Source organism: Bacillus sp. PS237 (assembly GCF_037963345.1).
Taxonomy (GTDB): Bacteria; Bacillota; Bacilli; order Bacillales; family Bacillaceae; genus Bacillus; species Bacillus subtilis.
The window spans coordinates 1,446,334-1,504,004 of the sequence record NZ_CP150156.1; the positions used below are offsets into that span (position 1 = coordinate 1,446,334).

60 protein-coding genes (2 of these 60 only partly in view) are annotated in these 57,671 nt (G+C 41.9%); 47 read left to right on the top strand and 13 right to left on the bottom strand.

Features of this window, described 5'->3' with window-relative positions; genetic code table 11:
• Both mcpC and NST22_RS07575 read left to right on the top strand, forming a co-directional pair.
• A protein-coding gene (gene mcpC, locus NST22_RS07570) for a methyl-accepting chemotaxis protein McpC (protein ID WP_003245443.1) crosses the window boundary here: on the top strand, positions 1–443 show its end. The gene continues 1,525 nt to the left of window position 1, outside the view; only the last 443 of its 1,968 coding nucleotides appear in the window; the start codon falls outside the window, past its left edge; its stop codon occupies positions 441–443.
• Between the two features lie 137 nt (positions 444–580).
• A complete protein-coding gene (locus NST22_RS07575; protein ID WP_003245029.1) occupies positions 581–1,447 on the top strand; it encodes an NAD(P)-dependent oxidoreductase in 867 nt (288 codons plus the stop codon).
• A gap of 38 nt (positions 1,448–1,485) precedes the next feature.
• On the opposite strand, the gene NST22_RS07580 is transcribed toward NST22_RS07575, so the two are convergent.
• Complete coding sequence (locus tag NST22_RS07580; RefSeq protein ID WP_003244693.1) at positions 1,486–2,259, bottom strand: CAP domain-containing protein; 774 nt, start codon at positions 2,257–2,259, stop codon at positions 1,486–1,488.
• A gap of 336 nt (positions 2,260–2,595) precedes the next feature.
• On the opposite strand from NST22_RS07580, the gene NST22_RS07585 reads away from it, so the two are divergent.
• Both NST22_RS07585 and kinA read left to right on the top strand, forming a co-directional pair.
• On the top strand, positions 2,596–4,710 hold the full coding sequence (locus tag NST22_RS07585; protein ID WP_003245075.1) for a penicillin-binding protein 2: 2,115 nt from the start codon (positions 2,596–2,598) through the stop codon (positions 4,708–4,710).
• A gap of 163 nt (positions 4,711–4,873) precedes the next feature.
• On the top strand, positions 4,874–6,694 hold the full coding sequence (gene kinA, locus NST22_RS07590) for a sporulation histidine kinase KinA (RefSeq protein ID WP_003245779.1): 1,821 nt from the start codon (positions 4,874–4,876) through the stop codon (positions 6,692–6,694).
• 10 nt (positions 6,695–6,704) lie between these two features.
• Here the strand turns inward: kinA and NST22_RS07595 are convergent, their stop codons facing one another.
• Positions 6,705–7,886 (bottom strand): aminotransferase A, encoded by a 1,182-nt coding sequence (locus NST22_RS07595; RefSeq protein WP_003232415.1) that lies wholly within the window; start codon positions 7,884–7,886, stop codon positions 6,705–6,707.
• Positions 7,887–8,087: 201 nt separating this feature from the next.
• Positions 8,088–8,249, bottom strand: a complete 162-nt coding sequence (locus NST22_RS07600) for a hypothetical protein (protein WP_003245246.1) — start codon at positions 8,247–8,249, stop codon at positions 8,088–8,090.
• Between the two features lie 203 nt (positions 8,250–8,452).
• Between NST22_RS07600 and cheV the strand changes: the two genes are divergently transcribed.
• On the top strand, positions 8,453–9,364 hold the full coding sequence (gene cheV / locus NST22_RS07605) for a chemotaxis protein CheV (protein ID WP_009967126.1): 912 nt from the start codon (positions 8,453–8,455) through the stop codon (positions 9,362–9,364).
• 43 nt (positions 9,365–9,407) lie between these two features.
• Here the strand turns inward: cheV and NST22_RS07610 are convergent, their stop codons facing one another.
• From NST22_RS07610 to NST22_RS07625, 4 genes are all read right to left on the bottom strand, one after another.
• Positions 9,408–9,872: a YkyB family protein gene (locus NST22_RS07610; RefSeq protein ID WP_003232406.1), complete on the bottom strand. Its 465-nt coding sequence runs from the start codon at positions 9,870–9,872 to the stop codon at positions 9,408–9,410.
• A 125-nt stretch (positions 9,873–9,997) separates the two neighbouring features.
• A complete protein-coding gene (locus NST22_RS07615; protein WP_003245267.1) occupies positions 9,998–11,290 on the bottom strand; it encodes an MFS transporter in 1,293 nt (430 codons plus the stop codon).
• 75 nt (positions 11,291–11,365) lie between these two features.
• On the bottom strand, positions 11,366–11,860 hold the full coding sequence (locus NST22_RS07620; RefSeq protein WP_010886500.1) for a L,D-transpeptidase family protein: 495 nt from the start codon (positions 11,858–11,860) through the stop codon (positions 11,366–11,368).
• 56 nt (positions 11,861–11,916) lie between these two features.
• A complete protein-coding gene (locus NST22_RS07625) occupies positions 11,917–12,777 on the bottom strand; it encodes a metallophosphoesterase (protein WP_003232400.1) in 861 nt (286 codons plus the stop codon).
• A gap of 142 nt (positions 12,778–12,919) precedes the next feature.
• Between NST22_RS07625 and fadH the strand changes: the two genes are divergently transcribed.
• From fadH to NST22_RS07705, 16 genes are all read left to right on the top strand, one after another.
• Positions 12,920–13,684 carry a 2,4-dienoyl-CoA reductase gene (fadH, locus tag NST22_RS07630; protein WP_003232398.1) on the top strand — a complete coding sequence of 255 codons (765 nt, stop codon included), beginning with the start codon at positions 12,920–12,922 and terminating at the stop codon, positions 13,682–13,684.
• A gap of 300 nt (positions 13,685–13,984) precedes the next feature.
• Positions 13,985–15,715 (top strand): glycoside hydrolase domain-containing protein, encoded by a 1,731-nt coding sequence (locus tag NST22_RS07635; RefSeq protein WP_003244990.1) that lies wholly within the window; start codon positions 13,985–13,987, stop codon positions 15,713–15,715.
• 65 nt (positions 15,716–15,780) lie between these two features.
• Positions 15,781–16,299: a hypothetical protein gene (locus NST22_RS07640; RefSeq protein ID WP_010886501.1), complete on the top strand. Its 519-nt coding sequence runs from the start codon at positions 15,781–15,783 to the stop codon at positions 16,297–16,299.
• A gap of 95 nt (positions 16,300–16,394) precedes the next feature.
• Positions 16,395–16,943, top strand: a complete 549-nt coding sequence (locus NST22_RS07645) for a hypothetical protein (protein WP_003244760.1) — start codon at positions 16,395–16,397, stop codon at positions 16,941–16,943.
• A gap of 152 nt (positions 16,944–17,095) precedes the next feature.
• Entirely contained in the window at positions 17,096–18,319 is a 1,224-nt protein-coding gene (locus NST22_RS07650; protein WP_003232391.1) for an EAL-associated domain-containing protein, read from the top strand.
• A gap of 645 nt (positions 18,320–18,964) precedes the next feature.
• Positions 18,965–19,204 (top strand): DUF1797 family protein, encoded by a 240-nt coding sequence (locus NST22_RS07655; protein ID WP_003218671.1) that lies wholly within the window; start codon positions 18,965–18,967, stop codon positions 19,202–19,204.
• Between the two features lie 109 nt (positions 19,205–19,313).
• Positions 19,314–19,832 (top strand): ribonuclease H-like YkuK family protein, encoded by a 519-nt coding sequence (locus tag NST22_RS07660; RefSeq protein WP_003232389.1) that lies wholly within the window; start codon positions 19,314–19,316, stop codon positions 19,830–19,832.
• Positions 19,833–19,965: 133 nt separating this feature from the next.
• A complete protein-coding gene (gene abbA / locus NST22_RS07665; RefSeq protein WP_010886502.1) occupies positions 19,966–20,163 on the top strand; it encodes an AbrB antirepressor AbbA in 198 nt (65 codons plus the stop codon).
• Positions 20,164–20,300: 137 nt separating this feature from the next.
• Positions 20,301–20,744: a cyclic-di-AMP-binding protein CbpB gene (cbpB, locus tag NST22_RS07670; protein ID WP_003218674.1), complete on the top strand. Its 444-nt coding sequence runs from the start codon at positions 20,301–20,303 to the stop codon at positions 20,742–20,744.
• A gap of 148 nt (positions 20,745–20,892) precedes the next feature.
• Complete coding sequence (gene ccpC, locus NST22_RS07675) at positions 20,893–21,774, top strand: transcriptional regulator CcpC (RefSeq protein WP_003232387.1); 882 nt, start codon at positions 20,893–20,895, stop codon at positions 21,772–21,774.
• Between the two features lie 111 nt (positions 21,775–21,885).
• The gene (locus NST22_RS07680) at positions 21,886–22,362 is read left to right on the top strand and encodes a flavodoxin (protein WP_003232386.1); all 477 of its coding nucleotides are present in this window, start codon (positions 21,886–21,888) and stop codon (positions 22,360–22,362) included.
• A complete protein-coding gene (locus tag NST22_RS07685) occupies positions 22,352–23,245 on the top strand; it encodes a hypothetical protein (RefSeq protein WP_003232385.1) in 894 nt (297 codons plus the stop codon). Before NST22_RS07680 ends, NST22_RS07685 begins: the two co-directional genes overlap by 11 nt.
• Before the next feature lie 15 nt (positions 23,246–23,260).
• Positions 23,261–23,716 carry a flavodoxin gene (locus NST22_RS07690; protein WP_339232967.1) on the top strand — a complete coding sequence of 152 codons (456 nt, stop codon included), beginning with the start codon at positions 23,261–23,263 and terminating at the stop codon, positions 23,714–23,716.
• 104 nt (positions 23,717–23,820) lie between these two features.
• Positions 23,821–24,531, top strand: coding sequence for a 2,3,4,5-tetrahydropyridine-2,6-dicarboxylate N-acetyltransferase (gene dapD / locus NST22_RS07695; protein ID WP_003218680.1), 711 nt, complete (start codon positions 23,821–23,823; stop codon positions 24,529–24,531).
• Positions 24,532–24,600: 69 nt separating this feature from the next.
• Positions 24,601–25,725: an N-acetyldiaminopimelate deacetylase gene (locus NST22_RS07700; protein WP_003232383.1), complete on the top strand. Its 1,125-nt coding sequence runs from the start codon at positions 24,601–24,603 to the stop codon at positions 25,723–25,725.
• Between the two features lie 61 nt (positions 25,726–25,786).
• Complete coding sequence (locus tag NST22_RS07705; RefSeq protein WP_003232382.1) at positions 25,787–26,032, top strand: YkuS family protein; 246 nt, start codon at positions 25,787–25,789, stop codon at positions 26,030–26,032.
• Positions 26,033–26,068: 36 nt separating this feature from the next.
• Here the strand turns inward: NST22_RS07705 and mscT are convergent, their stop codons facing one another.
• Positions 26,069–26,872 carry a small-conductance mechanosensitive channel protein MscT gene (gene mscT / locus NST22_RS07710; protein WP_003244994.1) on the bottom strand — a complete coding sequence of 268 codons (804 nt, stop codon included), beginning with the start codon at positions 26,870–26,872 and terminating at the stop codon, positions 26,069–26,071.
• A 236-nt stretch (positions 26,873–27,108) separates the two neighbouring features.
• Here mscT and ahpA point away from each other — a divergent pair, with 236 nt between their 5' ends.
• The 3 genes from ahpA (at position 27,109) to rok (ending at position 29,210) form a co-directional block, all read left to right on the top strand.
• Positions 27,109–27,651 carry a biofilm-specific peroxidase AhpA gene (gene ahpA, locus NST22_RS07715; protein ID WP_003245371.1) on the top strand — a complete coding sequence of 181 codons (543 nt, stop codon included), beginning with the start codon at positions 27,109–27,111 and terminating at the stop codon, positions 27,649–27,651.
• Positions 27,652–27,722: 71 nt separating this feature from the next.
• Positions 27,723–28,169, top strand: a complete 447-nt coding sequence (ykuV, locus tag NST22_RS07720; RefSeq protein WP_003245810.1) for a thiol-disulfide oxidoreductase YkuV — start codon at positions 27,723–27,725, stop codon at positions 28,167–28,169.
• Between the two features lie 465 nt (positions 28,170–28,634).
• Positions 28,635–29,210: a transcriptional regulator Rok gene (gene rok, locus NST22_RS07725; protein ID WP_003232378.1), complete on the top strand. Its 576-nt coding sequence runs from the start codon at positions 28,635–28,637 to the stop codon at positions 29,208–29,210.
• Between the two features lie 40 nt (positions 29,211–29,250).
• Here rok and cse15 read toward each other — a convergent pair whose 3' ends face one another.
• Complete coding sequence (gene cse15, locus NST22_RS07730; RefSeq protein ID WP_003245018.1) at positions 29,251–30,216, bottom strand: spore protein Cse15; 966 nt, start codon at positions 30,214–30,216, stop codon at positions 29,251–29,253.
• Positions 30,217–30,352: 136 nt separating this feature from the next.
• On the opposite strand from cse15, the gene NST22_RS07735 reads away from it, so the two are divergent.
• The 16 genes from NST22_RS07735 to lepB all read left to right on the top strand — a co-directional run bounded on the left by NST22_RS07735 (position 30,353) and on the right by lepB (position 46,737).
• The gene (locus NST22_RS07735; RefSeq protein ID WP_003232376.1) at positions 30,353–30,952 is read left to right on the top strand and encodes a molybdenum cofactor guanylyltransferase; all 600 of its coding nucleotides are present in this window, start codon (positions 30,353–30,355) and stop codon (positions 30,950–30,952) included.
• A gap of 50 nt (positions 30,953–31,002) precedes the next feature.
• On the top strand, positions 31,003–32,022 hold the full coding sequence (locus NST22_RS07740) for a molybdopterin-synthase adenylyltransferase MoeB (protein ID WP_003232375.1): 1,020 nt from the start codon (positions 31,003–31,005) through the stop codon (positions 32,020–32,022).
• A gap of 17 nt (positions 32,023–32,039) precedes the next feature.
• Entirely contained in the window at positions 32,040–33,332 is a 1,293-nt protein-coding gene (gene glp / locus NST22_RS07745) for a gephyrin-like molybdotransferase Glp (protein ID WP_003232372.1), read from the top strand.
• Positions 33,293–33,814 (top strand): molybdopterin-guanine dinucleotide biosynthesis protein B, encoded by a 522-nt coding sequence (gene mobB, locus NST22_RS07750; RefSeq protein ID WP_003232370.1) that lies wholly within the window; start codon positions 33,293–33,295, stop codon positions 33,812–33,814. The genes glp and mobB overlap by 40 nt, the downstream gene beginning before the upstream one ends.
• Positions 33,814–34,287 carry a molybdenum cofactor biosynthesis protein MoaE gene (locus NST22_RS07755; RefSeq protein ID WP_003232367.1) on the top strand — a complete coding sequence of 158 codons (474 nt, stop codon included), beginning with the start codon at positions 33,814–33,816 and terminating at the stop codon, positions 34,285–34,287. Before mobB ends, NST22_RS07755 begins: the two co-directional genes overlap by 1 nt.
• Positions 34,280–34,513, top strand: coding sequence for a molybdopterin converting factor subunit 1 (gene moaD, locus NST22_RS07760; protein ID WP_003232366.1), 234 nt, complete (start codon positions 34,280–34,282; stop codon positions 34,511–34,513). The genes NST22_RS07755 and moaD overlap by 8 nt, the downstream gene beginning before the upstream one ends.
• 223 nt (positions 34,514–34,736) lie before the next feature.
• Positions 34,737–36,494, top strand: a complete 1,758-nt coding sequence (locus NST22_RS07765) for an ABC transporter ATP-binding protein (RefSeq protein WP_003244670.1) — start codon at positions 34,737–34,739, stop codon at positions 36,492–36,494.
• A gap of 11 nt (positions 36,495–36,505) precedes the next feature.
• Entirely contained in the window at positions 36,506–38,320 is a 1,815-nt protein-coding gene (locus tag NST22_RS07770) for an ABC transporter ATP-binding protein (RefSeq protein WP_003232362.1), read from the top strand.
• Between the two features lie 109 nt (positions 38,321–38,429).
• Positions 38,430–39,125: a toxin SDP protection protein YknW gene (yknW, locus tag NST22_RS07775; protein WP_003232360.1), complete on the top strand. Its 696-nt coding sequence runs from the start codon at positions 38,430–38,432 to the stop codon at positions 39,123–39,125.
• 4 nt (positions 39,126–39,129) lie between these two features.
• Positions 39,130–40,263, top strand: a complete 1,134-nt coding sequence (locus NST22_RS07780) for an efflux RND transporter periplasmic adaptor subunit (protein WP_003244902.1) — start codon at positions 39,130–39,132, stop codon at positions 40,261–40,263.
• A complete protein-coding gene (gene yknY, locus NST22_RS07785; protein WP_003232356.1) occupies positions 40,264–40,956 on the top strand; it encodes an ABC transporter ATP-binding protein YknY in 693 nt (230 codons plus the stop codon).
• On the top strand, positions 40,953–42,146 hold the full coding sequence (skiZ, locus tag NST22_RS07790; RefSeq protein ID WP_003232354.1) for a sporulation-delaying-protein transporter subunit SkiZ: 1,194 nt from the start codon (positions 40,953–40,955) through the stop codon (positions 42,144–42,146). The genes yknY and skiZ overlap by 4 nt, the downstream gene beginning before the upstream one ends.
• A 279-nt stretch (positions 42,147–42,425) precedes the next feature.
• The gene (locus NST22_RS07795; RefSeq protein WP_003245688.1) at positions 42,426–43,181 is read left to right on the top strand and encodes a DeoR/GlpR family DNA-binding transcription regulator; all 756 of its coding nucleotides are present in this window, start codon (positions 42,426–42,428) and stop codon (positions 43,179–43,181) included.
• Entirely contained in the window at positions 43,178–44,089 is a 912-nt protein-coding gene (pfkB, locus tag NST22_RS07800; protein ID WP_003244923.1) for a 1-phosphofructokinase, read from the top strand. The genes NST22_RS07795 and pfkB overlap by 4 nt, the downstream gene beginning before the upstream one ends.
• 14 nt (positions 44,090–44,103) lie before the next feature.
• Positions 44,104–46,011, top strand: a complete 1,908-nt coding sequence (locus NST22_RS07805) for a PTS fructose transporter subunit IIABC (RefSeq protein WP_003232350.1) — start codon at positions 44,104–44,106, stop codon at positions 46,009–46,011.
• Positions 46,012–46,155: 144 nt separating this feature from the next.
• Positions 46,156–46,737: a signal peptidase I gene (gene lepB / locus NST22_RS07810; protein WP_003232348.1), complete on the top strand. Its 582-nt coding sequence runs from the start codon at positions 46,156–46,158 to the stop codon at positions 46,735–46,737.
• Positions 46,738–46,770: 33 nt separating this feature from the next.
• On the opposite strand, the gene NST22_RS07815 is transcribed toward lepB, so the two are convergent.
• Positions 46,771–47,040 (bottom strand): hypothetical protein, encoded by a 270-nt coding sequence (locus NST22_RS07815; RefSeq protein ID WP_003232345.1) that lies wholly within the window; start codon positions 47,038–47,040, stop codon positions 46,771–46,773.
• A gap of 180 nt (positions 47,041–47,220) precedes the next feature.
• Between NST22_RS07815 and NST22_RS07820 the strand changes: the two genes are divergently transcribed.
• Both NST22_RS07820 and NST22_RS07825 read left to right on the top strand, forming a co-directional pair.
• Positions 47,221–48,843, top strand: a complete 1,623-nt coding sequence (locus tag NST22_RS07820; protein WP_003232344.1) for an ATP-binding cassette domain-containing protein — start codon at positions 47,221–47,223, stop codon at positions 48,841–48,843.
• A gap of 56 nt (positions 48,844–48,899) precedes the next feature.
• Positions 48,900–49,811 carry a ketopantoate reductase family protein gene (locus NST22_RS07825; protein WP_003245639.1) on the top strand — a complete coding sequence of 304 codons (912 nt, stop codon included), beginning with the start codon at positions 48,900–48,902 and terminating at the stop codon, positions 49,809–49,811.
• Positions 49,812–49,844: 33 nt separating this feature from the next.
• Here the strand turns inward: NST22_RS07825 and NST22_RS07830 are convergent, their stop codons facing one another.
• From NST22_RS07830 to mreBH, 3 genes are all read right to left on the bottom strand, one after another.
• Positions 49,845–51,077, bottom strand: coding sequence for an aminopeptidase (locus tag NST22_RS07830; protein WP_003232341.1), 1,233 nt, complete (start codon positions 51,075–51,077; stop codon positions 49,845–49,847).
• Positions 51,078–51,186: 109 nt separating this feature from the next.
• A complete protein-coding gene (locus tag NST22_RS07835) occupies positions 51,187–51,321 on the bottom strand; it encodes a protein YkpC (RefSeq protein ID WP_003238865.1) in 135 nt (44 codons plus the stop codon).
• Positions 51,322–51,421: 100 nt separating this feature from the next.
• Entirely contained in the window at positions 51,422–52,429 is a 1,008-nt protein-coding gene (gene mreBH / locus NST22_RS07840; RefSeq protein WP_003245743.1) for a cell shape-determining protein MreBH, read from the bottom strand.
• A gap of 283 nt (positions 52,430–52,712) precedes the next feature.
• Here mreBH and abhA point away from each other — a divergent pair, with 283 nt between their 5' ends.
• From abhA to ade, 5 genes are all read left to right on the top strand, one after another.
• Positions 52,713–52,991, top strand: a complete 279-nt coding sequence (abhA, locus tag NST22_RS07845; protein ID WP_003244728.1) for a transcriptional regulator AbhA — start codon at positions 52,713–52,715, stop codon at positions 52,989–52,991.
• A 189-nt stretch (positions 52,992–53,180) separates the two neighbouring features.
• Positions 53,181–54,467: a two-component sensor histidine kinase KinC gene (kinC, locus tag NST22_RS07850; protein ID WP_003232333.1), complete on the top strand. Its 1,287-nt coding sequence runs from the start codon at positions 53,181–53,183 to the stop codon at positions 54,465–54,467.
• Positions 54,468–54,482: 15 nt separating this feature from the next.
• On the top strand, positions 54,483–55,316 hold the full coding sequence (locus NST22_RS07855; RefSeq protein WP_003245146.1) for a gamma-glutamylcyclotransferase: 834 nt from the start codon (positions 54,483–54,485) through the stop codon (positions 55,314–55,316).
• 62 nt (positions 55,317–55,378) lie between these two features.
• Positions 55,379–56,044, top strand: a complete 666-nt coding sequence (gene ktrC, locus NST22_RS07860) for a Ktr system potassium transporter KtrC (RefSeq protein WP_003222311.1) — start codon at positions 55,379–55,381, stop codon at positions 56,042–56,044.
• Between the two features lie 154 nt (positions 56,045–56,198).
• Positions 56,199–57,671 carry the 5' portion of an adenine deaminase gene (ade, locus tag NST22_RS07865; RefSeq protein WP_003245362.1) on the top strand. 261 nt of this gene lie beyond the right edge of the window, so only the first 1,473 of its 1,734 coding nucleotides appear in the window; its start codon is at positions 56,199–56,201; its stop codon lies off the right edge, out of view.

Below are 57,671 nucleotides of genomic sequence, written 5' to 3' on the forward strand. Positions count from 1 at the left end.
TAGCCGATGAAGTGCGGAAGTTAGCTGAGCAATCAGCCCTTTCTACAAAGCATATCAGCGAGACTGTGAAGCTTATCCAGCTTGAGACAAAAGAGGCCTCTCACGCGATGGTTGAGGCAAGCAGAATGAATGATGAACAAAACAGTGCAATTCACGAAACTGGAGAGGTATTAAATACGATAACTGCAGAAATGCAGTCACTGGTACAAGGTATTGATCACATTTACGCGGAAATTCAAAGAATGAGTGAAGAACAGCTTGCGATTTCTGAAGCCATTCAAAGCATTTCAGCCATATCACAGGAATCAGCTGCCGCAGCAGAGGAAGTGAACGCATCAACCGATGAACAGCTTGTCACCCTTGATAAAGTCAAACACTCAACGGAAACACTAAAACATGCAAGCCAAGAGCTTATGAACACAATTGCAAAATTCACATTGTAATCCAATTACATCCCCAAACATCATTTGTTTTGGGGATTTTTTATTTTATAAGATGAATAGATATGGTAGTCTAGAAAATGAAGGAAAAATGATAAATTTTAACTAAAATCTAAACGAAACATCTGGGAGGAATGACCTTGAAAAAAACAATTGGTTTTATCGGTCTTGGAGTAATGGGAAAAAGCATGGCATCACATATTCTCAATGACGGCCATCCTGTATTGGTGTACACCCGGACAAAAGAAAAAGCAGAAAGCATACTTCAAAAAGGCGCGATCTGGAAAGATACGGTCAAAGATCTTTCGAAAGAAGCGGATGTTATCATCACAATGGTCGGCTATCCCAGTGATGTTGAAGAAGTGTATTTCGGAAGCAATGGAATTATTGAAAACGCAAAAGAAGGTGCATATCTTATTGATATGACGACATCTAAGCCTTCGCTTGCGAAGAAGATTGCTGAAGCGGCCAAAGAAAAAGCATTGTTCGCTTTAGACGCTCCTGTTTCCGGTGGAGACATCGGTGCACAAAACGGAACACTCGCGATTATGGTCGGTGGAGAAAAAGAAGCTTTTGAAGCCTGCATGCCGATTTTCTCTTTAATGGGAGAGAATATTCAGTATCAAGGACCGGCTGGAAGCGGACAGCATACCAAGATGTGCAATCAGATTGCAATTGCAGCCGGTATGATCGGTGTTGCTGAAGCGATGGCTTATGCCCAAAAATCAGGCCTAGAGCCGGAAAATGTTCTGAAAAGCATCACAACGGGCGCAGCCGGAAGCTGGTCATTGTCAAATCTTGCTCCCCGTATGCTGCAAGGCAACTTTGAACCGGGATTTTATGTGAAGCATTTTATTAAGGATATGGGAATTGCACTAGAGGAAGCAGAATTAATGGGGGAAGAAATGCCAGGCTTGTCGCTCGCAAAATCTTTATATGACAAGCTAGCTGCTCAAGGTGAAGAAAACAGCGGAACACAGAGTATATATAAGCTTTGGGTGAAATAAAAAAAGATTGCCTGTACGAAACAGGCAATCTTTTTTTATTATTTTCCGATGAATTGTTGTGTCCAGATGCTTCCAGACTCAACGTAACCAACACCGATGTGAGTAAAGTTAGGGTTTAGAATGTTTTTTCTGTGTCCTTCACTGTTCATCCAAGCTTTTACTACTTCTTCTGGTGTCTTTTGGCCCTTCGCAATGTTTTCACCTGCTGTTTTGTAGCTGATTCCGAAAGATTTCATCATATCAAACGGTGAGCCGTATGTTGGGCTTTGGTGATCAAAGTAGTTTTTGTCTTTCATATCCTGAGATTTTGCGCGTGCAGATTTGCTTAACGTTTCATCAATTTGAAGCGGTTTTAAGCCTTGTTTTTGTCTTTCTGCATTTGTAAGTTCAACAACTTTTTTCTCATATGCACTTACAGATGAAGGTGCAGACGTTGTTGTGTTTGTTTTTTCAGCAGTTGCGGGTGCTTTAGAAGCAGTGTTTTGATCAGCAGCTGCTTTTTCAGTAGTCTTTTGTGCAGGTTTTGCCGTTTCTGTCTTTTGAACATCCTGAACTTTCACGTTAGATTGCTTCGCATGTTTTTGAAGAAGCTGCTTCATCTCTTTTTCGTTTGCAGCGTTTAACGTTTTGATATTTGTGTTAATATGCAGTTTTTTCACTGCATCGTTAAGTGACATGTTTTGTACTGTGTTCCCCGTTTTTACTGTAACCACAGGCTGGCAGGAGAGTTCTTTCGCTGATGCTTGCTGTACGCCCCCGAATGTGAATAATCCAACCGCAGCGGCAGCAGATAAAATAAATGCTTTCTTCATTAGTTCGTAACCTCCTAGAGTTGTTTGTTTCTACAGAAAAATCATAACATAGCTTTTTTGTCATAAAGATTCCAGCACTTTCCTTTGACAAATAGAGATTGTCATTTTCGTAAAGTAAATCCGTTGAATCACTAAGAATAAGGGAATCAGCGGTATATATGATTTTATCGTACCGTTACATAGCTTCCTTTTTTTTGAACCGTTAGTTATATTTTAATGTGTTTTTATATTGACAGCTTTTTTTACTCCTTTTCGCTGTAACAACTATTACAAAGGTGTTACAATTAATCTCAGTATATGTAAATATATTGAATGATTTGAGAGGGGTAACCAGAAGTGACTGAAATAGGACGTGAACCAAAGAAAAAGAGCAAAGGAAACAGAGCAATCAGAATGAACCTTTTTTTCCTAGCTGTCTTTGTTCTATTCACTGCATTAATTTTTAAGCTCGGGGTTGTTCAAATTGTTGAAGGCGAACAGCATGAAGAAGACGCTGAGAAATCAAATGCAAAAACAGCTTACTATCCTGCGCCTCGCGGGAAGATGTACGACAGAAACCAGAAAGTTGCTGTCGACAACCAGAGCGTTCCAGAAATTGTGTATGTATCAACATCTAGCACAAAAACAGAAGATAAAATCAAAACAGCGAAGCGGCTTGCTTCTTTCATTCATATTGATACCGAATTTTTGAAGGAAAGGGATCTTCGTGATTACTGGATCGCAGCTCATCCGAAAAAAGCCGCCGCTCTGCTTAAGGAATCAGAAAGCAATCTGAAAGGAGACCAGGCTTACAAGCTTCAAATAGAGCGTGTTCCGGATCAAGAATTAAAGGCTATTCAGCAAGATGACGAAGAAATGGAAACTGCTGCGATATATACAAGGTTTTCAAGCGGAAATGCTTACGAACCTCAAATCGTAAAGGCAATGAATCCAAATAAGAGCAATAGCAATGGAAAAAACGGAGCGCTGCTTGATGAGAAGAAAAACTCCTCGCAAAGACCAAAAAATGACTTAACATATGATGAAATTTCCATTGTTTCTGAGCATTTAGAAGAACTTCCGGGAATCGATATCGTAAACGATTGGACACGAAAATATCCTTATGACAAAACCCTTTATTCTGTTTTCGGGGGCGTCACGACACCTGATCAGGGCCTGCTGAGCGACCGGAAAGATTTCTACTTAACAAGAGGCTATGCGAATAATGACAGGGTGGGAAAAAGTTATTTAGAGTATCAATATGAAGAATATTTAAATTCGCATAAAGAAAAAGTGGAATACGTAGAAGATAATAAAGGAAATGTCGTCAGCCAAAAAACCATTGATAAGGGCAGCAGGGGATACGATCTTCAGCTTTCTTTTGACATGGAGCTTCAGGCAAAGGTAGAAAAGATCATTGAAGAAGAAGTAAGAAACAGCCGTGCACGCGGAAATTACATGCTTGACAGAGCCTTTGCCGTAATGATGGACCCGAATAACGGCGATATTTTATCAATGGCAGGGAAAAAGATAGATTTAAAAACCAACAAAATTGAAGATTATGCGATAGGGGCATTTACCACCCAATATGAAATGGGATCAGCAGTAAAGGGGGCCACCGTGCTAGCCGGCTATCAGGACGGGATCCCGCATTATAAATATTATATCGATGCTCCAATGCTTTTAGGAACGAATCTTATAAAAAAATCTTATACTAATATGGGAACCATCAATGAATTAACCGCATTGCAAAAAAGTTCAAACGTATATATGTTCAATGTTGCCATGCATATTGCAGGCGTAACATACAAGCCGCATGGATCTCTCCCGGCTGATCAGAACGATCTACTGAAAATGAGAAACTATTACAGCCAGTTTGGTCTGGGAGTAAAGACAGGTATTGATCTCCCGCAGGAATCAGCCGGAATGCAAACCACACCTAAAACTGTAGGAGGATTAATTTTAGACTTAGCAATTGGCCAATACGATACATACACACCGCTTCAAATGGCTCAATACATCTCAGTAATCGCCAATGGTGGCTATCGTGTTCAGCCTAGAATCGTCACAAGTATTCATAAGCCAGGAAAAAAAGACCAGCTGGGTAAGGCGATTGAACATAGGAAACCTAAAGTACTCAATAAGATTAATAATTCAGAGAGCGATTTGAAACAAGTACAAACAGGCATGAAATTAGTCACTTCTTCAGGGACAGCAAAAAATACGTTTACAGAAGATGTATCAGGGAAAACGGGAACAGCGGAAACATTTTACTACGGCACGAATCGCAACTGGTGGGGGAAAAAAACATACAATCTGACTTTTGTCGGCTATTACCCGTCGAAAAAACCAAAAGTGGCCTTTAGTGTTGTTGTTCCATCAGTAGATGATGATGATAAGATCAATAAAATTATTGCCAAAAGAGCTATCCACGCCTACGCAGAGCTCGAAAAAAAACACAGTAAAAAATAAAAAACAGGGTGCACAACTAAAAGATTGTGTGCCCTTTCTTTTATTCAAAAATTGACGTTCACCATAAGAATAGAAGGAGAATACTCATTTTCTAGCGAATCATACTAGGTAAAAGTCAATCTGTATATGTCGAAACACGATGATCATGCAAAGGAGGGATTCTGTGGAACAGGATACGCAGCATGTTAAACCACTTCAAACAAAAACCGATATTCATGCAGTCTTGGCCTCTAATGGACGCATCATTTATATATCTGCCAACTCCAAACTGCATTTGGGCTATCTCCAAGGAGAGATGATCGGATCATTCCTCAAAACGTTTCTGCATGAGGAAGACCAATTTTTGGTTGAAAGCTATTTTTATAATGAACATCATCTGATGCCGTGCACCTTTCGTTTTATTAAAAAAGATCATACGATTGTGTGGGTGGAGGCTGCGGTAGAAATTGTTACGACAAGAGCTGAGCGGACAGAACGGGAAATCATTTTGAAAATGAAGGTTCTTGAAGAAGAAACAGGCCATCAATCCCTAAACTGCGAAAAACATGAAATCGAACCTGCAAGCCCGGAATCGACTACATATATAACGGATGATTATGAACGGTTGGTTGAAAATCTCCCGAGTCCGCTATGCATCAGTGTCAAAGGCAAGATCGTCTATGTAAACAGCGCGATGCTTTCAATGCTGGGAGCCAAAAGCAAGGATGCTATTATTGGTAAATCGTCCTATGAATTTATTGAAGAAGAATATCATGATATCGTGAAAAACAGGATTATACGAATGCAAAAAGGAATGGAAGTCGGAATGATTGAACAGACGTGGAAAAGGCTTGATGGCACACCTGTTCATTTAGAAGTGAAAGCATCCCCGACCGTCTACAAAAACCAGCAGGCTGAGCTGCTGCTGCTGATCGATATCTCTTCAAGGAAAAAATTCCAAACCATCCTGCAAAAAAGCCGTGAACGATATCAGCTGCTGATTCAAAATTCCATTGATACCATTGCGGTGATTCACAATGGAAAATGGGTATTTATGAATGAATCGGGAATTTCCCTGTTTGAAGCGGCTACATATGAGGATTTAATTGGCAAAAACATATACGATCAGCTGCATCCTTGCGATCACGAGGATGTAAAAGAGAGAATCCAAAACATTGCCGAGCAAAAAACAGAATCTGAAATTGTCAAGCAATCCTGGTTCACCTTTCAGAACAGGGTCATCTATACGGAGATGGTCTGCATTCCGACGACCTTTTTTGGTGAAGCGGCCGTCCAGGTCATTCTTCGGGACATCTCAGAGAGAAAACAAACAGAAGAATTGATGCTGAAATCGGAAAAATTATCAATCGCAGGGCAGCTCGCGGCGGGAATCGCCCATGAGATCCGCAACCCTCTTACAGCGATCAAAGGATTTTTACAGCTGATGAAACCGACAATGGAAGGCAACGAACATTACTTTGATATTGTGTTTTCTGAACTCAGCCGTATCGAATTAATACTCAGTGAACTGCTCATGCTGGCGAAACCTCAGCAAAATGCTGTCAAAGAATATTTGAACTTGAAAAAATTAATTGGTGAGGTTTCAGCCCTGTTAGAAACGCAGGCGAATTTAAATGGCATTTTTATCAGAACAAGTTATGAAAAAGACAGCATTTATATAAACGGGGATCAAAACCAATTAAAGCAGGTATTCATTAATTTAATCAAAAATGCAGTTGAATCAATGCCTGATGGGGGAACAGTAGACATTATCATAACCGAAGATGAGCATTCTGTTCATGTTACTGTCAAAGACGAAGGGGAAGGTATACCTGAAAAGGTACTAAACCGGATTGGAGAGCCATTTTTAACAACAAAAGAAAAAGGTACGGGGCTTGGATTAATGGTGACATTTAATATCATTGAAAACCATCAGGGAGTTATACATGTGGACAGCCATCCTGAAAAAGGCACAGCGTTTAAAATTTCATTTCCAAAAAAATAAAAACAACGGCTTAAACGCCGTTGTTTATCGTCTGCATTGCTTCACGTTTTTTTAATACAAATAATTCTAAACGGTCTAGGCCTTCTCTCAGCGTGTCCATTGAGCATGCAAAAGACAGCCTTACATATCCTTCACCATATGTTGAGAACGAGCTGCCCGGCACGAGTGCCACGCCAGCGTCTTCCAAAAGAGCCATACTAAAATCAAATGAAGTCATTCCAAATGATTTAATAGAAGGGAAGATATAAAACGCACCGGACGGTTTAACTACGTCAAGTCCCATGGAAACAAGACGGTCATAAACATAGTCCAGACGTTTTTTGTATTGTTCTCTCATAATCAATGCATCGTCAAAGCCGTTTGTGACAGCTTCAAGCGCGGCTTTTTGAGAAATGGATGAGGCGCACGACACATTGTATTGATGAACCTTTAAAATGTGCTTTGCAATGTCTTTCGGTGCAAATAAAAATCCAATTCTCCAACCGGTCATGCTGTGTGATTTTGACAACCCGTTAATGACAATCGTTTGATCCCGCAAATAGGTTGCGATGGAGTAATGCGGTCTGTCATATGTTAATTCACTGTATATTTCATCAGACAATACGAAGACATTTCTGCCTTTTAAGAGAGCTGCGATGCTTTTCAGTTCTTCTTCAGATAAAGTCACGCCGGTAGGGTTTGACGGATAAGGAAGCACGACACACTTGGTGTTGGGTGTCAGAGCATCTTCAATCAGCCGGGCGGTAAGCTTAAAGCCGTGTGACGTAGTATCAACAATGACAGGCTTGGCCCCGCACAAATTGATAATAGGTTCATAGCCCGGATAAATAGGCCCTGGCATAATGACTTCATCACCGGGAGATAAAATCGTCCGGAATGCAGCATCAATGGCTTGGCTTGCGCCTGTTGTGATGATAATTTCAGATTCAGCATCATAGTTGAAATCCGCTTTTTTCTTCATATAAAGCTGCACAGCTTGTCTCAGCTCCAGGTAGCCGGCATTCGGAGTATATGACGTCACGTTTTCATCAATGGCTTTTTTTGCGGCAGCTTTCACATGATGCGGTGTGAAAAAATCAGGCTGGCCGATTGTAAGTGAAATGACGTCTTCGTGTTGGGCTACAAGATTCGAGAATTTGCGTATTCCTGAAATTTCGATCTCTCTTGCTTTCGGATTCAGCAAATGTTCCATAATTCATCACCTTAACAAATATAATGAGTTTATCCTATTTTACCACTAGCTGATCATTTGTCACCTTTTTAACTGATATATTTCGATTGTATGCGCCTTTTTTCTAAACATACCTTTCTTTTCAGAAAAAAAGAAGACAACCAGCGATTTGATTGTCTTTATTGTATCATGTTCTATTATTGTTTATATGTGCCAATTTCATTAATAGCCATAATCAAAATGAAGGTCTTCGTGCCAAATCAGATACGGAGGATGCTCTTCTTGAAGGTCAGCTGATTCTTTCTTCATATTCAGGTAAGTTTCTTCACTGATATCCTCTAAAACAGTCATTTCGTTTTCTTTAAATATTACTAAGGTACCCATTATTTACACCCTTCTTTGGAAAAATCCTTGACTATTTTATCACTGTTAGTTGGAAAGTCAATGGTTATTAGGAAAAAAGTTTCTTTTTTGAGGAACGCGGCTTGTTGCCTTCGGAATTCGATTTTGAAGAGCTGCCATTCACTTTTTACAAATTACGCCGATATATACAGTACAATACTGAATGCGAATAGCGAGGGATTGAATTGTCGTTACAACAATACGAAATTTTATTGGATTCTGGTACAAATGAATTAGAAATTGTGAAGTTTGGCGTGGGTGAAAATGCTTTCGGAATTAACGTCATGAAGGTAAGAGAAATTATTCAGCCTGTCGAGGTGACATCAGTGCCTCACTCCCATCAGCATGTAGAAGGAATGATTAAACTCAGAGGAGAAATCCTCCCTGTGATCAGTCTCTTCTCATTTTTTGGAGTAGAGCCTGAAGGATCAAAAGATGAGAAATATATCGTGACTGAATTTAATAAACGGAAAATTGTTTTTCATGTCGGCTCTGTTTCTCAAATTCACAGAGTATCCTGGGAAGCGATTGAAAAGCCGACATCGTTAAATCAAGGAATGGAGCGGCACCTTACCGGTATTATTAAGCTCGAAGACCTGATGATCTTTTTGCCTGACTATGAAAAAATTATTTATGACATTGAATCAGATTCAGGTGTTGACACGTATAATATGCATACCGAGGGCTTCGATGAAAGAAGAACTGATAAAAAGCTTATCATTGTAGAGGACTCACCGCTTTTGATGCGCCTCTTGCAGGATGAATTAAAAGAAGCAGGGTACAACAATATCGCTTCGTTTGAAAATGGAAAAGAGGCATATGAATACATTATGAACCTTGCTGAAAACGAAACTGATTTATCAAAACAGATTGATATGATCATCACTGATATTGAAATGCCAAAAATGGACGGACACAGGCTCACAAAGCTGCTGAAGGAAAATCCGAAAAGCTCAGATGTGCCGGTTATGATTTTCTCATCGTTAATTACGGATGATCTGCGTCACCGCGGCGAAGTTGTAGGCGCAGATGAGCAAATCAGCAAGCCTGAGATCAGTGATTTGATTAAAAAAGTGGATACGTATGTTATTGAATAAATAAAAACAGCCGTTGCCAGAAAGAGGCACGGCTGTTTTTATTTTAAAAGTAACTCTCGCCAAGTTTTTTAAAGACCGGTTTATGGTAAGCTGGCTGCTGGCGATTTGGCACTAGCGGCTTTTCTTTCATGCCGACATATTCTTGCAATAGGTGTTTCGCTTTTGTTAAAGACATTTGAGCTTTAGGATTTCGATACGATTGATTAAGTGTACCTAAATGCGGAAGATGTTCGAAGTCTTCTTTAGTTGGAGGCATGTGAAAATAGTAGTCTCCGATTGAGATAAGCACGTCCGATTGCTGTTGGCTGAACCTTGGATTTTTTGAAAAATGAAGCCCTATTTTCTTTCCTTTACCTTCTTTGACAAGCTTTTGCAAAGCCCGTTTTTTCAGCAGATATAGGTATTTAGGGTTGGGGGCGGTTTTTGCATGGCGGTTCACAGTGTAAACTGCTTTTGAAAGATTTTCTACGGTTGGCTGCAGATCTTTCGTATATGCATGGTCGTCCATTATTTCTCTCCTTTGCTCTTATCAATTTCTATATGTTTAGATTATACTTTTTTAAAGTTGAAATGCAAATATTGAATGTAAAAATGCGCTTTTTTCTAAGAAAAAAAGCGCATTTTTAACCTGCATTATACAGATCTTGCCTTCTTTTTCGGCTGTTCTTGAAATGCTTCCTGAACATTCACTTCCACAGCCTGAGCACTGTATTTTGGCAGTGCAATAAAATAAAAAATAAAAACGAGCAGGATAATAACACCCATGCCGTAATAAAGATAATCAATGTTTGAAACAAACTTAGGGAATAACAGCGCGACTAAGCCGAGTGTCAAAGATTGTGCAAACATCATAAAAGGGTCCTGCATGCCGCTTACACGTCCCATCAGTTTTGGATGAACAATTTTTGGCATCCACCCTCCGATTGCAATGTTGATCGGTCCGATACACATTCCCAGTGCAAAAGCTGCCGCGTAATACACCCATAAAATATTGGTGTAGCCGAGGACGAAGATCAGCAAACCTGCAATGAAAATCGGTATCGACATTAAAAAGTGCGGCTTCACTTTTTTAGAGATGAGCGTGCCGATTACGCTTCCTGCCAGAAGCCCAAACCCGAGTGCGATCGTAAATACAGACGTATGCCACTCATAACGGTCAGGCGCCAATCCATATTTCATTGTAAACATCGGCAATACGGCGAATCCTCCATTGACAAATCCAAAAATGAAGAAGCCAAAAATAAGAGATGCCAGCAATTTGTTTTTTAAAATATAGAGGATGCCTTCTCTAAAGTCATTTATTGAATCCTTAACAGAAGTCTTTCTCCAGCTGAATGCACCGTTTGGCTGTCGGGCTTCTTTTGGAATCCGGCAGCTGCGGATCAGCAGCCCGGAAATGATAAAGCTGACAAAATCAAGAATAATGGCGCCTTCAATACCGATTGTGTTGTACATAAACGCGCCTATGCCGACTCCAAACACCATAAAAATGCTAAAAAGCATCTGATTAAGCCCTGCCGCTTTCGCATAATGCTCCTTCGGCAGAATGGCTTGTACCAAACTGTTTTCTGCCGGAAAGAAAAACTTTGTTACAGCGCTTCTGATAAATAAGATACAAAAAACAAGAGGAATATTGCCGGTAAATAAAGTGAAAAAAAGCACGACAGTCAGGCCTGCTCTGATCCAATCACAATTTTCTGCCACCTTTTTTCTATCAAACCGGTCCGCGACGACTCCCACGATCAGAAATACAAATATGGTCGGAAGAGAATACATCAGCTCCGCCAAGGTCGTATATGAAGGCTGGCTGCTGAATCGGTCCAGCAAAAAAAAAGCAAAGGCCATGTTGCCTACTGTCGTGCCCATTTGAGAAGCGAGTGCTGCGAAAAATAGACGAACAAAATTACGATTTTTAAATATATCCATAAAAACGCTCCTTACCCTAAAGGTCCCACTTTATCATATTATAAACCGCCTGTTTTTGAAACAAATAAGAAAACATTACCGGTTAATCGTGACTCTCGTTCCGTTTGGCACAATTGAAGCAAGTTCGATCACGTCTTTGTTATGCATGCGAATGCAGCCTTTAGAAACAGCCTTACCAATCGAAGCGGGATTATTCGTCCCATGTATTCCGTAGTGCTGCTTTGAAAGGCTCAGCCAATAAGCGCCAAATGGGCCGCCGGGATTGCGCTGGCGGTTAATAATGTAAAACTCGCCAGTAGGCGTTTGCGTTAGTATTTTACCAACGGCGATGGGATAGGTTTTCATTACCCGATTATTTAGGGACAGCGTAAGGGTCTTCGCTCCGATTGAGACTGCGATATGATACGGAATTGTATAAGGGTCCGGCAGTCCGGGGATGACTATGGACTGTCCCGCGGTGAGCCCTGCCTGCAGTGACGGATTAGCCTGGAGTAATGCAGCCGTGCTGATTCTGAAATCAGCCGCGATGCTGTTCAGTGTATCACCTTGCTTCACCTGGTACGTAAGCAGTTTCCTCATCCTCCTTTTTTACTTATAAGTATTGATGAGGAGCCCATCCTGCTACATTAATTTGTGCTTTTTAAGGTGAAGACAGTGATTTCAGGCTTGGCAAGAAACCGCAAAGGCAGCCTGGTCATCCCGAGGCCTCGGTTTACGTAAATATGAGTGCTGCCCGTTTGATACATTCCCTCTGTGTAGACTTTTCCATATGGAGGCGTAATAATCGGTCCGTAAAAAGGCAGCTGAATCTGGCCGCCGTGTGTATGGCCGGAAAGCTGAAGGTTCACGGGATAATCTGTTGTTTTCAAGGCTGCATCAGGTTCATGGACGAGAAGAATGGAAAAAAGTCTGTCGCTCAGCCTTGAAAGGGTGCCTTCATAATCTGGGTTTCCCAGCATTAAGTCATCAAGCGAAGCAATCTCGATTTTGCTGCCATCTGCGAGTGACAATGTTTGATAGCCATTGCGATATACCGTGAAACCTCCGGCCGTCATCAGGCTTTTGTAAACGGCAGTTCCATAGCCTCCGTGATCATGATTGCCGTAAATACAAAGCTTGCCGAAGGGAGCATTAAGCTTTCTCAATAATGGAATGACTGCCTGGTGGTGCTGGTACGTATCAGGATTATCAATAATATCACCTGTAAAAACAATGAGATCAGGTTTAGATTCATTAATTGTAAGAATGACAGTTTTTAAATCTTCGAGAGTAAAGTAATCACTCAAGTGTGCATCGCTGAACTGCACGATTTTAAAACCGTCAAATCCGTGCGGGATGAGAGAGCTTTTTATTGTGTGTTCGGTTGTCTCGATCATATGCGGCTCGAGATACCTGGCATAGCCATATCCCCCGCCGGCCGTTAAAGCCCCGGCAGCAAGAGCGCCGAACATTCCTTTTAGAAATTGTCTTCTGGACATCTTTTTCATTTCAAACCAACCTTTAATAGAGTTTTTCTATTATATCATCTGTATCTGATAAAAATCTCATATGAGCATGTGCTGACAGAGGCAGGGATATAATGATAGAATATTATTGAATGAATAATCATTCACAATTGGAGGGATAAACATGGAAAAAAAGGCGGTAATTATTACCGGCGGGTCAAGCGGCATGGGAAAAGCGATGGCAAAAAAACAGGCTGAATTAGGGTGGCACGTTATGGTGACAGGGAGGAACCATGAGGCACTTGAGGAAACAAAAAAAGAAATTCAGACCTTTGAGGGACAGGTCGCTTGTTTTCAAATGGATGTCCGTTCCGATTCCGCCGCTTCAGACATGATTAAAGAAGCGGTAAAAGCCTTTGGCCGGCTTGACGCGCTGATTAACAACGCGGCCGGAAACTTTATTTGTCCGGCAGAAAAGCTGACGCCCAATGGATGGAAAGCCGTTATTGAGATTGTTTTAAACGGCACATTTTTTTGCAGCCAAGCAGCGGCAAGGCATTGGATTGACCAGAAGCAGCAGGGTGTCATTTTAAATATGGCAGCCACGTACGCTTGGGGAGCGGGAGCGGGGGTCGTTCATTCCGCTGCAGCCAAAGCGGGGGTATTGTCATTGACAAGAACGCTGGCCGTTGAATGGGGGAGCAAATACGGCATTCGTACAAACGCGATAGCCCCCGGACCGATTGAACGAACAGGCGGTGCGGAGAAGCTATTTGAATCGGAAAAAGCGATGGCCCGCACGATGAACAGTGTGCCGCTCGGCCGATTGGGCACACCGGAGGAAATCGCCGCTTTGGCAGCGTTTTTGCTTTCTGATGAAGCATCCTATATAAACGGGGATTGTATCACAATGGACGGGGGGCAATGGCTGAATCCTTATCCGTTTTAATCTGAATATTTATAAGTGAATATTTAAGTTATTAAGAACTTTTATGTTCGAATGTAATACCTCCACAATTAACCTTCTTCCTATCCAATTTGATAACACATAGAGCTTTATTTGTTTATGAGGTGTTGTGTCATACGTAAGCCACCTAATATATGAAAGGTATATTTTAAAAGGGGAGACGAAATATGAAGAACTTAGATTTCAAATAAAACATTCATATAATTACTTCGTTAACTAAAAAGAGAAATTATAAGAATGAAAGGTTTCAAGGTTACATCAGATTGGGAGGAAGGTAATATAATGGACGAGATGGTATTATTAACTCAGGAATGGCTCAATGAAACGTACAAAGGAAAAAGTGGCTACAATTCCATTGAGGAAAATGGGAAAACTGGCTGGAAAACAATGTATGCATTAACTAGAGCATTACAACTAGAATTGGGAATTACACAGACTTCCGACAGTTTTGGTCCTACAACTTTAAGAAAGCTTAAAGAATTAGGCCCGATTTCTACGTCAACTAATTCAAAAAAAAATATTGTGAAAATTATTCAAGGTGCTCTTTATTGTAAAGGTTATGGTCCAGGTGGATTAACGGGTACATTTGGTCAGGGAACGAAAGAGGCGATAGCAGAAATGCAATTGCATATGGGGCTTTCTAAAACAGACGGTGTAGTAACGCCTAAGGTGTTTAAAGCTTTATTAAACATGGACTCTTATATCCTTTTAAATGGGGCGTCAGAGAAAGTTCGTTCAATACAGCAATGGCTAAATAATAAATATTACAATAGAGAGAATTTCTACTTTATGCCCTGTGATGGCCTGTATTCAAGGGATACTCAAAAGTCTCTTGTTTATGCAATACAGTACGAGGAAGGGTTAAGTGATAGTATAGCTAATGGGAATTTTGGACCAACTACTCAAAGATTGATTCCTGTATTAAGAATTGGAGAAACAGATGAAAAAAACAGTTTTATTCATTTATTTCAAGCTGCTCTAATCTTTAATGGCTACAATGTTCCTTTTGATGGAGTATACTCTGAATCTGTAAGATCAAAAGTAAAGGCTTTTCAGTCTTTTGCAAAATTACAACAGAGTGGTACTGCCGACTTTCAAACATGGGCTTCACTTCTAGTAAGTACTGGAGACCCCAATCGAAAAGGAGTTGCTTGTGACTCAATTACTCAAATTACATCGGACAGGGCGGAGTCCCTTAAGAGGGCAGGTTATAAGATTGTAGGGCGGTATCTAACAAATGCGCCGGGGAGTACACTAAATAAAAAAATACAACCAGGTGAATTAGAAACTATCTTAAAATCAGGTTTAAATGTTTTTCCGATTTATCAAACCTATGGGGGAGCAACAAATTATTTTAATAAAGAACAAGGAAAGAAAGATGCGTTTGCTGCTTATAAAGCAGCAAAAGAATACGGGTTTAAAAATAACACTGTAATATACTTTGCAGTAGATTATGATGCATATGGTAACGATTTAAACAACAATATTATTCCACACTTCGAAGGTATAAATGAAATAATGAACGGTTTTTTAGGTTCAACTTACAAAATTGGTATTTATGCCCCTAGGAATGTATGTACTATAGTTTCTAAAAAAGGTTTAGCATTTGCAAGTTTTGTAAGTGGTATGTCTACTGGCTTTAGCGGAAACTTAGGATATCCTTTGCCTTACAATTGGGCGTTTGACCAAATTTCAACAATTACTGTTGGAAATGGTTCTGGAATGATTGAAATTGATAATGATATTTGTTCAGGTTTGGATAATGGAGTTAATACCATAAATATAGTGCCTTCAGAGAATAAGAAGTTTTTTGATCAAATTGATGTTTTATATGAAACTGCTGAAAAATATGCTCAAATGCAAAGCGACTTAAATAATGGGGTAAAAAAAACACAATTAGCTAATGAGTTGGTTGCCCAGTATTTAAGAAAGGATGACTACAAAGGGTGGAAGTGGGTCCCTACCGCAGGCCAGATTGATCCTATTTATCGTGAATGGGCAGTAAAGCGCTAGGGGAAGACCTAGTAAATGGAATTGTTGATCCTATATCAAAAACTGTCATAGGAACGCAGCATCTTATGGCAACTTATAATGCCATTATTTATAGTGGTGGTTACTCTCAAACACTACGAGATTTTGCTGGTTGGACTGGAGATCTATTAACAACAATACAGGACATGAAATTACACGCTCAAGAATTTAATTCGCCTTATGATGCGGCTATGAAAATAATAGGTAATATGTATCAATTTAGCCTAGATGATTTATTTAGTGATGTAGATGCAATTAATCTAGCGAATAAAACATCAGTTGGTGCTAATGCACAACCTCTAAATATCGCAATTAGAGATTATTATAGTAATAATGACTGTATGAATAGGTTCACTCAATTTGTAAATAATAGATTTGATGGTTCGTTAGACAAAATTTTCTCTGAAGCAGAGTATTATTTAAATACAAACCTTGACCCAGTTGTTGTTCCAATTAGGTTAGCCTTTAAACGTGCTTTTGATGTTGAGGATTATAGTGAAGAGATTGGAAAAATAACAGCACAAGCATTTAGAGATGTTATCGAGAAAAAAATGATATCTGAATAAACTGCAAAACAAGCGAACGTTAAAACTGGTCGTTCGCTTGTTTTATTTTCTATTTAAATTTATGATATAATTTTTAAAGATTAAGGAGTGATTCATTGAAGAAATTGTTAAAAAAGTTAGTTGTATTATTTTTAAGCAGTTTAGTTATCATCTTTAATGTTTGGTACTTTATTATTTGTGCTTTTTCCCCAGAGTATTATCAAAATACAAATCTTACTTCTAATGAAATAATAAGATTTGAAAAACTATACCACATAGATTTTCCTGATGAAACAAAATTTATTAAAGCTAGAGAGTATTTGGCTGGGCCCGGAGGAGATACGTCAGCTGTATTATATGTGTCTCTGCCAACCAAGCGGGTAGAAAAAGTTTTATCTGATTACACGTATATGAAAATAAACTATACTGACAATGTCGGTTCAATGTATGGAGTTGACGTTTCAAAGAGTGTCGCCGGTTTAACAACTCTTACATTTGGCACTTACGATAAAAAAGGAACTTTCTATAATATGAAACATGATGATGATTGGATGTATAAAGGCACTGACTGGAATCTTTACTTTTGGACAGCTGCTAGTTATAATGCTGTTATTTTTGTATTTGTTTTGGTTATTGTGAAACAAATGAATAAAATTCTTAATTAACCAGTATGTAGATTGATAATCTCAAAAAAATTTTCCTCTTCTTTTAACATACTCCATACGACCTACTTTTCCATACTATGATTTTTTTGAAATTTGTGGTGTAGTTATAATTGTGCGTATAATCAGACAAAGATAGAGAAGCAGGTGATAACATGTTGGATCCACTTGATATTTTAACGAACATTGATGATGTCCTTCCATATTACCAGGCGATTTTTAGTGCCGAGGAGCAGAAGGTTGTCGGATATGAGGTGCTTGGACGAATTTTGGCAGATTCAGAAATCCAAAGTCTCGGGCCCTTCTTTTTAGATGCGGGGATACCCGAAGAATATAAATTAGAGGTTGATAACAGAATTATCCGCCAGGCTCTTGACCGCTTTTTAGAGGCGGATTCTGATCTGCTGATTTTTATGAATCAGGATGCCAATCTGCTGATGCTGGATCATGGTGAAAGCTTTCTGGAGCTTCTGAAAGAATATGAAGCGAAGGGAATCGAACTCCACCGTTTTGTGCTTGAAATTACAGAGCACAATTTTGAAGGGGATATTGAGCAGCTCTACCATATGCTTGCATACTATCGTACATACGGAATTAAAATCGCAGTTGACAACATCGGAAAAGAAAGCAGCAACTTGGACAGAATCGCGCTGCTCTCACCAGATCTGTTAAAAATCGATTTGCAGGCGCTGAAAGTGTCACAGCCGTCACCGTCATATGAGCATGTGCTGTACAGCATATCTTTATTAGCAAGAAAAATCGGTGCGGCGCTGCTGTATGAAGACATTGAGGCGAACTTCCAGCTTCAGTACGCCTGGAGAAACGGAGGCCGCTATTTTCAGGGCTATTACTTAGTGTCTCCATCTGAAACGTTTCTAGAGAGAGATGTATTGAAACAAAGACTTAAAACTGAATTTCACCAATTTATCACACATGAGAAAAAGAAACTGGAGACCGTCTATGAGCACTCTGAACAGTTTTACAAACGAGTGCATCAGGCTGTGACCTCTTTGAGAAAAAACAATCTGTCTTCTGATGATGACTTTATTAAAAAGCTGGCGGAAGAGCTGACAGATTGCAGCTTCAGGATTTACATGTGTGATGAAGAAGGCGATCAGCTGACGGGAAATGTGTTTAAGCAAGATGGAGAATGGATTTATCAGCCGGAATATGCGGAAAAGAACTGGAGCTGGCGCCCTTATTTTCTGGAGAACATTATGAGAATGAGAAATCTCAGAAAAGGTTTTTTCAGTGATCTGTACAGTGATTTGGAAACAGGTGAAATGATCAGAACGTTTTCATATCCGATGGATGATCAGATGTATTTATTTATAGACTTGCCTTATTCTTATTTATATGAGCAGGACGGACTGATTTAACGGCTGAAAGGCCGTTTTTTTTATGAAATGAAAAAAATATCAAAAAACGATTGACATTGATACTGAGAATCATTATCATTTAATTATAGAGAGAAGCTACTCTCTGTTCCCCAACCCCTCTATCAGATCAAGATCCGAAAAAACTTGGCGCTACCCCCGCCAAGTTTTTTATTTGTCAAAGCATAGGACAATCCAATGAAACAATAAACCTAACTAGTGGTAAACGTTTAACACGGGGAGAAACATTGAGTGCCGAACACCCCTGACACTGCTGCACGGGTGAGGAGGAAAATTCGTTCTGAAATGATTATTTCAGTTCCGTTGTTTACCTCTATCCAGCATGACTCCCATTGATTATGGCCACGCGGGACTTCACCATAAAATTCAAAAGAAGGTTTTGACAAAGTTGCAAAAAGGCATTCTTAATGCTGCCAAAGATTCGAAAAAAATTATAATTATGTGCATGACATTCAAAAAAAGCCTCAAACTAAAGAAAAATAGTTTTTTTCACTTTTTTTCTTTGCTTAAATTCAGCAGTGAAAATGCCATCCTGTCCGACTTTATGGTATGATGCTCAATAGAACTTGTATTATAATAAATACTTGTTGATTTGAAGTTGCTTTTTGAAAGGAGTCTTTTTTTAGAATGTCACAATTAATGGGTATCATCACACGGCTGCAAAGTCTGCAAGAAACAGCGGAAGCGGCTAACGAGCCAATGCAGCGTTATTTCGAAGTGAATGGTGAGAAAATATGCAGTGTTAAATATTTCGAAAAAAATCAAACGTTTGAACTGACGGTTTTCCAAAAGGGTGAAAAACCTAACACATATCCGTTTGATAATATCGACATGGTTTCCATCGAAATCTTTGAACTTCTTCAGTAAGATTCCTGAAATAGGGGGAACAAGCTTCCGCCTTTGCAAAAGTAATCGAAATAAACGGTAAGGAACATACTTGTTTCATGGTTGTAAATCCTTGAAAAGGAGTGTCGTGATGGCTGATTCTTTTCTGTTTTATAATCTTTCAGAAGCACAGATGACCTTTCAAGATGTGATGGAACGGCTTAAAGCCTTTGTTCAAAAGGACCCCCGTTCTTCTTATGTGTTATCGATCGGAACCGATTCACAGGTTTACCGCGATTACACAAAGTTTATTACCGCATTGCATTTGCATCGTACAGGCAAGGGAGCTTGGGGCTGCTTGAAAAATCATACAGTCGACAGACCCATACATAGCCTTCGGGAGAAGATTTCGTTAGAAACGGCGTACAGCCAAGAAACGGCCGCTCATATTCTTGATGGACACTTAATGGATATTACCGATCTGCTCCTGCCCTTTACCGGTGAGGGGGCGGATCTTACCTTTGAAGTTCACTTGGATATTGGGAAAAAAGGGCTTACAAAAGATCTGATCCAAGAAATGACTGGACGTATTACCTCCATGGGGATTGAGGCCAAAATAAAGCCGGATTCATACACTGCCTTCAGCTATGCAAATCGTTTCACAAAATAATTTGGCTGAAAAAGCCAAGGTAAATGTCGAATTATGCGGTTGACGTTTGTTATCTGATTACTTATTCTAGCGGTAGAGCTGAAAGTAAGTTGTCTTGCTTTCAGAGGTATTCAGTATAAAACAGGGGGCCTGATTGCGAATGAGTCTTATCGGTGAACGATTTACAGAAGAAGAACAAAAACTTCTGCTGAATATCCTGATCAACCATGAGTATGCCATCGAGCTATTAAGCAGTGAGATCAACGATATAGAGACAGGGACCAAAAACGTTGACGGAACCACCTACAAAAAACTTGTAACGCTATACGACCGATTTCGATTTGAAAATTAATGGGACACCCTATAATTGATACTCCACAAAGAGTATCTTTTTTATTGAAAGGAAACTTTTCGACAAATACTGATAAAGTTTATATTATTGCAATATAGGGAATGTATTGATGATGAAAATGAAAAGGGGTCGAAAACATGATAAGCTTACAATCAGATCAACTTCTTGAGGCAACAGTCGGACAATTTATGATTGAGGCGGACAAAGTAGCGCACGTGCAAGTCGGAAATAACCTTGAGCATGCATTATTAGTATTGACAAAAACCGGATACACAGCCATCCCGGTTCTGGATCCTTCCTACCGTTTACATGGCTTAATCGGGACAAATATGATCATGAACAGTATTTTTGGACTTGAGCGAATTGAGTTTGAAAAGCTTGACCAAATCACTGTTGAGGAAGTCATGCTGACCGACATTCCGCGCCTTCATATCAATGATCCGATTATGAAGGGATTCGGCATGGTCATTAATAACGGATTTGTCTGTGTTGAAAATGACGAGCAGGTATTTGAAGGGATTTTTACGAGAAGAGTCGTTTTAAAGGAATTGAATAAGCATATACGCTCATTGAATAAGTAGGCTGTACGGTCCTATTTTTATTATATAGGCAGAGTGAAAAAAGAAAGCGCATACATAATTTAAACGAGAATAGGGCTTGAATAAGAAACTAAGATTTTATTAGAATGGGAGATAAGAAAAACTTATTGATAACAAAAAGGAGGACGACATGCAGCTTCAAGAGCTTCATATGCTCGTAGTTTTAGCTGAGGAATTAAATATGAGAAAGGCGGCAGAACGGCTTTTTGTATCTCAGCCGGCTTTATCTCAGCGCTTACAAACCATTGAAAAGGCGTGGGGAACAAAAATCTTTTTAAGATCTCAAAAAGGATTAACGGTAACGCCCGCCGGTGAGAAAATCATTCAGTTTGCGAATGATGTGACATTAGAGCAGGAAAGAATAAGAGAAAATATTGACGAGCTTGAAGGTGAAATTCACGGCACATTGAAGCTTGCCGTCGCCTCCATAATCGGTCAGCATTGGCTCCCTAAAGTCCTGAAGACGTATGTGGAAAAGTATCCGAATGCAAAGATCTCGCTCATAACCGGGTGGAGCAGCGAAATGCTGAAAAGCTTGTATGAGGATCAGGTTCATATCGGCATTATAAGAGGCAACCCTGAGTGGAAGGGGCGCAAAGATTACTTAATGACAGATCATCTGTATTTAGTGGATACTGAAATTTCCTGCATCGAAGATATTGCCCATACAGAACGTCCGTTTATCCAGTTTAAAAGTGACAGCACTTATTTTCAGGAAATTCAGCACTGGTGGCATCAAAAATTTAAAACGTCGCCGAAACAGACGATATTGGTTGATCAGATTGAAACGTGCAAACAGATGGCGCTGCACGGAATCGGTTATGCCATTTTGCCGTCTGTTACCCTTCAAAATGAAGATAAAGTGAATAAAATGCCTCTTTTAGACATGAAAGGGCATCCGATCGGTCGGGATACATGGTTATTAGGTTATGAGCCTGCCTTTGAACTGAAACAAGTTCAAGCTTTTGTACAAGTGATAAAGGATATGCTGGATCAGGAAAATCCATTTTAAAGACAGCGAGGTGCTGTCTTTTTTTTATTTATCTGTTGACAATGAAAATCATTATCATTTAAAGTGATACATATGATATTGAAAATCATTATCAACTAATGGGGTGATAACATGGCTAAAGCCTTGATTACATATGCCAGCATGTCAGGAAATACAGAAGACATTGCCTTCATAATAAAAGATACGCTTCAGGAATATGAGTTGGATATCGATTGTGTCGAGATAAATGATATGGATGCGTCTTGTTTAACCTCCTATGATTATGTACTGATTGGCACCTATACATGGGGGGACGGCGATTTGCCCTACGAAGCGGAGGATTTTTTCGAAGAGGTCAAACAGATTCAGCTTAATGGTTTAAAAACAGCCTGCTTCGGGTCTGGCGATTATTCTTATCCAAAGTTTTGCGAAGCGGTGAATTTGTTCAATGTCATGCTGCAAGAGGCGGGAGCTGCTGTTTACCAGGAAACACTAAAAATTGAATTAGCGCCTGAAACAGATGAAGATGTGGAAAGCTGCCGAGCGTTTGCGAGAGGTTTTCTTGCATGGGCAGATTATATGAACAAGGAAAAAATCCATGTTTCATAAAGGGGCAACCGCTGTTACGGCATCGGCGTTTTCTGGATATTTTGTGGCGGTACAAAGAGAAGGCATTTTTCATTACTCTTTGGAGCAGGGCTGGAGAAAGCTTTTTCGTTTGAAAAGTAAGATACACTGTATCAGCTACATAGGGCCTTACTTATTTGGCGTTGGTGAAAAGGGAACAGTCATTCGTTCGGCTGATGAAGGGAAAACCTGGACGATGTCGAGCTTTCCGACAAATGCAACAGTGTGGGCGATTACCGGCAGAAACAACGGGTTTGTCTGCGCCCACGGTAAGCATTGTATTTATGTATCGGATGATTTTGGTGTCTCATGGCGCGTAGCCAAACCTTTTGCCGAATTTCATAATCCCCCTGTTATCCGGTCGTTATGCCTTCACGGGGGCAATCTCTTTATCGGCACGCAAATACACGAATATTTTGGCGGCATTTGGGCTTACGACATTAAGCGTGACACTGTCCAAGTTGTCAAAAAAGAAAAAAACCGGATGACGGCATCCATGCTCGTGTTCAATGAAAATTGGCTGGTGGCGGCGATGGGTTCTGTGAAAGGAAAGCACGGTGCTGTCACTGTAAGGAATCTTTTGAATGGTGAAGAATTCACCATACAATCCAGTATGATCAGAAATGAAGAATCATTTCTTGATCTTTCAGAGGATGATGGCATTATATATGTCACTACAACACAAGATGAAAATGGTTTTTCGAGAATTTACCAGGTTGATCTCGAAGCCCGGTCGTTAAAATGGTTCGATACCATTAAGGGACATGGATGGAGAGTGGCCAATCAGAAAGAGAATTTCTTTTGCGCAGGCTTGTATGAATGTAAATTTGTCCAGCCGTACGAAGTTTCAGCAATGATTCATTAGAGGAGGAACAAGGAATTGGCGAAGATTTTGCTCGTTTATGCAACAATGTCAGGCAACACTGAAGCTATGGCAGATTTGATTGAAAAGGGGCTTCAGGAGGCGTTAGCAGAAGTAGACCGTTTCGAAGCAATGGATATTGATGATGCCCAGCTGTTTACCGATTATGACCATGTCATAATGGGAACCTACACGTGGGGAGACGGAGATCTGCCTGATGAATTTTTAGATCTTGTTGAAGACATGGAGGAGATTGATTTTTCCGGCAAAACATGCGCTGTATTCGGTTCCGGTGATACAGCATATGAATTTTTCTGCGGAGCGGTTGATATGCTAGAGGCAAAAATAAAAGAACGCGGTGGAGACATTGTGCTGCCTTCGGTAAAAATCGAAAATAATCCAGAAGGTGAAGAAGAGGAAGAATTAATAAACTTCGGGAGACAATTCGCAAAGAAAAGCGGGTGCGCTGTCTGATCACTCACTGGGAACTGCTAAAACGGCTGTTCCTTTTTTTCTTGTCTTTGTATCTTTCCTTTGATACAGTAATGAGGTAGAAAATCAGGAGGAGGACTATACATATGAAAATGATGGACGCAAATGAAATTATTTCATTTATTCAAAATAGTACAAAATCTACACCTGTAAAGGTTTACGTGAAAGGTGAGCTGGAAGGAATCAATTTCGGTGAATCTGCGAAAGCTTTTATCAATGGAAACACTGGTGTCGTTTTCGGTGAATGGAGCGAAATCCAAACAGCAATCGAAGAAAACCAAAGCAAAATCGAAGACTATGTGGTTGAAAATGACCGCCGCAATTCTGCGATCCCAATGCTTGATCTTAAAAACATCAAAGCGCGTATCGAGCCGGGTGCGATCATCCGCGACCAAGTTGAAATCGGTGATAACGCAGTCATCATGATGGGTGCTTCTATTAATATCGGTTCAGTCATCGGCGAAGGCACAATGATTGATATGAACGTTGTGCTTGGCGGACGAGCTACTGTTGGAAAAAACTGCCATATCGGCGCGGGTTCTGTACTTGCGGGCGTTATTGAGCCGCCATCCGCTAAACCGGTTGTGATTGAAGACGACGTCGTAATCGGCGCAAATGCTGTTGTGCTTGAAGGTGTAACAGTAGGTAAAGGAGCTGTTGTTGCTGCGGGAGCGATCGTGGTAAACGACGTTGAGCCATACACTGTCGTTGCAGGCACACCAGCTAAAAAAATCAAAGACATTGATGAAAAAACAAAAGGCAAAACTGAAATCAAGCAGGAATTACGCCAGCTGTAAGGAAAAGTTTGATAAAAAAGGCGTGGATAATATATCCACGCCTTATTCGTATAGGCAGGAGGAATAGAAATGAAGATAGAGGAGCTCATCGCAATTCGCAGAGATCTGCATCGTATACCGGAGCTTGGATTTCAGGAGTTCAAAACCCAGCAGTATTTATTAAATGTCTTGGAACAATATCCGCAAGACAGAATTGAAATTGAGAAATGGCGAACAGGGCTTTTTGTAAAAGTGAACGGGACGGCGCCGGAAAAAATGCTGGCATACAGAGCGGATATCGATGCGCTTTCTATAGAAGAGCAAACTGGTCTTCCATTCGCATCAGAGCATCACGGCAACATGCACGCCTGCGGTCACGATTTGCATATGACAATTGCACTCGGCATTATTGATCATTTTGTTCACCACCCAGTCAAACATGATTTGCTTTTTCTGTTTCAGCCGGCAGAGGAAGGGCCTGGCGGTGCGGAACCAATGCTTGAGAGCGATGTATTAAAAAAATGGCAGCCTGATTTCATCACTGCCCTTCATATTGCTCCAGAGCTTCCGGTAGGCACCATTGCGACAAAAAGCGGCCTTCTATTTGCGAATACATCAGAGCTAGTCATCGATCTGGAAGGCAAAGGGGGACATGCGGCATATCCGCATTTGGCTGAGGATATGGTTGTAGCAGCAAGTACACTTGTCACCCAGCTGCAAACGATTATCTCTAGAAACACAGATCCGCTAGACAGTGCTGTTATTACAGTTGGTACCATTACCGGAGGCTCGGCACAAAATATCATTGCAGAAACGGCCCACCTGGAAGGCACGATCCGCACGCTTTCTGAAGAATCGATGAAACAAGTAAAGGAACGGATTGAAGATGTAGTGAAAGGAATCGAAATCGGATTCCGCTGCAAAGGAAAAGTGACATATCCGTCTGTATATCACCAAGTTTACAATACGAGCGGATTAACAGAAGAATTTATGTCTTTTGTTGCTGAACATCAACTGGCGACAGTAATTGAAGCAAAAGAAGCAATGACTGGAGAGGATTTTGGCTATATGCTGAAAAAATATCCCGGATTCATGTTCTGGCTCGGCGCTGATTCTGAACATGGGCTTCATCATGCTAAGCTGAATCCCGATGAAAATGCGATAGAAACAGCGGTTCATGTCATGACAGGTTATTTTTCTGTTTATGCCAATTAAGTACAAATGAAAGAATAAAATTCCATAAAATGAGCACTCTAGTAAACGGAGGTGTTCAAAAATGGCTAAAAAAATTGGAATTGAACAATCGTTATCAGATGTAGAAGCTGCTTTAAAAGAAAAAGGATATGACGTTGTAATGATGAAAAGCCCTGCTGATGCTCAAGGCTGTGACTGCTGTGTCGTAACAGGTCTTGATAATAATGTGCAAGGGATAGCCGATACGGTAACACAAGCACCTGTCATTACAGCTTCCGGGATGACGGCTGAAGAAATTTGTAGCGAAGTTGAGAGCAGAATTCAGTAATAAAAAAACCGAAGCAAAAAGCTTCGGTTCTTTTATTTATTCTGTTTCTTTAGGGAAAGCGCGGTCGAACGCGTTCTTTATTTCTTTTCTCAACACTCGTTCGACTCGCCACTGTTCCATATTTTCTGTTTTGGCAATGACCCTGATTACAATTTCAGAAGTCCCCAGTTCTTGAATCCCGATGACATTTGGGCCTTCTTTTATTTGTGGAAGAGCCGCTGCCGTTTCATCACAAACCTGCTGTAAAATATGAATCATTTCATCAATATTTCTTTCAGCCGGCACTTTAATGTCAACAAGAGCCTGCATGGTACCACGAGAATGATTGCTCACGTTTGTGATGTTTCTGTTGGGGATGTAATGCAGTGTTCCGTCAAAGCTGCGGATTTGAGTTGTCCTTAAGCCAACCTGCTCGACAATTCCGTCAAAGGTGGAAACGGTAATATAATCTCCGACATCCAATTGTTTCTCAAGCAAAATAAAAAAACCTGTCACGATATCACTGACAAGCCCTTGGGCGCCAAATCCGACAGCCAGGCCGACGATTCCTGCCCCCGCTAAAAGAGCGCTTGGATCATAATGAAACAAATCTAGAACCATGACGAAAAATATGAAAATCAATGTATAAGCAAATATGTTAAGAGTCAGGCTTCGGAGCGTATGTGCACGTCCGATAGACAAGCTATTCTGCTCCTCGAATTTTGCAAACAGATGTTTAATGATTTTCATGCCTAATGATCGAACGATAAAATAGAGCAATATCATAATGGCGAGTTTAATGAGCAGAACACCGGCATTTGTAATCAGTCCCGCCCAATCATATTGTTTAATAAAGTCCATGTTGAGCTCCTTTTCTAATTGATTGCTGCACATTGAGACTAGTTACCCTGTACATGACCATGTTAAACGTTTTATTCAAAAATGTCGAAGCCAAAGACATACATGATTTGTTAAAAATTGACTCAGGAAATCTGCTTTTATATAATGGCATTGCAATATAACTAAAAATGGTTAATCACCCTTTATTTTCATGCGATTTTGACCTTTAAGCCAAACAATAAATTGGAGGGATACATATGGCAGAACGTATGGTAGGTAAACAAGCTCCTCGTTTTGAAATGGAAGCAGTCCTTGCAAGCAAAGAATTCGGCAAAGTAAGTCTTGAGGAAAACATGAAAAACGACAAATGGACAGTGCTGTTCTTCTATCCAATGGACTTCACTTTTGTTTGTCCGACAGAAATTACAGCAATGTCTGACCGCTATGACGAGTTCGAAGATCTTGATGCAGAAGTCATCGGGGTTTCAACTGATACCATCCATACTCATTTAGCTTGGATCAATACAGACCGCAAAGAAAACGGTCTTGGCCAGCTGAAATACCCGCTTGCTGCTGATACAAACCATGAGGTATCCCGGGAATATGGCGTTTTAATCGAAGAAGAAGGTGTGGCTTTGCGCGGATTGTTTATTATTAATCCTGAAGGGGAGCTTCAATATCAAACTGTTTTCCATAACAACATTGGGCGTGATGTTGATGAAACGCTTCGTGTTCTCCAGGCGCTGCAAACTGGCGGACTCTGTCCGGCTAACTGGAAACCAGGCCAAAAAACACTTTAATTCTTTCCAAGAACGAAAAGCGGTCTAGCATATTCGTTAGGCCTCTCTTTTAAAATAGGAGGGAAAAAGCAATGAAATTACGTCAGCCCATGCCGGAATTGACGGGAGAAAAAGCTTGGTTAAATGGTGAAGTGACGAGAGAGCAATTGATTGGGGAAAAGCCGACGCTTATTCATTTCTGGTCCATCAGCTGCCACTTGTGCAAAGAAGCGATGCCGCAAGTGAATGAATTTCGTGATAAATATCAAGATCAGCTGAATGTTGTAGCTGTACACATGCCCCGTTCCGAAGATGATCTTGACCCTGGTAAAATTAAAGAAACAGCTGCTGAACACGATATCACTCAGCCGATTTTTGTTGACAGTGACCATGCTTTAACCGATGCATTTGAAAATGAATATGTACCTGCATATTATGTGTTTGATAAAACAGGACAGCTCCGTCACTTCCAAGCCGGCGGGAGCGGTATGAAAATGCTTGAAAAACGTGTGAACCGCGTTCTGGCTGAAACGGAATAGGTATCTGACTAAATAGTATTTCCTAAAAACCTGACCTCATCAGGTTTTTTATTTGTGCAAAAAGCAATGGAAGAAGAGTAAGAAGCTTATTTTTCCAAATTTGGGTATAGGAATTGATGATTTGTTTGATTGATACGCTAAAAAACACAGCTAATTTTTGATGTTTTTCCTCAATTTTAGATAAATCTCATATCTCATAACTCGAAAATTGTAGATATTACACTAAATTTCTTTAAAGAAGTAAGTAAAATATATATTTTCAACATTATACCAAATAAACTAGAAAGCCCCTTAATCCCTTGAGAATAAAGGACTCTTTTGAAAAATAAAACATTTTCAGAAAATAAGGAATTTTTCATAGAGTAAATATAATAGTAAAATGCTAAAATAATAGTTGATAAAATTACTTTTGTAATCTAATATCTTAATTAAAGATGTTAATTTTGATAGGGGGTACATTGAGGAATGTTTAATGAAAGAGAAGCTTTGCGCTTGCGGTTAGAACAATTAAATGAAGCTGAAGTGAAAGTCATTCGTGAATATCAAATTGAACGTGATAAAATATACGCAAAATTAAGAGAGCTGGACAGAAATGGAAGCCCTTCCGAAATCAAAAAGGATTTCCGTTCTGAAAAAAAACCTGACTCTCTGCCGGTTCTCGCTGAGCTTGCGGCTCAGGAAATCAGAAGCTATCAGCCGCAATCACAGCAGCAGTCTGTTCAGCCTCAGCTTCAATCTATTTCCTCTCTTCCTGCCGGTATACCAGACGGAACAACACGAAGAAGAAGAGGAACGGCAAGACCGGGATCAAAAGCAGCTAAGCTGCGTGAAGCTGCTATTAAAACATTAAAACGCCACAACGCGGCGATTAAGAGCTCGGAGCTTCAAAAAGAGATTGAAAAAGAAAGCGGTCTTGAAATCCCTAATATGACAACGTTTATGCAAAGCTTAATTAAAATGTACCCGGAAGTGAAAAAGCCATATCGCGGGCAGTACATTTTAGAGGGTGAAATCGAATCTGCAGAATCAGCAAACGAATAAATATAAAGAAAAACTGCTTGGCATCGCTCAAGCAGTTTTTTTATTGAGGTTTTTTCTGTGAAGGTTTGTTTTCTTTTTCAAGATTAAGCTTATACACCCACTTTTGATAAGGCTTTTCTTCAGCGGCTCTGTTTTTCAGCTCTTCGATTGTATGGCTCTTGGCCTGGTCTGATGATTGGGCGTGGGCAAGCTGTTTTTGAAGCACATGTATCTGTTTGGTGACATCTTCAAGGATAGTCTCTACATGATTTGGCTGCGCGTAGGCCGCTGGAGCTTCTTCTTCCGTTTTTTCTTTTTGTTTCGTGCCGCCATCAATATCGGCAAAATGAGAAGCAATCCAGGCATCGCTTTCATCAAGTTGCCGTTTATACGATATAATAGTTTCGTGAAATAATTTTTCTTTCGTTTTTTCTATGTCTAGCAGTCTTTCTTTCGTTTCTATGATTCGATCTTTCATATGATCAACTTCTATTTTAATATGTTTTAGCTGATATTCTTTTTCTACCATTTGCTCTTTTAGACGCCCGTTTTCGGCTTTTATCAATTCGGCTTGCTGTTTTGCCTGAAGCAGTGCATTTTGTTCCTGCTCAATTGAGGCTTGAAGTTCGCTGATCCGTTTATGAAGATTTTTATTTTCTTCTTCGATTTTGACTTTCGCAATATGAAGTTTATGTTTTTCTTCGATTTCGGCTCTGCGTTTATAGGTTTCAGCAGATAGAAGCTCCTGCAAAACAACGATTTTATCAAGCAGTTCAGCTCTTATTTGGTGCAGGGTTTGGCTGGTGTGGGAGGCATGTTTTTCTTTTGTTGACATATGTGTTAATTCGGCAGACAGCTGCTGGAGTTTTTCTTTCATATCGGTATTTTCTTTGAGCAGTTTGTTATTTTTCTGATGAAAGTAGCTTGCTTCAAGTTCAGAAATCAGCTTATGGCACCTTGAAAGCTCGGATTTTAAATAAAGGTTCTCCTGAGACACGTCGTGGAAAAAAGGACCTGATCTTTTCATTCGAACCATCTCCCTCATGATGTTAACACTACAATATGCAAATACTGAACAGCTATTCCTCTTTAATAAACAGACAAGCAGTAGCGTTGAGCCTTTGCTTTTGCTATGCTTTTAACGAAACTAGAGGTGAGATGATATGAAGCATGTAAACGTACTGCTGGCAGGGGGAGCCTCACGTCGCTTTGGAGAACCGAAGGCGTTTGTCAAATGGAAGGGCAGGATGCTTTACGAATGCGCTAAAGAGGCACTTGGAGAACAAACGGTTATCATCAGCCGTCCCGAATTTATTGATAGATTTCAAGAAAACGGTGAAAATGAAGTGTATCAAGATGCTGAGCCATTTCAAGGCATGGGGCCATTGGCTGGTATATATACCGCTTTTAAAAAGACAGACGGTGATCTTTATACTGTTCTTTCCTGTGACACACCGCTGATACAAAGAAGGACGATGCTGGAGCTCAAACGTCTGATGATTGCCGGTGCGGACGCGGTAGTCCCAATTTCAGACGGACAAGTGCAGCCATTGATTGCGATTTACCACAAACGTATCATGCCAGTTCTATACGATCAGCTTTCTGAGAAGAGGTTGAGAATATCAGATTTATTAGGCAGAATTTCGGTTTGTTACGTACAGGCTGAAAATATCGGAGCAAACCCGGCAGAGTTTATCAACATTAATACACGTGATGATTTTAGCTGTTTGGAAGAAAAATCGAACTCCCTCAAGCGGGACTGACGGGGCAATAACATGATAAGATGACATAAAAGATAAGGAGAACAGGTTTGATGGAGGAACGTTATTCACGGCAAATCAGATTTAAGCAAATTGGGGAAGAGGGCCAGAAAAGACTGGCAGACAGCCATGTGCTGATTGTCGGAGCGGGAGCGCTCGGCACTGCAGGAGCTGAAGGGCTTTCGAGAGCGGGAGTCGGTACGATTACCATTATTGACCGTGACTATGTGGAGTGGAGCAATCTTCAAAGGCAGCAGCTTTATACAGAAAGCGATGCCAAACTCCGCATGCCGAAAGCCATGGCTGCCAAAGAGCATCTATCAGCGATTAACAGCGAGATACATATTGAGGCGTATGTTACCGAAGGAACAGCCGAAACGCTTGAGCCGCTGATTGAAAAAGCAGATGTCGTGATCGACGCGACAGATAATTTTGAAACCCGCATGCTGATAAACGATCTTGCCCAGAAAACAAAGACACCTTGGGTCTATGGCGCCTGTGTAAGCAGCCAGGGAATGTTCATGACTGTCATTCCCGGAGAAACCCCTTGTCTGTCTTGTTTGTTTGAGCAAATTCCTGTCGGCGGGGCGACGTGTGATACTGCCGGCATTATTCCGCCTGCTGTGCATATCGTTTCAGCATATCAGCAGGCTGAGGCATTAAAGCTGTTAACCGGCCAAAAAGAAGCAATACAGCGGGGGTTTGTGACATTTGATGTCTGGAACAATTCGCATATGAAGATTAACGTTAATCATGTACGCCGTGAGGAATGCCCATCTTGCGGAGCTAATGCGGTATATCCTTATCTTCAGGATTGGAACACACCAAAAGCTGCTGTACTATGCGGCCGTGATACAGTGCAGGTAAGGTCAGAATCATTAAAAAGAATCCCGAAACAGGAGCTCATTAAGCGGCTGAAAACAATCGGCAAGGTCGAGGCTAATGCGTTTTTGCTGCATATTTTTTACGAGGATTTCAGAATTGTCATTTTCAATGACGGACGGGCACTGGTGCATGGAACAAATGATGTGAAAGAAGCCAACTCCGTGTTGGCAAGAGTGATTGGACTGTAACAACAGGAGGGGTCAGAATGCTGGAGAAAAGAACACCGATACCGGTAGACGAGGCAGTTCGGCGTGTCTGCCATTTTCAAAAACAAGGTGAAACAGAATGGGTGGCGCTTGAAGACAGCCTTCATCGGTTTTTAGCCGAAGATATAACTGCGGATCACCACGTACCTGCGTTTGACCGTTCGCCATACGATGGTTTTGCTGTCAGAGCGTGCGATACGGCAGAAGCTTCACGTGAAAACCCAGTTCGGTTTGAAGTTATTGACCATATTGGAGCGGGAGCAGTATCTGAAAAAGAACTTGGCCCGTTTCAGGCCGTGCGGATTATGACTGGCGCGCAAATCCCTGAAGGGGCAGATGCAGTCGTCATGATTGAACTGACTCAAGCCTTTGAGGAGAATGGGAAGTCATTTATGTCTTTAAAACGCCGCTTTCAGACGGGGGATAATATTTCAAAAACAGGTGAGGACGCTCAAAAAGGGAGTGTTTTACTGACAAAGGGCACCCGGGTGACACCAGGAGTGACGGCTCTTTTGGCAACATTCGGATACGCATCTGTGCCTGTCGTGAGAAAGCCTGTAGTCGGGATTATCGCAACCGGTACCGAATTGCTGAATGTCAGTGATCCGCTGGAACCGGGAAAAATCCGCAACAGCAATGCGAGTATGGTATATGCGCAAGCGATAGAAGCAGGCGCAACACCGCTTTATTTAGGGAAAATCTCTGATGAACTGGATAAAAGCTTTGCTGCAGTTAAAGAAGCGATGAAAAAGGTGGACTTCCTGATCACAACTGGCGGTGTGTCAGTCGGTGACTTTGACTTTTTGCCTGCGATCTATGAAAAACTCGGAGCGGACGTGCTGTTTAATAAAGTTGCCATGCGCCCGGGCAGCGTGACAACGGTGGCGCATGCAAACGATATGCTGCTGTTTGGCCTTTCAGGTAATCCGTCGGCATGCTATGTCGGTTTTGAACTGTTTGTCAAACCGATAATCCAGACATGGCTGCTCAATGAAACACCGCATTCAATTTGTGCGGAAGCTGTTTTGACCAAGGATTTTCCGAAGCCGAACCCATTTACCCGATTTGTTCGTGCGCTCGTGCACCATCAGGAAGGGAAGCTGTTGGCGACACCCGTTGGCTTAGATAAGTCGAGCTCTGTCACATCACTTGCAGATGCCAATGCATTTATTATCCTGCCGGGCGGTACGCGAGGCTACGAATCTGGCAGAACGGTTCAAGTGCTGCTCATCAGAGAAGAGAATGGAAGTGAATGGCCTTGGTCCGTCCTTTCCCGATCGTCCAAGTTGTAGGATTTCAAAACAGCGGGAAAACAACGTTTATTGAGCGCATTCTTGAAAAAGCCTCTGAACAGGGAGTCCATTTGGGCTGCCTGAAGCACCATGGTCACGGCGGTGAACCGCAAACGCTCACGGAAGGAAAAGACACGGACCGTTACAAGGCGGCAGGTGCTGATGTAACAGCGGTAGAAGGTGCTGGTGTGTTACAGCTGACTGCCCGCCGCAATTGGGATTTGGCACGGCTGATTGAGTTATACCAATTTCTCGAAACAGACTGTCTTCTGATTGAAGGCTTTAAAAAAGCCCCTTATCCTAAAGTGGTTATCCTAAGTGAAAAGGAAGATCTGGAAGCGCTGCAAGCAGTAAATATAATCGCCATCATCTATAGAAAAAAAGAGCATATGACAGAGCATCAGGGATTACCCGTTTTTCATGCGGATGATCCGGTTGCCGTGGATTTTGTGCTTTCACAGCTGAAGGGGGAATCTGCATAATGGAACGGTTTGAGATTACGAAAACACCCATTAATACTGAAAACATCATCAAAAAAGTGGAGAAACGGGAAGCGGGAGCCATTACAACATTTATTGGTACGGTTCGGGAATGGACAAACGGAAAAAGAACGGTTCGGCTTGAATATGAGGCATATGAACCGATGGCCGTGCAAATGCTTGCTCAAATCGGCGCTGAAATCGAAGAAAAATGGGAAGGTGCCTCAGCTGCGATCACGCACCGTATAGGTGTGCTCGATATCGGTGAAGCAGCGGTAGTGATTGCTGTATCTTCTCCCCATCGAAAAGCCGCATATGAAGCCAATGAGTATGCGATTGAACGCATTAAACAGATTGTGCCGATTTGGAAAAAAGAAATTTGGGAAGACGGTGAGCAATGGATCGGCGACCAGCTAGAAACGACAGCTTATCCGAACGGAAAACCAGACCTAAGCGAGGGAGAGCAGCATGATTAAAATTCTTTTATTTGCAGGGCTTGCTGAACAGGCCGGTACACAAGCAATAGAAATAGATATGGAACAAGCAACCACAGATGAAATAAAAGCGAGTCTAAAAGAACAATACGGTCTTGAATCTATTGATACGGCTATGATTGCCGTTAACGAAAGCTATGTAAAAGAAAATACCTCTGTATCTTCGGGTGACACGGTAGCCATCATACCGCCGGTCAGCGGGGGATGAAAACCGGACGGCATTTCAGCCGTCCGGTTTTTCTGTATTTCATTGGCATATCCCCAAGTATCCTCAGCATACAATGATTTTCTGTAAGCGTTTATTCTACATATGTTACTCCCTATAAAGTAAGAGACTCACTCCATAATTAGACTGAAATTTTGAAAAATAATAGAAATTTATTTCGGGTATCGATATAGTGAAGATGATAAATGTTGGAAAGGTGCTGGATATGGAGACATTTAAAAGATTAAAAATGTATTATTGGCCGTACAGAAAAGTGTTTATGTGGTCGCTTCTAGCCATGCTTTTGATGACTGCAATTACTGTCGTTTATCCGATTATCCTGCAAATTACGATTGATGAGATCGTACTGGGACGGCAGTATCAGCTTGCGGCGTGGGTCAGCTTAGGATTTATTGCGGTGATGGTTTTGAAAGGAATGGCTACCTTTTTTCATCAGTATTTAGGTGATATGTTCGGGATCAAATCCGTTTATCGGCTGAGAAATGGTCTGTATGAAAAACTGCAGCGGCTTTCTTTTTCTTACTATGATAACGCGAAAACAGGAGATTTGATGTCCAGGCTGACTGCTGATGTTGAAGGGCTTCGTTTTTTCTTATCATACGGTCTCGCTGAGCTCATTCGCTTCGGCCTGCTGGTAGCCATCAGCCTGTCGGTTATGTTTTACTATTCTGTTCCTCTCACGCTTGTGACAATAGCTGTTCTGCCATTTCTCGCGGTTGCGGTATACCGGTTTGACAAAAGAGTCCATCCCGCCTTCAGAGGCATCCGCAAATCGTTTGCGAAACTCAATACAAAAGTTCAGGAAAATATCAGCGGCATTAATACGGTTAAATCTCTTTCCAGGGAAGATTTTCAGATCAGCACTTTCAATAAAGCCAATGCAGAATACAGGGCGCAGTATTTACAAACATCATCCATTTGGTCTGCGTATTTCCCTTTAATGGAGTTCATTGGTAACATTTGTATTGTAGCTCTTCTCTCATACGGCGGTTACTTGGTTATGCAAAATCAGCTCAATCCCGGCGAGCTTGTTGCTTTCTTCAGCCTTGTCAATTATATGATGTGGCCCATTATGAACTTAGGTTTTGTCATCAATATGTTCTCTCAAGCAAAAGCGTCAGGGGAACGCCTGCTCGACATTCTGGAAAAAGAAGAAGACATTACAGATCATCCTCATGCTTTGCATAAACAAAAATTAACCGGAGATGTCCATTTCAAAAATGTTTCTCTTGCATACGGAAAAGAACAAACAAACGCGCTGTGCAATGTAAGCTTTGAGGCAAACAGCGGGAAGGTAATCGGACTGTTGGGCCCGACAGGTTCAGGCAAAAGCTCAGTGACACAGCTTCTCACCAGATTTTACAGTCCTGTTGGCGGAATGATTACCATTGATCACAAACCCATCACAGATTATTCGTTAAAAACCCTTCGCTCCAATATCGGGGTCGTACTTCAAGAATCCTTCCTGTTTTCATCTACGATTAGATCAAATATTTCGTATGGGCGGCCGGATGCCTCAATGGAAGACGTCATCGAAGCGGCAAAAAGGGCGCAGGCTCATAACTTTATTATGGAGCTTCCTGATGGGTATGACACCATGCTGGGAGAGAGGGGAATGGGGCTTTCCGGCGGGCAGAAACAGCGTATTGCCATTGCGAGAGCCATCTGCTTGAACCCGAGCATTTTAATATTGGATGATGCCACAAGCGCAGTAGATATGCAAACGGAGCACAGCATACAGCTTGCCTTAAAAGAAGTCATGAAAAACCGCACAACCTTTATCGTCGCTCACCGCATTTCTTCACTGAAACACGCTGATGAAATTCTCGTTTTTAATAAAGGACGCATTCGTGAAAGGGGAACACATCATGAGCTTCTTGAAAAAGGCGGCTACTATAAAAAGATTTACGATTTGCAATACCGTGATGTCAAAATGATTAATGAGCCGCATGAGGTCGGATAGGGAGGGGCCAAATGAAACAAGCGAAAAAACAGGGGGTTTTAGAGCGTTTCTATTACTCTTCAGATGAAATCATTGAAAAGCCGTTTAACTGGGCTCAAATGTGGCGGCTGCTGAGCTATGTCAAACCATATCGAAAAACAATTTTGCCGCTTTCTTTTCTCACTGTATTGATTGGCACTGCTGTGAAGCTTGTGATCCCCATTTTGATCGGCGTTTATGTTCTTGATCAAGCGATTACAGGGAGAAACTCGGAGCTGCTGATTCAGCTCATTTTTATTATTAGCGGTTTATATGTCCTCAATTACGCCGCCAATGTGTTAAGAATCAGGTGGATGAATCAGCTTGGCCAGCATGTCATTTACGATTTGCGACAGCATTTATTTACCCATGTGCAGCGCTTATCCCATCGATTTTTTGATCAGCGGTCGGCGGGATCGATCTTAGTCAGGATCATGAATGATATTAACTCTCTTCAGGAGCTCTTTACAAGCGGAGTCATCAATTTGTTGACCGACTTGCTGCTTCTGGCCGGCGTGATTATTATTTTGTTTACGCTGAGCCCTGAGCTGACTATAGCCATCATGGTGACATTGCCGATTATGTTTTTTATTTCAACAAGTCTCAGAAAAAAAATACGCCGATCCTGGCAAACGGTACGGCTGAAGCAATCGAAGCTCAACTCTCATCTAAACGAAAGCATTCAGGGCATCCGGGTCACGCAGGCATTTACGCAGGAAGAAGAAAACATGGCGTATTTTGACGGTGTCAATCAGGAGAACTACGAATCATGGCGGGAAGCAACTAGAAAAAATGCCATGTTCCGTCCGCTTGTAGAAATGACGAATGCGATTGGGACGGCTGTCTTGATTTGGTATGGAGCCACACTCATCATGAATGAAACCATTACGATTGGCGTCTTCGTTTCTTTTGCTTTCTATCTGGGAATGTTTTGGGAACCTATTTCGAGACTGGGTCAGGTCTATAATCAGCTGTTAATGGGGATGGCATCATCAGAACGGATTTTTGAGTTTCTGGACGAACAGCCAAATGTCAAGGAGAAGCCGAATGCCATTCATAATGAAAAGATAAATGGGGAGATCAGTTTTGAAGAGGTTGAATTTTCGTATGATGAAAAACGAAAAGCCCTTCACGCCGTTTCTTTCTCTATTCCTGCGGGATCGACGCTTGCGCTTGTCGGGCATACAGGGAGCGGGAAGACGACGATTGCCAATTTAATCAGCCGTTTTTATGATGCGGCCGGAGGCACCATTAAAATAGACGGTATACCGATTAAGGATCTTTCCCTTGCCAGTCTGCGCTCTCAAATCAGCATTGTCCTGCAAGATACATTTATTTTCTCCGGGACCATCATGGAAAATATTCGTTTTGGAAGGCCAAATGCTTCGGATGAAGAGGTGATGAAAGCGTCCCAAGCGGTCGGAGCGGATGAGTTTATTTCCGATTTAGCGGAAGGATACGCAACAGAGGTAGAGGAAAGGGGCAGCGTACTGTCTGCCGGTCAGCGCCAGCTCATTTCATTTGCAAGAGCATTGCTCGCCGATCCGGCTATTATCATCCTTGACGAAGCAACGGCAAGCATTGATACAGAGACAGAAGTAAAAATTCAGCAAGCGTTAAAAACGCTTCTGAAAGGGCGTACAGCAGTGATGATCGCTCACAGATTGTCTACGATCCGCGACGCCGACCGCATCATTGTTCTTGATCACGGCAGGAAAATAGAAGAAGGGAACCATGATCAGCTGCTCGCTAAAGGAGGCATTTATGCCGGGCTTGTGAAAGCGCAATACAGCACAGCGATAGAATAATATGAAAAGCCTTCAATATTGAAGGTTTTTGGAAATTTATTAGAAAAACATGAAACTTTTTGATATCCTTCCCGTACTATTTGTTAGATATTCTCAAGGAGGTTTTGAAATGGAAACGAATGTAGAAAAAAACAGCGGAACGGCGACTGAAAAGCCTTCACTTTTCGGAGTAATCACAAGTCCGTCCGTTCAATTTGAAAGAATAAGAGAAAGGCCGGCTGTATGGGGACCGCTTTTGATTGTTGCAGCAATTATCATCGTCGGTGCCGTGCTGCAATCACTCGGTACGGATTATAGTGAGCTTTTGAAAAGCCAGGATACGCAAGGGCTATCTGCTGAACAAATGGAAACTGTCGCAACAATAACCAAATTTGGCGGAATGGCAGGCGCTATTATCGGCGGTATCGCAGCATTATTTATTGCCCCTCTTATTTATTGGCTCTGTGTAAAAGTATCAGGCGGTGTTACGACATATAAAAAAATGCTTTCTCTCAGTCTGTTTGTCTCTTTGATTAGCAGTCTCGGATTATTGGTTAATGGAATCGTTGCTTTTACGACTGACGTGAATCCTCTTTACAGCACGACGTCACTCGCAGGGATTATCCCATCTGACGGGGCTCTCGCCAGTGTGTTAAATACCTTTGAAATTTTCAGCATCTGGAGCTTTGTATTATTAGCAATCGGACTTCACAAAACGGGAGGCATCTCAAAAAAAGCCGGGTGGATTTCAGCAATCATTCTATTCGGAATTTTAGTTGTATTTTCGCTTTTTTCAGGTTTAATCAATTCTGTGGCGGGTGCATAAGCTCATGAAAAAAGTCTGGATCGGAATTGGAATCGCAGTTATAGTCGCTCTTTTTGTTGGAATCAATATATACCGGTCTGCCGCTCCGACAAGCGGCAGCGCCGGCAAGGAGGTACAGACGGGGAGCGTTGAAGAAAATGAAATCTCATCAACGGTTATGGTTCCTGGCACGCTAAAATTTTCAAATGAACAGTATGTCTTTTATGAAGCGGATAAAGGGACATTAGAAGACATTAAAGTAAAGGAAGGCGATAAAGTTAAAAAGGGCACGGCTTTAGTCACCTATACAAATGAGCAGCTGAGCCTGGAAAAAGAACAGAACCAGTTAACGTCTGAATCCAACCGGCTTCAAATTGACCAAATTCAAGAAAAGTTAAAAGCCTTGGACAGCAAAGAAAGAGAACTGGAAAAACAGGTAGGAAAGAAAGAAGCAGAAAAACAAATCGAATCTGAACGGACAGAGCTTCAAATGCAGAAAAAAACAGCGGAGATCGAATTAAAACAAACCGAGCTTCAGCGGCAGTCACTTGCCAACCGGGTGTCAGATTTAGAAGTGAAAAGCGAAATTGAAGGCACCGTTATTTCTGTCAACCAAGAAGCGGCATCCAAAAAGTCAGATATTCAAGAGCCTGTCATACATATCGGCAACCCAAAAGACCTTGTCGTCTCAGGGAAATTGTCTGAATACGATACATTGAAAGTCAAAAAAGGCCAGAAGGTCACACTCACTTCAGATGTAATACAGGGTAAAACATGGAAAGGCACGGTTTCCGCAGTCGGGCTTGTTCCGGATCAGCAGGAGAGCGCTGCGGCACAAGGAACAGAACAGGCGGTCCAATACCCGCTTCAAGTGAAAATAAAAGGAAATCTTCCAGAAGGAAAGCCAGGCTTTAAATTTATCATGAATATTGAAACAGATAAACGGAAAGCAAATACGCTTCCTTCAAAGGCAGTCAAAAAAGAAGATGACCAATATTATGTGTATACAGTAAAAGACGGAAAAGCAAAGCGAGTTGATGTCAAAATCGGCGAAGTGACAGATGACCTGACAGAAATTAAAGAGGGGCTTACCCAAGATGATCAAGTCATTTTGAATCCATCTGATCAGGTGACTGACGGAATGGAAGTGAAATCCTAAATGATTCAGCTTTCTAATGTGCGAAAAAGCTACCAGATCGGAAAGGAAACGTTTGATGTTCTCCATTCTATTGATTTGGACATTCATCAAGGTGAATATGTCTCGATTATGGGGCCGTCAGGATCAGGAAAATCGACGATCATGAATATTATCGGCTGTCTTGATCGGCCGACTTCCGGTACATATCAATTGGACGGCGAAGACATTTCTTCATATAAAGATAAAGAACTGGCGGCAGTCCGTAACCGGTCCATCGGTTTTGTATTTCAGCAATTTCAGCTTCTTCCGCGGCTGAACGCAAAAAAAAATGTCGAGCTGCCGATGATTTATTCCGGGATAGGCAAAAAGGAACGTCAAGAGCGGGCTGAGAGAGCATTGGAAAAGGTCGGGTTAGCCGATCGAATGCTCCACATGCCCAACGAGCTGTCGGGCGGGCAGAAGCAGCGGGTGGCGATTGCGAGGGCGATCGTGAATGAGCCGAAATTGATTTTAGCTGATGAACCGACCGGCGCGCTGGATACGAAAACAAGCGAGGCGATTATGGATCAGTTTACAGCATTAAATGCCGAGGGAACGACAATCGTTCTGGTTACTCACGAGCCTGAAGTAGCAGATTGCACGAATCGGATCGTCATGGTGCGTGACGGAAACATTGTTCCTGCCAGCTCCGGACAAAGGAGTGTGGGAGAATGAGCCTGTTGGAAAACATCAGAATGGCTCTAAGCTCTGTCCTTGCCCATAAAATGCGTTCGATCTTAACGATGCTCGGCATTATCATTGGTGTAGGCTCTGTCATTGTTGTCGTTGCGGTAGGACAGGGCGGCGAGCAAATGCTGAAGCAGTCGATCAGCGGCCCGGGAAATACTGTGGAGCTGTACTATATGCCTAGCGACGAGGAGCTTGCAAGCAACCCGAATGCCGCAGCTGAATCTACGTTTACAGAAAACGATATTAAAGGTTTAAAAGGAATAGAAGGCATTAAACAAGTCGTTGCTTCGACTTCTGAAAGTATGAAAGCGCGTTATCACGAAGAAGAAACCGATGCTACGGTTAACGGAATAAATGATGGATACATGAATGTCAATTCTTTGAAAATCGAAAGCGGCAGAACCTTTACCGACAATGACTTTCTCGCGGGGAATAGAGTCGGAATCATCTCTCAAAAAATGGCTAAAGAGCTGTTTGATAAAACCTCCCCTCTAGGTGAAGTTGTCTGGATTAACGGACAGCCCGTTGAAATTATCGGCGTGCTGAAAAAAGTAACAGGCTTGCTTTCTTTCGATTTAAGTGAAATGTATGTGCCATTTAATATGATGAAATCCTCTTTTGGCACAAGTGATTTCAGTAACGTATCATTGCAGGTCGAATCAGCAGACGACATAAAATCGGCTGGAAAAGAAGCGGCACAGCTGGTAAATGACAATCATGGCACAGAGGATTCGTATCAAGTGATGAACATGGAAGAGATTGCGGCCGGAATTGGCAAAGTAACTGCAATTATGACGACGATTATCGGCTCAATTGCAGGTATTTCCCTTTTGGTCGGCGGAATCGGTGTCATGAATATTATGCTCGTATCAGTCACAGAACGGACGCGGGAAATCGGAATCAGAAAATCACTTGGTGCGACGAGGGGACAGATTCTGACTCAGTTTTTAATTGAATCAGTCGTATTGACGCTGATTGGCGGTCTGGTCGGGATTGGTATTGGATACGGAGGGGCCGCGCTTGTTTCAGCCATTGCGGGCTGGCCGTCACTCATATCCTGGCAGGTTGTATGCGGGGGCGTGCTGTTCAGTATGCTCATTGGTGTTATTTTCGGCATGCTTCCTGCAAATAAAGCCGCAAAGCTTGATCCCATTGAAGCGCTGCGTTATGAGTAGCCTCATGCAACATGCATGAGGTTTTTTTATGTTTAGTGATTTCTACTATGAATATAAAAGACTTTTTTCATTAAAATAAGAAGAAAATGTCGTACAATTGTCCTTATTTTTGTCGAATTTACAGTTTACAAACCCTATAGACATACGTTAATATGGAGAAACGTGAAAGATTTTGATAGTTATTGAATGAATTTGAATGATTTTAGTTGCCTAAACCGAAAATAGCGTTTACAATGAAATTGTATTCAAAATGAATACGTTTTCATTAGGAGGTGAAGCATGCTAACTCCTGAACGGCATCAATTGATTATTGATCAAATAGAAAAGCATGATGTGGTAAAGATTCAAGAGCTTATAAATCTGACTAATGCTTCTGAATCAACAATCAGAAGAGATTTATCGACCCTTGAAGAACGCGGTTTTTTAAAGCGCGTTCATGGTGGAGCGGCCAAGCTTTCCGATATCAGACTTGAACCCGATATGCTTGAAAAATCATCCAAAAACCTTCACGATAAACTGAAGATTGCTGAAAAAGCTGCTTCTCTTTTAGAAGAAGGGGATTGCATTTACCTTGATGCAGGCACGACGACATTGCACATGATTGATTTTATGGATAAAACCAAAGATATTGTCGTTGTCACAAACGGGGTAATGCATATCGATGCATTAATAAGGAAAGAAATTTCTTTTTATCTGCTTGGAGGATACGTAAAGCACAGAACGGGCGCGATTATTGGAGGCGCTTCATTGGTTGCCATGGACCAGTACAGATTTGACAAGAGTTTTCTGGGGACAAACGGTGTCCATACAGAGGCTGGATTTACAACGCCGGACCCTGATGAGGCCCTTTTAAAACAGAAAGCGATCAAACAGGCAAAACACGCTTACGTCTTAGCAGACCCTTCGAAGTTCGGAGAAATTTCATTTTCGGCATTCGCCGGAATAGGCGACGCAACAATCATTACGACTGACGCTGAAGAGCTTACATTCGATAATTACCAAGAAAAAACTGTCGTAAAGGTAGTGAAACCATGATTTACACTGTAACACTTAATCCATCTGTCGATTATATAGTTCACGTTGAAGATTTTACTGTAGGAGGCCTGAACCGTTCTTCGTATGATACCAAGTATCCAGGGGGCAAAGGCATCAACGTATCGAGACTGCTGAAAAGACACCATGTGGCGTCTAAAGCGCTCGGATTCGTCGGCGGATTTACCGGAGAATATATCAAAACATTTTTACGGGAAGAAAACCTGGAAACAGCTTTTTCTGAAGTAAAAGGGGATACCCGTATCAATGTAAAGCTGAAAACGGGTGATGAAACTGAAATTAACGGGCAGGGACCGACAATTTCGGATGAAGATTTCAAAGCCTTTTTAGAACAGTTCCAATCTTTGCAAGAGGGAGATATCGTTGTTCTTGCAGGAAGCATTCCATCTTCACTCCCTCACGATACTTATGAAAAAATCGCAGAGGCCTGCAAACAGCAGAACGCACGAGTTGTTCTGGATATCTCAGGCGAGGCTCTTTTGAAAGCAACAGAAATGAAACCATTTTTGATGAAGCCAAATCATCATGAGCTTGGAGAAATGTTCGGCACGGCCATTACATCTGTTGAGGAAGCCGTTCCTTATGGGAAAAAGCTTGTAGAACAAGGCGCTGAACATGTAATCGTATCAATGGCCGGAGACGGAGCGCTTCTGTTTACGAACGAAGCTGTTTATTTTGCTAACGTGCCAAAGGGGAAATTGGTAAACTCAGTCGGAGCAGGGGATTCCGTTGTTGCAGGTTTCCTTGCCGGAATTTCCAAACAGCTGCCGCTTGAAGAAGCATTCCGCTTAGGAGTTACTTCAGGCAGTGCTACCGCGTTCTCTGAAGAACTTGGAACAGAAGAATTTGTCCAGCAGCTTCTTCCTGAAGTTAAGGTCACACGTCTATAGAGGAGGAAACACAAGTGAAAATAACTGAGCTTTTAACGAAGCATACGATAAAGCTTAATATTGAGAGCAAAGAAAAAGAAAATGTTATTGACGAAATGGTCACTGTTCTTGATAAGGCTGGAAAGTTAAATGACCGACAAGCCTATAAAGAAGCCATTTTAAATCGCGAAAGCCAAAGCTCCACGGGTATCGGTGAAGGAATCGCTATCCCCCATGCGAAAACGGCAAGCGTTATCAACCCGGCGATCGCGTTCGGACGTTCAAAAGACGGCGTCGATTATGAATCATTAGACGGCCAGCCGGCTCACTTAGTGTTCATGATCGCGGCGACTGAAGGCGCAAACAACACTCACCTTGAAGCATTGTCAAGACTTTCAACGCTGTTAATGCGTGAAGAAATCCGTAAGCAGCTCCTTGAAGCTGAGTCTGAAGATGCCATCATCGACATTATTAATCAGCACGATAAAGATGATGACGAAGAGGAAGAGGAAGAAGAAGCGGCACCAGCACCTGCCGGAAAAGGGAAAATTTTAGCGGTTACTGCATGCCCGACAGGTATTGCCCATACATTCATGGCTGCGGATGCCCTTAAAGAAAAAGCGAAAGAGCTTGGTGTGGAAATTAAGGTCGAAACAAATGGGTCAAGCGGCATTAAGCACAAGCTCACTGCCCAAGAAATCGAAGATGCACCTGCAATCATTGTCGCAGCGGACAAGCAGGTTGAAATGGAACGTTTTAAAGGCAAGCGCGTACTTCAAGTTCCTGTAACGGCGGGTATCAGACGTCCGCAAGAGCTTATCGAAAAAGCGATGAATCAAGATGCGCCGATTTATCAAGGCAGCGGCGGCGGTTCAGCAGCTTCAAATGATGATGAAGAAGCGAAAGGCAAGTCTGGAAGCGGTATCGGAAACACGTTTTATAAGCACCTGATGAGCGGTGTCAGCAACATGCTTCCGTTCGTAGTCGGCGGCGGTATTCTCGTTGCGATTTCATTCTTCTGGGGAATTCACTCTGCTGATCCGAATGATCCTAGCTACAACACGTTTGCAGCAGCATTAAACTTTATCGGCGGCGACAATGCATTAAAACTCATTGTTGCAGTTCTGGCCGGTTTCATTGCGATGAGTATTGCAGATCGTCCTGGTTTTGCGCCTGGTATGGTCGGCGGATTTATGGCAACTCAAGCGAATGCTGGATTCTTAGGCGGCTTAATTGCCGGATTCCTTGCCGGTTATGTCGTGATTTTACTGAAAAAAGTATTTACGTTTATCCCTCAGTCACTTGATGGATTAAAACCTGTTTTGATTTACCCGCTGTTCGGTATTTTTATCACTGGCGTATTAATGCAATTTGTCGTCAATACACCTGTAGCGGCATTTATGAATTTCTTAACAAACTGGCTTGAAAGCCTTGGTACTGGAAACCTTGTGTTAATGGGTATTATCTTGGGCGGCATGATGGCGATCGATATGGGCGGTCCGCTTAATAAAGCAGCCTTTACGTTCGGTATCGCCATGATCGATGCAGGCAACTATGCGCCTCATGCAGCAATCATGGCCGGCGGTATGGTTCCTCCGCTTGGTATCGCACTTGCAACAACCATTTTCAGAAACAAATTCACTCAGCGTGACCGTGAAGCTGGTATTACATGCTATTTCATGGGAGCTGCTTTCGTAACAGAGGGAGCGATCCCATTTGCTGCGGCTGATCCGCTTCGCGTCATACCAGCTGCTGTAGTCGGTGCAGCTGTTGCCGGCGGATTAACTGAATTCTTCCGAGTAACGCTTCCGGCGCCTCATGGAGGAGTATTCGTAGCTTTCATTACAAACCATCCGATGCTTTACCTTTTAAGTATCGTGATCGGTGCTGTCGTGATGGCAATTATCCTCGGTATCGTCAAAAAACCTGTTACAGAAAAATAAGAAAAAAAGCGTCCTTGGTTCGAAAGGACGCTTTTTCTTATCCGGCCGGCAGGGAGCGCGGTTAAGTTATGTATTTTATTCTTTTTTATGATAAAGTAAAAGAAGAGAAACAACTGACATAGCAATTGTCTAGGAGGAAACACTTTGACCGAGGAAAAAAATACGAATACTGAGAAAACGGCGAAGAAAAAAACCAATACGTACCTGGAATGGGGTAAAGCGATTGTCATCGCTGTTCTGCTGGCTCTCCTGATCCGTCACTTTTTGTTTGAACCGTATTTAGTTGAAGGTTCATCTATGTATCCCACATTACATGACGGAGAAAGGCTGTTTGTGAATAAAACAGTCAACTATATCGGCGAGCTGAAGCGCGGAGATATCGTTATTATCAACGGTGAAACTTCTAAAATCCATTATGTAAAAAGATTGATCGGAAAGCCTGGAGAAACCGTTCAAATGAAGGATGACACGCTTTATATAAACGGTAAAAAAGTAGCCGAGCCTTACTTGTCTAAAAACAAGAAGGAAGCAGAAAAACTTGGTGTCAGTCTGACAGGAGACTTTGGACCGGTTAAGGTTCCGAAAGGCAAATACTTTGTCATGGGAGATAACCGGCTGAATTCTATGGACAGCCGAAACGGGCTGGGACTGATCGCGGAAGATCGAATTGTCGGCACATCGAAGTTTGTCTTTTTCCCGTTTAACGAAATGCGTCAAACAAAATAAAAACGCCTTGCTGGCCTAGGACAGCAGGCGTTTTTATTTTGAAAAAGAAGCGACCAATGCAATGCATAAAACCGTGATGAACACTGAACCGATAATAGCCAGCACACTGAAGAAAAGGTGAACCTGTTTGTTCTCTTTTCCGCGCTTTTCTAATAGCCGTTTAGAAAAAATGTGCGAAAATATGTAAATAAGGGCTATGCCTATATATAAGCCGATATCTTTGGCGGTAAAGCCTGTTACGGCAAGGTAAAAGCCCGTAAAAAAGATCAGTAAGCAATATTCAGTAAGTGTTAAAAGCCTCAACGTGTTCCTCCATGAGAGTGTGTAATTTTCCAGGCGGATGCATTCTCTCTCTTTAATTGTAACACAGCTGGCTGGTTTGGGTGTATAAGTGTTTTCTCTCTGTTTTATCAGGGAATCATTTCTCTTGCCCTGCATTCATGGTATACTTTTATTGATGATAGACATGATGGAGGATAATAAATGATTGCTGTAAATAATGTAAGCTTGCGGTTTGCGGATCGCAAGTTATTTGAAGATGTTAATATTAAATTTACCCCAGGCAACTGCTATGGGTTAATTGGTGCAAACGGTGCCGGTAAATCAACGTTTCTAAAGGTGCTGTCAGGCGAAATCGAGCCTCAGACAGGCGACGTGCATATGAGTCCTGGCGAGCGTCTTGCCGTCTTGAAGCAGAACCATTTTGAGTACGAAGAGTATGAAGTGCTGAAAGTGGTCATTATGGGCCACAAACGCCTGTATGAAGTCATGCAGGAGAAAGACGCTATTTACATGAAGCCTGATTTCTCAGATGAGGATGGGATTCGTGCTGCTGAGCTAGAAGGTGAATTCGCGGAACTGAACGGTTGGGAAGCGGAAAGTGAAGCTGCGATCCTGTTAAAAGGCCTTGGTATCTCAGAAGATCTGCACACAAAAAAGATGGCAGACCTCGGCGGTTCGGAGAAGGTAAAAGTTCTCTTGGCACAGGCATTATTCGGCAAGCCGGATGTTCTGCTGCTCGATGAGCCGACGAACCACCTGGACCTTCAGGCAATTCAGTGGCTTGAAGAGTTTCTGATTAACTTTGAAAACACAGTTATTGTCGTATCCCATGACCGTCACTTTTTAAATAAAGTATGTACGCACATTGCCGACCTTGATTTTAACAAAATTCAAATCTATGTCGGAAACTATGATTTCTGGTACGAGTCAAGCCAGCTGGCGTTAAAGCTTTCTCAAGAAGCGAACAAGAAAAAAGAAGAGCAGATTAAACAGCTTCAAGAGTTTGTCGCTAGATTCAGCGCCAATGCGTCTAAATCTAAGCAGGCTACATCAAGAAAGAAACTTCTCGAAAAAATCACGCTGGATGATATTAAACCGTCTTCCCGCCGCTATCCTTATGTTAACTTCACGCCGGAACGGGAAATCGGAAATGATGTTCTTCGCGTGGAAGGCTTAACAAAAACAATCGATGGCGTAAAGGTGCTTGACAATGTCAGCTTTATTATGAATCGAGAAGATAAAATTGCTTTCACTGGCCGAAATGAACTTGCTGTTACTACGCTGTTTAAAATCATTTCCGGGGAAATGGAAGCTGACAGCGGAACGTTTAAATGGGGTGTTACCACATCTCAAGCGTATTTTCCAAAAGACAACAGCGAATATTTCGAAGGCAGTGATCTGAACCTTGTAGACTGGCTTCGCCAATATTCTCCGCACGACCAAAGTGAGAGCTTTTTACGCGGTTTCTTAGGACGCATGCTGTTCTCTGGAGAAGAAGTCCACAAAAAAGCAAATGTACTTTCCGGGGGAGAAAAGGTCCGCTGTATGCTGTCGAAAGCGATGCTTTCTGGCGCCAATATTTTAATTTTGGATGAGCCGACCAACCATTTAGACCTAGAGTCCATTACAGCGCTCAATAACGGCTTAATCAGCTTTAAAGGCGCTATGCTGTTTACTTCCCATGACCATCAGTTTGTGCAGACCATTGCCAACAGAATTATAGAAATTACACCTAACGGCATCGTCGATAAGCAAATGAGCTATGACGAGTTCCTTGAAAATGCTGATGTGCAGAAAAAATTGACTGAACTATACGCCGAATAAAAAAGCAGAGATTTCTCTGCTTTTTTTGATACCTAAATGTGAAAGGAGATCACAACATGAAATTTTTGGTTGTCGGAGCAGGTGGAGTAGGCGGGTATATTGGCGGACGGCTTTCGGAGAAAGGAAATGATGTGACATTTCTCGTGCGCCAAAAACGAGCTGAGCAGCTTAAAAAAACCGGGCTTGTCATCCATAGTGAAAAAGGGAATGTATCATTTCAGCCCGAACTAATCAGTGCCGGAGAAACAGGGCAATTTGATGTCGTTATCATTGCTTCTAAAGCATACTCGCTTGGTCAAGTGATAGAGGATGTCAAACCATTTATCCATCAAGAATCTGTCATTATCCCTTTTTTAAATGGGTACCGCCACTATGAGCAGCTATTTGCGGCATTTTCAAAAGAACAGGTGCTGGGCGGCCTGTGTTTTATAGAAAGTGCTTTAGACAACAAAGGAGAAATTCATCATACGAGCGCATCGCATCGTTTTGTATTTGGAGAATGGAACGGCGAGCGTACGGAGCGGATAAGAGCGCTTGAAGAGGCATTTTCAGGTGTGAAGGCTGAAGTCATCATTAGCGGGCATATCGAGAAGGACATTTGGAAAAAGTATCTCTTTATTGCAGCGCAAGCGGGGATCACAACGTTATTTCAACGACCGCTTGGCCCAATCCTCGCCACAGAAGCCGGACGTCACACGGCCCAAACTCTTATTGGGGAAATTTGCACTGTTTTACGAAAAGAAGGTGTTCCGGCTGATCCGGCTCTTGAGGAAGAGAGCTTTCGTACGATGACCAGCATGTCTTACCATATGAAGTCCTCCATGCTTCGGGATATGGAAAACGGCCAAACGACAGAAGGCGACCACCTGCATGGATTTTTGATTGAAAAAGCAAAACGTTTATCTCTCGCTGCACCAGTATTAGAAACCGTTTATGCGAATCTGCAAATGTATGAAGCAGAAAAATAAAAAAAGGAGGCGGAAAAGCCTCCTTTTATTTACTTAAAAAGCCCAATTTCCGTTTCTGAAGATAGGCTCTCTTTTCCCGTCTGCCGTAATTCCGTCAATATTCATATCCTTAGAACCGATCATAAAGTCCACGTGTGTAATGCTTTCATTTAGGCCTTCTTTGACAAGCTCTTCACGAGACATCTGCTTTCCGCCTTCAATATTAAAGGCATAGGCGCTTCCGATCGCCAAATGATTTGACGCGTTTTCATCAAACAGCGTGTTATAGAAAAGAATGTTTGATTGTGATATAGGCGAATCGTAAGGAACAAGTGCCACTTCACCTAAATAGTGAGAACCTTCATCTGTTTCCACCAGTTCTTTTAAAATATCCTCACCTTTTTCAGCTTTAATGTCGACTATACGGCCATTTTCAAACGTCAGGGTGAAATTTTCAATAATATTTCCGCCGTAGCTTAATGGTTTTGTGCTTGATACCACTCCGTCAACCCCGTCTTTTTGCGGCAGCGTGAACACTTCTTCTGTCGGCATATTGGCCATAAACTCATGGCCACTTTCATTCACGCTTCCCGCACCTGCCCAAACATGCTTCCTAGGCAGCTTAATTGTTAGATCAGTTCCTTCTGCTTGATAATGTAAGGCAGCGTAATGTCTCTCGTTCAAATGGTCAACTTTTTCATGAAGATTTTGGTCATGATTGATCCACGCCTGAACCGGGTTGTCTTCATTTACGCGCGTCGCTTTAAAAATTTCTTCCCACAGAAGGTGGATCGCTTCCTCCTCTGATTTGCCAGGAAACACCTTGTGAGCCCAGCCTGCTGATGCCGCACCTACGACAGTCCAGCTGACTTTGTCTGATTGAATATATTGTCTGTATGTATGTAATGCTTTGCCTGCTGCTTTTTGGAATGCCGCAATCCGTTTGGAATCTATACCTTTTAGCAAGTCTGGGTTCGACGACACAACAGAAATGAAAGCAGCTCCATTTTTGGCAAGCTCTTCTCTGCCTTTTGCTTCCCATTCAGGATATTCTTCAAATGCTTCAAACGGCGCAAGTTCGTATTTTAATTTGGCGACTTCGTCATCCTGCCAATTCACGGTGACGTTTTTTGCGCCCTTTTCATATGCGTGTTTTACAATTAAACGGACAAAATCCCGAACGTCTGTTGAAGCATTTACGACTACATACTGGCCTTTTTGGACATTAACGCCGACTTCTACCGCCAGCTGTGCATATGTATTTAATTTCTGTGAAAATGAATCCATGAATCATTCCTCCAAGCTTTTTTCTCATCATATCAAATATGATCCTATAAAGGAAAGAAGGAGCCCAAAGTGAAAAACCCAAAACGACACGTCTTGGGTTTTTTCAATATTATGGATGATTCAGTTTTACAGTGCCGCCTGCAGGCGAATGGGGCATATTTGCCAAAGAAATGCTCATGCCTCCAAGAATAATTCCGCTTAAAATGGCTGCGATCGCTACTCTTCTTCCTAAATCTCTTAGCATCTGTTTCCTCCTTAACGTTTCTCCATTTCCCACAATATGAAGGAAGTGAGGAAAAAAGAAGCAAGAAATTTGCCGCGTGTGAGAATTTTGCGGGTAAAGACTATTTAATTGCCTTTTGCAGCTTATCAATCACTTCTAAAGAACGGCCTGTGCCGATTGCTACAGATTCAAGCGGGTTTTGCGCCACGTGTACAGGCACGACAATCTCTTCTGTGAGCCATTCTTTAATTCCATTAAGGAGCGCGCCGCCGCCTGTTAAAATAACGCCGCGATCAACAATATCTCCGCTCAATTCAGGCGGACAGTCCTCAAGTGTCGCTCTGATGGCTTCAAGAATATGCAGGAGGGATTCACGCATTGCATCTTGAATTTCGTTGGATTGAAGCATAATGGTTTTTGGAAGACCTGTCACGAGGTCACGTCCCCGAATTTCCATTGCCTCTGGTATATGTTCAATCAGAGCATGGCCAATTTCCATTTTTACCTGCTCAGCTGTGCGTTCGCCGATCAGCAAATTGTATTTTTTACGGACGAAAGAAACGATATCCTCATCAAGCTGGTCTCCGCCGATCCTGATAGAATGGCAGGAAACAACGCCACCGAAGGAAATAATAGCGACCTCTGTCGTCCCTCCGCCGATATCTACTACCACATTGGCAACCGGCTCATCAACCGGTAAATCCGCTCCGATGGCGGCTGCAACTGGCTCTTCGATTAAATGAACGTTTTTCGCGCCGCAATTTTTCACCGCATCACTGATGGCGCGGCGTTCTACTGCTGTTGAGCCTGATGGTGTGCAAACGACTACGTTCGGTTTTCTGAACGACATGCCGATGCTTTTTGCGGCTTTTTTCATAATGTGCTTTAGCAGGTCAGTTGTCATATCATAGTCTGCGATCACGCCATCTTTCATCGGTCTGACAGCGACAATTTTTCCCGGTGTTTTACCGATCATGTTTTTCGCGTCAGCTCCGATTGCAAGCACTGCTTTTGTCGTCGTATCCACTGCGACAACAGATGGTTCATTTAGGATAATCCCTTTATTTTTGCTGTAAACAAGTATATTAGCTGTTCCTAAGTCAATCCCGATTTCAGTTGATTGAAACATGTTTTCACCCAATCTCTATCCTAATTTAATATGATTCTACATTTAAAGTTTCTCAGAAATACTGCGATTTTTGGGGGTGTGCGTCGGTAAAGAAATGTTTTTGTAAAAAATCAAGGAACTGTGTAACAGAAGTAATACATTTTTCGGTTTTATGGAAAAAATATCTTGTAATTCTTATAGAAAGCGGGAAACTTTTTCAAAGTTTCATTCGTCTACGATATATTGAGGTACATCCTTAAAACATTACATGAGAAAAGAAACATTTAAAGGAAGAAGGGTTTTTATGAAATCAATAGGTGTTGTGAGAAAAGTAGATGAATTAGGCCGCATTGTCATGCCGATTGAGTTGAGACGGGCATTGGATATTGCCATAAAAGACAGCATTGAGTTTTTTGTTGACGGAGATAAAATTATCTTGAAAAAGTACAAACCTCATGGCGTTTGTTTAATGACTGGAGAAATCACTTCAGAAAATAAAGAATACGGCAACGGTAAAATTACGCTAAGCCCTGAGGGTGCACAGCTGCTTCTCGAAGAAATTCAAGCCGCTTTAAAAGAATAAAATTATGCTAAAAAAGGCGGAGTGATATCATCTCCGCCTTTTTTGCGTGCCAATTTTTGATTACCGCCGCCTAAGATAAGACATCAAGATATTTGGTAATGAATGATTTGGGATACTTTACATATTTTACTCAATTATTTGTCGAAGAATGGTACAATAAGTAGAGAAACACAAGCGGCAGGTGGTCATATGAGAAAATATCAAGCTCGTATCATTTCCATCATTTTGGCAATGATTTTTATAATGTTTTGGGATTATTTATTTTATTTTATAGGCAAAAACCCGATTAATTGGCCTGTTGATATTGTGTATACTGCAGTCACGCTGGTAAGTGTCTGGATGTTGGCTTATTATATTGATGAGAAACAGCAGCTGGTTAAGAAAATGAAGGATAACGAATGGAAGTATAAACAGCTTTCTGAAGAAAAAAACCGCATCATGGATAATTTGCAGGAAATCGTATTTCAAACGAATGCAAAAGGTGAAATTACATATTTAAACCAAGCGTGGGCATCTATAACCGGGTTTTCAATCAGTGAATGTATGGGAACAATGTATAACGATTACTTCATAAAAGAAAAGCACGTAGCCGACCACATTAACACCCAAATCCAAAACAAAGCGTCTTCTGGCATGTTTACGGCAAAATACGTGACAAAAAACGGCACGATTTTTTGGGGAGAAGTTCATTATAAACTTTACTATGACCGGGATGACCAATTTACAGGCAGCCTGGGTACAATGTCAGATATCACTGAGCGGAAAGAGGCTGAAGATGAGCTCATTGAGATTAATGAACGGCTGGCGAGGGAATCCCAGAAACTATCAATCACAAGTGAACTTGCCGCAGGTATTGCTCATGAGGTCAGAAACCCTTTAACATCTGTCAGCGGTTTCCTCCAGATTATGAAAACACAATATCCGGACAGAAAAGACTATTTTGACATCATCTTTTCAGAGATTAAAAGAATCGATTTAGTGCTCAGCGAGCTGCTGCTGCTTGCAAAACCGCAGGCAATCACATTTAAAACACACCAGCTTAATGAGATCTTGAAACAAGTCACGACATTGCTTGATACCAATGCAATTCTGTCCAATATCGTCATAGAGAAAAATTTCAAAGAGACAGATGGCTGTATGATTAATGGAGACGAAAATCAGCTGAAGCAGGTCTTTATCAACATCATTAAAAACGGAATTGAGGCAATGCCAAAGGGCGGTGTCGTAACCATTTCAACTGCTAAAACCGCCTCTCATGCAGTGATAAGCGTAAAGGATGAAGGAAACGGCATGCCGCAGGAAAAGCTGAAGCAGATTGGCAAACCTTTTTATTCAACAAAAGAAAAGGGCACTGGACTGGGACTTCCCATTTGTTTGAGAATCCTGAAGGAACATGACGGGGAATTGAAAATCGAAAGTGAAGCTGGAAAAGGCAGCGTCTTTCAAGTGGTTTTGCCTTTAAAATCAGACAGCTGAGAGGAGAAAAATAAAGTGAACTCGCTTCTGTTTGTATACGGGACATTAAGAAAGCATGAAAAAAACCATCATTTGCTGGCACAATCGGCATGTATCAATGAGCAGGCGAGAACAAAGGGAAGTTTGTTTGCTGCAAAAGAGGGGCCCACAGTTGTTTTCAATGATGAAGATGAAGGCTATATATATGGCGAAGTATATGAAGCAGATGAATTGTGTATACATAAGCTCGATCAATTTTTTCAAGGATATCATAAACAAACGGTGTTTGTAGAAACGGATGTCGGGATTAAAATTGCGCTTATTTATTTTATGAACAAAGACGGGTGTGCCGGTTTTACGAAAATAAGCAGCGGCGACTGGAAAGAACATCAGATGATCAGCAAATCGAAAAATCCCATTTATTATTTTGCCTATGGATCATGCATGGATAATGCCCGCTTTCAAAAAGCGGGAGTCGATCACTATTTTCAAGATCCAGTAGGAAGAGCTGTTTTAAAAGGATACACAACCCGCTTCACGCTAAAAAGGGAAGACGGTTCAAGAGCGGACATGTTGGAAGACGGAGGAACAACAGAAGGCGTTTTATACCGTATCCCTTATTCTGCTCTCTCCTATCTATATAAAAGGGAGGGCGTCGAATCTCTTACGTATCGGCCGGCATTTGTAGACGTTGAAGCTGGCGGAAGGCACTACAAAGACTGTTTAACCTTTCTCGTCCTCCAAAAAGAAGCGGAAATTGCCCCGCCTCAGCACTATCAGATTGAAATCGAACGCGGAGCGGAGCTGTATTTGTCGCCTGAGTTTACTGAAAAGCTCAAGCGGCATATGAATTCGCTGCCAAAAGGATAACACTGTAACAAAAGAATATGATAAAATTTGATCAATATCATGTCATATAAAGGAGCACCACGATGAAAAAAGAATTTGCGGTAATTGGGCTGGGCCGTTTTGGTGGCAGTATTTGCAAAGCATTAAGCGAAGAAGGCGTCGAGGTTATGGCAATGGATATCGATGAAGATAAAGTCAACGAGTATGCCAAGATTGCATCTCACGCAGTTATCGGTGATTCGACAGACGAATCTGTCCTGAAAAATTTAGGCCTGCGAAATTTTGACCACGTTATTGTAGCAATCGGGGAAAATATTCAAGCGAGTATTTTAACGACACTCATTCTGAAAGAACTTGGCGTCCATACGATTACAGTTAAAGCGCAGAACGATTATCACGAAAAAGTGCTGTCTAAAATTGGTGCGGATCACATCGTCCACCCGGAACGCGATATGGCAAAACGAATTGCGCATAATATCGTGTCCAACAATGTACTTGACTATTTGGAGCTGTCTGAAGAGCATAGTCTTGTTGAAATCGTAGCTAACAGCCGCCTGGCTGGAAATACGCTTCTCGATTTAGATATTCGCGCAAAATACGGTATTAACATCGTAGCCATAAAAAGGGGCAAGGAAGTCATCGTATCACCGCTTGCAACCGAAGTCATCCACCAAGAAGATATACTCATTGTTATTGGATCAGTTACAGACATCTCCCGTTTCGAAAAAAGAGTTCTTCATACAAAATAGCAGCCAAATAAGCCGTCCTCAAAGGGCGGTTTTTCATATTATCAGAATATAACAACTTTAATGAACTGAGCGTCAATTTCTTAAAATTTCATTGACTAAGCACAGGCGTTCCGATAGCATATTGTACCATATAATAAAAAAAGGAGGGGCCTATTTGAATAAAGAAGCGCTAGTCAATAGGCTGAATGCTTCAGCCAAAAGACAAAAAGCTGATATCGTCATTAAAAACGGAAAAATCATGGACGTATATAATCAAGAATGGATATATGAAGATATTGCGATTACAGATGGAGTTATTGTAGGCCTCGGTGAGTATGAAGGCGAAAATATCATTGATGCAGAGGGACAAATGATTGTTCCGGGTTTTATTGATGGACATGTACATATTGAGTCGTCAATGGTTACACCGATTGAGTTCGCTAAAGCAGTGTTGCCTCATGGCGTGACGACGGTTGTTACAGATCCGCATGAGATCGCGAATGTGTCTGGTGAAAAAGGGATTGAGTTTATGCTTGAACAAGCTCGGCATACACCGCTGAATATCCATTTTATGCTTCCTTCCAGTGTGCCTGCCGCAAGTTTTGAGCGATCAGGCGCAATTCTCAAAGCTGCCGATCTCAAGCCTTTTTATGAAGAAGAAGAAGTATTAGGGCTGGCTGAAGTTATGGATTATGTGTCGGTTCAGCAGGCTGAAAAAGACATGGTTCAGAAACTGCTTGATGCCCGTGTGGCAGGAAAAAGGATAGACGGTCATTTAGCTGGTTTATCAACAGACCTCATTAACATTTACAGAACCGCATTTGTCTTAAACGACCATGAAGTAACATCGAAGGAAGAAGCCCTTGATCGTATCAGAAGGGGCATGTATGTCATGATGCGTGAAGGATCAGTCGCCAAAAACACGCTCAATGTGCTGCCGGCGGTGAATGAAAAGAACGCACGCCGGTTCTTTTTCTGTACGGATGATAAGCATGTGGATGATTTATTGTCAGAGGGAAGTGTAAACCATCAGGTGAAAATGGCGATTCAAGCCGGACTTAATCCGTTTTTAGCCTATCAGCTAGGAAGCCTCAATGCAGCCGAATGCTACGGATTAGATACAAAGGGAGCGATTGCCCCGGGTTTTGACGCTGATTTGCTTTTTGTATCTGATCTGGAAAATGTCACTGTCACAATGACGATGGTAAAAGGGCAGACTGTTGCTGAAGACAGCAAAGCGGTCTATCAGGATCATGCTTCAACTGCAGCACCAGATCAGGCACTGCTTGATTCTGTTAAGCTTGCTGCTCCTCTTAACAAACAGGATTTTCATATGCCAATCGATTCAGAGCAGCAGATCAATGTCATTCAAATCATACCAAATCAGCTTGAAACACGATTAGTACAAGTTCCGGCTCCTGTTGCCCGCGAATTTGAGCCTGACACTGAGCTTGATTTGTTAAAGATTGCAGTTGTCGAGCGGCATAAAGGATTAAAAGAAACCGGACTTGGTGTTGTGAAAGGTTTTGGATTCAAGAGCGGAGCGATTGCCACAACCATTTCACACGACTCCCATAATATTATTGCCGTCGGAACGAATGATGAGGATATCGCGGCGGCAGTTAATAAGCTGCAGGAAATTGGCGGA

Coding starts and splice junctions, on each gene's coding strand:
- NST22_RS07580 (WP_003244693.1), bottom strand. CDS start 2,259: ATGAAGAAAGCATTTATTTTATCTGCTGCCGCTGCGGTTGGATTATTC.
- NST22_RS07595 (WP_003232415.1), bottom strand. CDS start 7,886: ATGGAACATTTGCTGAATCCGAAAGCAAGAGAGATCGAAATTTCAGGA.
- NST22_RS07600 (WP_003245246.1), bottom strand. CDS start 8,249: ATGGGTACCTTAGTAATATTTAAAGAAAACGAAATGACTGTTTTAGAG.
- NST22_RS07610 (WP_003232406.1), bottom strand. CDS start 9,872: ATGGACGACCATGCATATACGAAAGATCTGCAGCCAACCGTAGAAAAT.
- NST22_RS07615 (WP_003245267.1), bottom strand. CDS start 11,290: ATGGATATATTTAAAAATCGTAATTTTGTTCGTCTATTTTTCGCAGCA.
- NST22_RS07625 (WP_003232400.1), bottom strand. CDS start 12,777: ATGAAAAAGATGTCCAGAAGACAATTTCTAAAAGGAATGTTCGGCGCT.
- fadH (WP_003232398.1), top strand. CDS start 12,920: ATGGAAAAAAAGGCGGTAATTATTACCGGCGGGTCAAGCGGCATGGGA.
- NST22_RS07635 (WP_003244990.1), top strand. CDS start 13,985: ATGGACGAGATGGTATTATTAACTCAGGAATGGCTCAATGAAACGTAC.
- NST22_RS07640 (WP_010886501.1), top strand. CDS start 15,781: ATGGCAACTTATAATGCCATTATTTATAGTGGTGGTTACTCTCAAACA.
- NST22_RS07650 (WP_003232391.1), top strand. CDS start 17,096: ATGTTGGATCCACTTGATATTTTAACGAACATTGATGATGTCCTTCCA.
- NST22_RS07655 (WP_003218671.1), top strand. CDS start 18,965: ATGTCACAATTAATGGGTATCATCACACGGCTGCAAAGTCTGCAAGAA.
- NST22_RS07660 (WP_003232389.1), top strand. CDS start 19,314: ATGGCTGATTCTTTTCTGTTTTATAATCTTTCAGAAGCACAGATGACC.
- cbpB (WP_003218674.1), top strand. CDS start 20,301: ATGATAAGCTTACAATCAGATCAACTTCTTGAGGCAACAGTCGGACAA.
- ccpC (WP_003232387.1), top strand. CDS start 20,893: ATGCAGCTTCAAGAGCTTCATATGCTCGTAGTTTTAGCTGAGGAATTA.
- NST22_RS07680 (WP_003232386.1), top strand. CDS start 21,886: ATGGCTAAAGCCTTGATTACATATGCCAGCATGTCAGGAAATACAGAA.
- NST22_RS07685 (WP_003232385.1), top strand. CDS start 22,352: ATGTTTCATAAAGGGGCAACCGCTGTTACGGCATCGGCGTTTTCTGGA.
- dapD (WP_003218680.1), top strand. CDS start 23,821: ATGAAAATGATGGACGCAAATGAAATTATTTCATTTATTCAAAATAGT.
- NST22_RS07700 (WP_003232383.1), top strand. CDS start 24,601: ATGAAGATAGAGGAGCTCATCGCAATTCGCAGAGATCTGCATCGTATA.
- NST22_RS07705 (WP_003232382.1), top strand. CDS start 25,787: ATGGCTAAAAAAATTGGAATTGAACAATCGTTATCAGATGTAGAAGCT.
- mscT (WP_003244994.1), bottom strand. CDS start 26,872: ATGGACTTTATTAAACAATATGATTGGGCGGGACTGATTACAAATGCC.
- ahpA (WP_003245371.1), top strand. CDS start 27,109: ATGGCAGAACGTATGGTAGGTAAACAAGCTCCTCGTTTTGAAATGGAA.
- ykuV (WP_003245810.1), top strand. CDS start 27,723: ATGAAATTACGTCAGCCCATGCCGGAATTGACGGGAGAAAAAGCTTGG.
- rok (WP_003232378.1), top strand. CDS start 28,635: ATGTTTAATGAAAGAGAAGCTTTGCGCTTGCGGTTAGAACAATTAAAT.
- cse15 (WP_003245018.1), bottom strand. CDS start 30,216: ATGAAAAGATCAGGTCCTTTTTTCCACGACGTGTCTCAGGAGAACCTT.
- NST22_RS07735 (WP_003232376.1), top strand. CDS start 30,353: ATGAAGCATGTAAACGTACTGCTGGCAGGGGGAGCCTCACGTCGCTTT.
- NST22_RS07740 (WP_003232375.1), top strand. CDS start 31,003: ATGGAGGAACGTTATTCACGGCAAATCAGATTTAAGCAAATTGGGGAA.
- glp (WP_003232372.1), top strand. CDS start 32,040: ATGCTGGAGAAAAGAACACCGATACCGGTAGACGAGGCAGTTCGGCGT.
- mobB (WP_003232370.1), top strand. CDS start 33,293: ATGGCCTTGGTCCGTCCTTTCCCGATCGTCCAAGTTGTAGGATTTCAA.
- NST22_RS07755 (WP_003232367.1), top strand. CDS start 33,814: ATGGAACGGTTTGAGATTACGAAAACACCCATTAATACTGAAAACATC.
- moaD (WP_003232366.1), top strand. CDS start 34,280: ATGATTAAAATTCTTTTATTTGCAGGGCTTGCTGAACAGGCCGGTACA.
- NST22_RS07765 (WP_003244670.1), top strand. CDS start 34,737: ATGGAGACATTTAAAAGATTAAAAATGTATTATTGGCCGTACAGAAAA.
- NST22_RS07770 (WP_003232362.1), top strand. CDS start 36,506: ATGAAACAAGCGAAAAAACAGGGGGTTTTAGAGCGTTTCTATTACTCT.
- yknW (WP_003232360.1), top strand. CDS start 38,430: ATGGAAACGAATGTAGAAAAAAACAGCGGAACGGCGACTGAAAAGCCT.
- NST22_RS07780 (WP_003244902.1), top strand. CDS start 39,130: ATGAAAAAAGTCTGGATCGGAATTGGAATCGCAGTTATAGTCGCTCTT.
- yknY (WP_003232356.1), top strand. CDS start 40,264: ATGATTCAGCTTTCTAATGTGCGAAAAAGCTACCAGATCGGAAAGGAA.
- skiZ (WP_003232354.1), top strand. CDS start 40,953: ATGAGCCTGTTGGAAAACATCAGAATGGCTCTAAGCTCTGTCCTTGCC.
- NST22_RS07795 (WP_003245688.1), top strand. CDS start 42,426: ATGCTAACTCCTGAACGGCATCAATTGATTATTGATCAAATAGAAAAG.
- pfkB (WP_003244923.1), top strand. CDS start 43,178: ATGATTTACACTGTAACACTTAATCCATCTGTCGATTATATAGTTCAC.
- NST22_RS07820 (WP_003232344.1), top strand. CDS start 47,221: ATGATTGCTGTAAATAATGTAAGCTTGCGGTTTGCGGATCGCAAGTTA.
- NST22_RS07825 (WP_003245639.1), top strand. CDS start 48,900: ATGAAATTTTTGGTTGTCGGAGCAGGTGGAGTAGGCGGGTATATTGGC.
- NST22_RS07830 (WP_003232341.1), bottom strand. CDS start 51,077: ATGGATTCATTTTCACAGAAATTAAATACATATGCACAGCTGGCGGTA.
- NST22_RS07835 (WP_003238865.1), bottom strand. CDS start 51,321: ATGCTAAGAGATTTAGGAAGAAGAGTAGCGATCGCAGCCATTTTAAGC.
- mreBH (WP_003245743.1), bottom strand. CDS start 52,429: ATGTTTCAATCAACTGAAATCGGGATTGACTTAGGAACAGCTAATATA.
- abhA (WP_003244728.1), top strand. CDS start 52,713: ATGAAATCAATAGGTGTTGTGAGAAAAGTAGATGAATTAGGCCGCATT.
- kinC (WP_003232333.1), top strand. CDS start 53,181: ATGAGAAAATATCAAGCTCGTATCATTTCCATCATTTTGGCAATGATT.
- ktrC (WP_003222311.1), top strand. CDS start 55,379: ATGAAAAAAGAATTTGCGGTAATTGGGCTGGGCCGTTTTGGTGGCAGT.